The sequence below is a fragment of the Bacillus sp. 05T21 genome (genome assembly GCF_056396785.1).
The window spans coordinates 401761-458734 of record NZ_JBFTMD010000001.1 but is presented as its reverse complement, the minus strand read 5'-3'; the positions used below and the strand labels follow the sequence as shown (position 1 = coordinate 458734).

The window sequence follows — 56974 nt, the reverse complement described above, 5'->3', positions numbered from 1 at the left end:
ACGAAAGAACTTTATATATGATAATGTCAGATAAGGTGAAATTCTACTTAGTGGGAGCTTTATCTCCCGTTAATTGTTAGTTTTCATCAATCGGGCGTTTAAGGGGACTACTCGTTAGCGCAAGATGAAATGAAAATCGTGTCTCTAATAGAGGAAAAAAGGTATGTGGTTAGAGACAGATAGGGGTTCATTTCATTATTTCTGGTAATTGTATAAGGGGGATTTTTTGTGAAAAAGTCAAAAAAAATGCTAGCTGGAGCAACTCTTGCTATTGGTGTTATAGCGCCACAAGTGTTGCCAACAACAGCTCATGCAGAGGAAAAAGCTGGGGAGAGTACAGTTAACTTACGAATTTTAGAAACATCAGATATTCACGTTAACTTAATGAATTACGATTATTATCAAACGAAAACAGATAATAAAGTAGGTCTCGTGCAAACTGCAACACTTGTTAATAAAGCACGTGAAGAAGCGAAGAACTCTGTCTTATTTGATGATGGGGATGCATTACAAGGTACGCCGCTTGGAGATTATGTAGCGAATAAAATAAATGATCAGAAGAATCCTGTTGATTCTAGTTATGTACATCCACTATATCGTGTAATGAATTTAATGAAGTATGACGTCATCTCTCTTGGGAACCATGAATTTAACTACGGTTTAGATTATTTAAACAAAGTGATTAGTAAAACAGAATTCCCAGTTATTAACTCAAACGTCTATAAAGACGATAAAGATAATAATGAAGAGAATGACCAAAATTACTTTAAACCATATCATATTTTTGAAAAAGAAGTAGAGGATGAATCTGGTCAAAAGCAAAAGGTGAAAATCGGTGTAATGGGATTTGTTCCACCCCAAGTTATGAACTGGGATAAAGCAAATTTAGAAGGAAAAGTAAAAGCGAAAGATATTGTTCAAACAGCGAAGAAAATGATACCGAAAATGAAAGAAGAAGGTGCAGACGTTATCGTTGCGTTAGCTCATTCAGGTGTTGATAAGAGTGGATACAATGTTGGCATGGAAAACGCTTCATATTATTTAACAGAGGTTCCTGGTGTAGATGCAGTATTAATGGGACATTCACATACTGAAGTGAAGGATGTATTTAATGGTGTTCCTGTTGTAATGCCTGGTGTTTTTGGAAGTAACTTAGGTATTATTGATATGCAATTGAAAAAGGTAAACGGAAAATGGGAAGTACAAAAAGAGCAATCGAAGCCGCAACTTCGTCCGATTGCTGATAGTAAAGGGAACCCATTAGTACAATCTGATCAAAGATTAGTTAATGAAATTAAGGATGATCATCAAGCGACAATTGATTATGTGAATACAGCTGTAGGAAAAACGACAGCGCCAATTAATAGTTATTTCTCATTAGTACAAGATGATCCTTCTGTACAACTTGTGACAAATGCACAAAAATGGTATGTAGAAAAACTATTCGCTGAAAACGGACAATATAGTAAATATAAAGGAATTCCAGTATTATCTGCAGGGGCGCCATTTAAAGCAGGTGGCCGAAACGGTGCTACATACTATACGGATATTCCAGCAGGGACGTTAGCAATTAAAAACGTAGCGGATTTATATGTATATCCAAATACGTTATATGCTGTAAAAGTAAACGGGGCACAAGTGAAAGAATGGCTTGAAATGTCTGCTGGTCAATTTAATCAAATTGATTCAAAGAAAACAGAAGAACAACCATTAGTAAATATAGGTTATCCTACATATAACTTTGATATTTTAGATGGCCTAAAATACGAAATTGACGTAACGCAACCAGCGAAATACGATAAAGATGGCAAAGTTGTAAATGAAAATACGAATCGTATTGTAAATATGACGTATGAAGGTAAGCCTGTAGCTGACAATCAAGAGTTTATTGTGGCTACAAACAACTATCGTGGAAGTAGCCAAACGTTCCCTGGTGTAAGTAAAGGCGAAGTTGTATACCAATCACAAGATGAAACGCGTCAAATTATTGTGAAGTACATGCAGGAAACACCAGTTATTAATCCAACAGCAGATCAAAATTGGGCGTTTAAACCGATTATTGCAGATAAATTAAATACAACATTTGATTCTTCACCAAATGCACAAAAATATATAAAGAAAGATGGAAAAATATCATATGTTGGACCATCTGAAAATGAATTCGCTAAATATGCAATTGATATAACGAAGAAGAATGATGATAAGGAAACTGGTGGAGAGAATCCAACGACACCGCCAACAGGTGAAGGCAATAATGGAGAGAATCCAACGACACCACCAACAGGTGAAGGTAATAATGGAGAGAATCCAACGACACCACCAACAGGTGAAGGTAATAATGGAGAGAATCCAACGACACCGCCAACAGGTGAAGGCAATAACGGAGGAAATCCAACGACACCACCAACGGATGAAGGTAATACTGTTAATGAACCAAAACAAGATGGAAACAACGCGGGATCTGGACAAACTACAACGGATAATCAAAATACACAAGAAACTGTAAGTGAAAATAAAGAAGCAGATAAAGAGGAACGTGATTTACCGAAAACAGGTACAAGTGTTGCTTCTACAATTGGAGCAGGTCTGGCGTTTGTTGGAGCGGGATTACTTATGTTATTTAGAAGAAAGAAAGCGAATAGGTAGTCGAGAAATATAAAAAGGATTACCGATTAAGGTAATCCTTTTTAGTATATTATGAAATTGTTACTGCTTTTTCTTTCTTCCATGAAAGGCCAAATCCAGTGAAACCAACAATAATTGTTAAGACTGGGCAAGCTAAGCAGAAGATTGCGAATGGAACGTAATCAAATGTCGGAACGCCAAGGACGTTCGATAAGAATACGCCACTTACTCCCCATGGTACGAGCGGGTTAATAACTGTACCTGCATCTTCTAATACTCGTGATAAATTACGACGTTCTAAACCGACTTCATCGTATTTGTTAGCGAATGCTTGTCCTGTTAAAACGATTGATAAGTATTGTTCGCCAAGTAAGAAGTTTACACCAATTGCAGTTGAAGCAGTAGAAATAATTAAGCGTGTACTATTTTTTACGAAGCTAGAGATAATATTCATCAGCTGCGTGATAATGCCCATTCCTTGTAGTAATCCTCCCATACAAAGAGCTAGGAAAATAAGAGCAATCGACATCATCATACTTTGTAGACCACCGCGAGATAGTAAGCTATCAATGTCTTTAATACCAGTTTTAGAAACGTAGCCGTCTTGCATAATTTTCATTAAATCAGCTAAAGAAGTGCTAGGTTTAAAAATAAAGAGAATAATAATTCCTACCACAATTCCTGCAAGTAATGTTGGAACTGCTGGAACTTTTTTAAATGCGAATAGGAACAGTAATAAAATTGGAATAAGTGTAACGATAGAAATCGTTGTGTTTTGTTCTAACGTGCTAATAAAGTTTGTGAAGTCAACGTCTCCACTAGTACCGCTTCCTAAAATGAAAAATGCGATAAAAGCAATAATAAAAGCAGGAACTGTTGTCCAAAGCATGTTACGAATATGCTCAAATAAATCTACACCTGTTACAGCAGGAGCTAAGTTTGTTGTATCAGATAAAGGAGACATTTTATCTCCAAAGAATGCACCAGAAATAATTGCACCAGCGATCAGAGCTGGATCGTATCCGAGAGCACTACCCATTCCCATAAAGGCAAGCCCTACTGTTGCTGCAGTTGTAAATGCACTACCGATACTCGTTCCAACAATTGCACAAACAACAAAAACAGTAGGAACGAAAATTTTTGGAGATACAAGTTGGAATCCGTATACCATTAAAGTTGGAATTGTTCCAGCTGCGATCCAAACACTAATTAATACGCCTACAAGTAAGAAAATAAAAATAGATGGAATACCAGCTGAAACACTACTTATCATTCCTTTTTCCATAGTAGACCAAGAAATTTTTTTCATAAATCCAAATGCTAATAAAAGAACGATACCAAATAAAATTGGGATGTGTGGTGAAACTTCTAATTTGATAACACTAAAGCCAATACAGAAAAAAATAAAAATTGTTAAAAGAACAGATTCAATTTTTGAAACCATTGTTTTCCCCTCCTAAGTAATTTAAAATAGCTCTTTTTTATATAAAATTCGCCAATATTGTTTATTTCCTTCTAAAATTTAGAATTTTGTGACAAATTACCGGTAATTGTCAATATCTCAATATGATACGGAAATGATTGGATAAAAAAACGCCCCTGCATATAATTATGCAGGGACGAAGAAATCGCGGTACCACCCTAGCTTGTGAAATGAATGTATCACAAAATAAAGGGTCATATGATATGCGCTAATAAAATAAAAACGCCCCTGCAATATATGCAGGGACGAAAAATTCGCGGTACCACCCTAAATTGTGAAACAGTTTCGTTTCACCACTCTTTAGACATAACGGTCTAAACCGTCTTTCACTACTCCTCACGTTTCGTAAAAGAAGCTCCAGGGGGTAATTCATAAATCGCTCTGTACTGGTTCGCACCGACCACCAGCTCTCTGAAATCAGAAAACGAAATACTACTAAATCCTATCAACGCCGATTCATATGATGTTAGTTAAATTTTTATCATATATTCATCATACATGTCAATAAAAACATTCGATATTTTTTTAGGGAAATAAAGGAGAAATGTTTTTAATACTGTAAAAGTGTGCGTTATAATGAATTTGAAAGGGGAGGAAAGAGTGAAGAAAAAAATAATTCTTTTTACCACCTTACTAGTCGTTGGCGGAAGTGCTGGAATTTACACAGCTTTTGCAGCTGAATCAGAGCAGTCGAAACAAAAGCAAATACAGCAGTCAGAAGTGAAGAAAGTGAAAGAAATTGAAGAGAAGAAATCGATGGAAAAAGCAGCTATGAAACTAGGATTTTCTACTGAGGGGAAAACAAAAGAAGAGGTTACAAAAGAAGTAGATACCGCTAGATTTGAGCAGCGCCATGATTTGTTAATTGAGCATGCTAAGCAACTTGGAATTGATACAGAAGGAAAAAAAGATGAAGAGATTATTTTAGAAATTGGAAAGATACAACATGGAAAGTAGAACAACTTATCGTATGATAAGTTGTTCTTTTTTAAGAATTATTTGATTTAAAAATAATTGACAGTCATTTATTTTTAATGTTAACTTTATTTATAAACAAGTTAACATTAGGGGTGACAATTGTGGCTGTTAATAGTAACACGAGTGAAAAATCGTCTTATACATATGAAGAATTATCGAAGAAGAATAAAGATTACGTATGGCACCCATTTACACAAATGAAAGATTATTTAGAAGAAGATCCTGTCATTATTGAACGTGGAGAGGGAAGAAAGCTATACGATGTAAATGGAAATGAATATTGGGACGGTGTTTCATCTATTTGGTTAAATGTTCATGGGCATCAAGTACCAGAACTAGATGAGGCAATTCGCGAGCAATTAAATAAAATTGCTCATTCTACTATGCTAGGACTTGCTAACGTTCCATCTATTTTATTAGCAGAAAAAATAATTGAAGTTGTACCAGAAGGTTTGAAGAAAGTATTCTATTCAGACTCTGGTTCTAGCGCCGTTGAAATTGCAATTAAGATGGCCTTTCAATATTGGCAGCATAAAGGAAAACCGAAAAAACAAAGATTTGTTACATTAAAAGAAGCATATCACGGTGACACGATAGGTGCTGTTTCAGTGGGGGCAATAGACTTGTTTCACCAAGTGTATAGTTCACTATTATTTGAGGCAATTAAGATGCCGTATCCATATACATATCGTTCTCCTTATGGAGATAATAAGGAACAAATTGTAAAGAAACATTTAGAAGAAATGGAAGAAATGCTACAAGAAAAACATGAAGAAGTAGCAGCTATTATTGTGGAGCCATTAATGCAAGGTGCTGGTGGGATGATTACAATGCCAAAAGGATACTTAAAAGGGCTTCGCCATTTATGTACAAAATACAATGTATTATTTATTACAGACGAGGTAGCGACTGGATTTGGGCGTACCGGGAAAATGTTTGCATGTGAACACGAGGATGTGACGCCAGACATTTTAACAGCCGGAAAAGGTTTAACAGGTGGTTATTTACCGGTGGCAATTACGGTAACGACAGATGAAATTTATAATGCCTTTTTAGGAGGCTATGAAGAACAAAAAACGTTTTTCCATGGTCATAGTTATACAGGGAATCCGTTAGGTTGTGCCGTAGCAATTGCAAATTTAGAACTATATGAAAAAACTAATTTAATAGAAGATGTTGCGCATAAAGCAGAATATGTAGCGGCACAATTAGAAGCTCTTAATGAATATAAGCACGTAGGAGATATTCGTCAGTGTGGGCTAATGGTTGGTATTGAACTTGTGAAGAATAAGGAAATGAAAGAATCGTTTGAATGGACAGAAAGAGTCGGTGTTCAAGTGTGTAAACGCTCAAGAGAGCTGGGCATGATTTTGCGACCACTCGGTAATACGATTGTATTTATGCCTCCTCTTGCATCTACGGTGGCTGAGATTGATGAGATGTTACGCATTTTATATAAAGCAATCTCGGATGTTACGGAGGGAGAGTAATGAGTGGTTTCTTTATAACAGCAACGGATACAGAAGTTGGCAAAACGGTAGTGACAGGAGCATTGGCAGGTATATTTCGAGAGCGTGGACATAATGTTGGTGTATATAAACCGTTGCAAAGTGGACATGTTGCATCAAATCCTGAGGGTGATGCAGCAAGGTTAAAAGCATTATCGGGTGTACCGACAGAAGAGGATGAAATTTGTCCTTATTCCATTGAAGAACCACTTGCTCCGAGACTTGCCATGAAAAGAGCTGGAAGGACAGTAACGTTAAAAGAAATTACTGCTCACTATAATGAACTACTAAAAGAGTTTAATAGCCTATTTGTAGAAGGAGCTGGTGGGCTTGCAGTTCCATATACAGAAGATGCTTTAGTGATTGATTTTGCAAAAGAATTACAGCTCCCTCTTATTGTAGTAGCGCGTCCGACACTAGGGACAGTTAATCATACTGTCTTAACAATTTCTTATGCAAAGGCACACGGTTTAACAGTAGCAGGTGTAATTTTGTCTGGTTGTAAAGAATGTGAAAAAGAAAGAGTGCAAGAAAACAAAGAAATGATTGAGGAGTTAAGTGGAGTACCTGTTTTAGGTTTATTACCATTCCTTGAAGGTGAGTTTACAAGGGAAGAATTATTGGAATCGGCAAAAGAACATATTATGATTTCAAAATTAGAGGAGCTCATCCAAAATGAATCAAATGTGGCGCACGCATCTTCAATCTAAAGTAGAACAATTAAAGGAGCAAGGGCAGTATCGTAATTTACATGTAACAGAGAAAGCGGAAGAGACATGGCTTATTCGAAATGAGAAAAGGATGCTAAATTTAGCATCAAATAATTATTTAGGGTTAGCTGGAGATGAAAGGTTGAAAGAAGCTGCTATTGTCTGCACAAAAAAATATGGAACTGGAGCGACTGCCTCTCGTCTCGTTGTAGGAAATTATCCACTGTATGAAGAGGTTGAGAGAAGTATATGTGATTGGAAAGGTACTGAAAAAGCTTTAATTGTAAATAGCGGGTATAAAGCAAATGTAGGTGCTATATCTGCTTTAGCCTGTCGTCACGATATGGTTTTTAGTGATAAATTAAATCACGCAAGTATTGTTGATGGAATTATATTAAGCGGAGCAGAGCATAAAAGATATCGTCATAATGATTTGGATCATTTAGAAAAGATGTTGCAAATAGCGTCACCAGAAAAGAGAAAATTAATCGTAACAGATACGATTTTTAGTATGGATGGAGATATTGCATATTTGAGAGGCTTAGTTCAGCTGAAAGAGAAATACGGGGCAATCATTATAGTTGATGAAGCACATGCAAGTGGAATATATGGAATCGGTGGAGCCGGATTATCTCATGTAGAAAAAGATATTGCTCAAAAAATTGACATACATATGGGGACGTTTAGTAAGGCTTTAGGGTGTTATGGTGCGTATTTAACGGGTGATTCCATTTATATAGAGTATTTACAAAATATGATGAGAAGCTTGATTTTTACTACAGCTTTACCACCAGGAACATTAGGGGCGATCCGAAAAGCAATTGAAATTGTGAAAGAAGATAACGAAAGAAGAGAGCGACTTATAGAGAATGGTGCATATTTCAGGACGCATTTACAAGAAGTTGGTTTTGATATTGGGAATAGCTCAACTCATATTGTACCGATTGTAGTTGGATCAAATGAAAATACTTTACGGTTTAGTGAAAGGTTACAAGAGGTAGGTATCGCAGCCATTGCAATTCGTCCGCCGACTGTTCCAGTTGGTAGTTCTCGAGTCCGTTTTGCAGTTACGTCACAACATACAATAGCCGATTTAAAATGGGCTATTCAGCATATTATACGCATTGGTAAAGAAGAGGGGTTTTTAGTATGAAAGAGCTAAAGCTTATTTTTATTCCAGGATGGGGAATGGAAGAAGGTGTTTGGACTTTGGTTCTGCCGTATTTTACAGGATATTCTGTTCAATGTATAGATTGGCGTAACGTGAAAGAACAAAGTGAATTTGCAGGGCGAATAATAGATGTAGCGCAGGATGAAAATGTAATTTTAGTTGGATGGTCACTAGGAGCGTTAGCGGCAGTACAAGCTTATAAAAAGATTAAGGCCCAAGGTATGGTACTAATTGGTGGTACCGCTAAATTTACCAATACAAGTGACTATACAAGTGGATGGAATTCCTTGCATGTAGAACGTATGAAAAAGAATTTAACGAGAAAAAAAGAAGATACTTTGAAGCGTTTCTATGAAAATATGTTTACAAAAAGTGAGCTGAGGGAGAATACGAGTTTTGAAGAGATTGCGCAGAAGTTTAAAGGAGACTCGATTCAGTCTTTACAATTAGGCTTAGATTATTTAATAGAAACAGATATGAGAAATGAAGTAATAGATATGAAAGCCCCGCTGTTACTCCTTCATGGAGAGCAGGATGTAATATGTCCATTGTCTGCAGCCCATAGTATGGCGAATAATACGAATGCCAATCTAAAAGTAGTAAGCGGTGCTGGGCATGCATTATGTGTAACGAATTTTGAATATTGCGCAAATGAAATCATTCAATTTGTAGAGGGGATACGACATGATCAACAAAACGTTACTGCAAAAACGGTTTAACGGGGCGGCTGTATCCTACGATCAATATGCAAATGTACAAAAAAAGATGGCGCATTCGTTACTTTCTACATTGAAGGAACGATATAGTGAAACATCATCGATACGTATTTTAGAACTTGGATGCGGGACAGGATATGTAACAGAGCAATTATCAAATGTATTTCCGAAAGCTCATATTACAGCTGTGGATTTTGCTGATGAGATGATTGCAGTAGCGAAAACTAGAAAAAGTTTGGAAAATGTGATGTTTCGATGTGAAGATATTGAACAATTAAAATTAGAAGATTCATATGATGTCATTATTTCAAATGCGACATTTCAATGGCTTAATGATTTAAAAGAGACAGTGAAAAATTTATTTAACTATTTGTCTGAAGAGGGAATGTTATTATTTTCAACGTTTGGTAATACGACTTTTCAAGAATTGCATACGTCTTTTCAGCGTGCTAAGAAAGAAAAGGGGATACACAATTGTGCTTCAATTGGACAACGCTTCATTTCGAAAGAACAGTTAGTGAATATATGTGAAATGCCATTAGGAAATGTACATGTTTCTGAAACATGTTACATAGAAAGATTTGCAGAAGTTAGGGAGTTTCTACATTCTATTCGAAAAGTAGGAGCGACCAATAGTAATGAAGAGTCTTATTGTCAAAGCCCTTCACTCTTTCGTACGATGCTTCGTATATACGAAAGAGACTTCACGGAAAAAGAAGGGATAGTAGCAACATATCATGCTTTATTTACGTATATAACAAAAGAGGGGAAGAGATGAAATGAAACAAGTACAAACAAAAAGGGATTGGAAAAAACTTGCATACGACGTAGTAGAAGAGAAAATGATTACGAAAGAAGATGCAATTGCAATATTAGAAGCTGATGATACAGAGGTTTTAGAAATTATGAATGCAGCTTACATCATTCGCCATCATCATTTTGGTAAGAAAGTAAAGTTGAACATGATTATAAATACGAAATCTGGATTATGTCCTGAAGATTGCGGGTATTGTTCACAGTCTATTATTTCAGAAGCACCGATTGATAAGTATGCATGGTTAACACAAGAGAAAATTGTTGAAGGAGCGCACGAAGCAATTCGTCGTAAAGCAGGTACATATTGTATTGTTGCATCTGGTCGTCGTCCGACGAATAAAGAAGTAAATCACGTTATTGGAGCAGTTAAGGAAATTCGTGAAACGACAGATTTAAAAATTTGCTGTTGTTTAGGATTTTTAAATGAAGATCAAGCAGGTCAGTTAGCAGAAGCTGGTGTGCATCGTTATAATCACAATTTAAATACGCATGCCAACAATTATGATAGCATTTGTTCAACGCATACGTATGACGATCGTGTTGATACAGTCCAAAAAGCGAAGCAAGCCGGTATTTCTCCATGCTCTGGAGCAATTTTCGGAATGGGAGAAACGATTGAACAGCGCGCTGAAATTGCATTTGAATTACAACGTTTAGATGCGGATTCTATTCCATGTAATTTCCTTGTTGCTGTAAAGGGTACTCCGCTTGAAGGACAAAAAGAATTAACACCTGTAGAATGTTTAAAAGTGCTGGCGATGATGCGTTTTGTAAATCCAACAAAAGAAATTCGTATTTCAGGTGGTCGAGAACTTAATTTACGTTCTGTACAGCCACTTGGTTTATTTGCAGCAAACTCTATCTTTGTCGGGGACTATTTAACAACAGCTGGACAAGAGCCGACTGCGGACTGGGGTATGATTGAAGATTTAGGATTTGAGATTGAAGAATGTGCACTATAAGATAGATGAAAAGCAAACTCTTTAAAGGGGTTGCTTTTTTTTGTAAATAAAATGTAATAAAAGTCCATTAACGCTTGATAGTAGTCACTTTTGGACGAGAAAAATAATTTTGTGGACGAATTTTCCAAGCCCTAATTGTACATAGTAAAAATGTAATTTATATCGGGTTGGAGGATTTTACATGTACAAATACATATTAACTATTATGACCTGTCTGATTTTAATAAAAGCGATAAGTGCTGATGCAGTTAAGGCGGCTGAAAATCCTGAACAAAAAGAAATGCAACAAAGAATTGAACAGCATTTTCGAACGAAAGCTGAACATTTTGGGCTTGAAACAGAAGGAAAAGATTTAAAAGAAGTGAGGAAGGAAATTTCTATTATAGAAGAAGCGGAAAAGAGAGAAAATGTGTGGAGAACAGCACAAGCTCTTCGTATAAAAACAGAAGGAAAAACGATGGATGAATTAATAGAAGATGTACGAAAAAAGGTGAGAAAATAAAAAAAGAGGCCGTAGCCTCTTTTTTAAGCCCATTGTTTTGATAAATGAGCCATTTCGATCGCAGCAACTGCCGATTCATATCCTTTATTACCAGCTTTTGTACCTGCACGTTCAATCGCTTGTTCAATTGTTTCTGTCGTTAATACACCGAAAATAACTGGAATGTCCGTTTGTAGTGATAAAGACGCAACACCTTTTGCTACTTCATTACAAACGTAATCGTAATGTGTTGTAGCACCGCGAATTACTGTACCTAATGTAATAACAGCATCATATTTTCCGCTATTCGCCATCTTTTTAGCGATTAAAGGAATTTCAAATGCACCAGGAACCCATGCAACATCAATATCATTCTCTTCTACACCGTGACGCTTTAATCCATCTAAAGCTCCGCCAAGTAACTTACTTGTAATAAACTCATTAAAACGTCCAACAACAACCCCAACTTTTAATCCTGTACCAACTAAATGACCTTCGAATACCATAATGTATCTCTCCTTTAATTATAAAGTGAAACTATAATCAGTGGGGGGATTCATCCCCCGCTGATTATTAGTTGAACCAATCGGGCCTTTACGGGCAGTTGATCTCCCACCTAACTTCTTTGCTCCAGCCGAATTTTGAGGTGGGAGTTTTACTGCCCGTTAATGCGGGATAAGTTTAGTAAATGTCCTAATTTGCTTGCTTTCGTTTGTAAATACGTTTTATTTTCTTCTTTTGTTGGCATTTGCAACGGTACACGCTCGGTTACTTCTAAATCGTAACCTTGTAAGCCAGCAATTTTTCGTGGATTATTCGTTAATAATCGTAAACTTTGTAAGCCTAAATCTTTTAAAATTTGAGCGCCAATACCGTAATCACGAAGATCAGCTGGGAACCCAAGTTTTTCATTTGCTTCTACAGTATCTAACCCTTCTTCTTGTAACTTATAAGCGCGAAGCTTATTCAGAAGGCCAATGCCTCGTCCTTCTTGTCTCATATAGAGAAGAACACCTTTTCCTTCACGCTCAATTTGAGCAAGTGCAGCATGTAGCTGTGGTCCGCAATCACAGCGGCACGAACCAAATACATCTCCTGTTAAGCATTCTGAATGAACGCGTACAAGTACAGGTTCGCCTGTTGAAATATCACCTTTTACGAGCGCGATATGTTCTTTCATATCTAATGAGTTAGAATAGCCAATTGCATGGAAAGTACCGAAATCTGTAGGTAATGTAATTTCCACTTCTCTTGTCACAAGTGTTTCGTGATGGCGGCGATAAGCAATTAAATCTTCTATTGTAATCATTTTTATATCAAATTGTTTTGCGCACTCTAGTAAATCAGGTACACGTGCCATCGTACCGTCCTCATTTATAATTTCGCAAATGACTCCAGCTGGTTCTGCTCCGCAAAGTTTGGCTAAATCGACAGCGGCTTCTGTATGACCAGCACGGCGCAGTACACCGCCTTCTTTCGCAATTAATGGAAAGATATGTCCAGGGCGATTGAAATCAGAGCCTTTTGATGCAGGGTTTAACAATTCTTGTATCGTAGTTGCACGTTCATGAGCACTAATCCCTGTTGTTGTAGAAACATGATCAATGCTCACTGTAAACGCAGTGTGATGTGAATCTGTATTATGAGATACCATTGGTTCTAACTGTAGACGTTCTGCGTACTCCTCCGTAATGGGTACACAAACGAGACCACGACCGTGTGTAATCATAAAATTAATCGTTTCTGGTGTAATGTACTCTGCTAAAGCAATAAAATCGCCTTCATTTTCTCGGTTTTCATCATCACATACGATAACAACTTTTCCTTGTTTTAAATCTTCTAGAGCTTCTTCAATACGATGAAACATTGTGCTTCCTCCTTATAGAAATCCGTTTTCTTGTAAAAAGCTTTCGGTCATTGAACCAGTTCTTTTTGCGGGCTTTGAGATAAAGCGTTCAATATATTTTCCAATCATGTCACACTCAATGTTTACGATGTCCCCGGCTTTTTTTTCTCCGATTATAGACTCGCTTACTGTGTGGGGGATGAGTGAAATTGTAATTGAAGATTCGTCTATATCAAATATTGTTAAGCTAGTGCCATCAACAGCAACGGATCCTTTATGCAAACAATAGCGTAGTAATTCATCAGAAATTGCTATTTTGTAATAGATGGCATTGTAATGTTGTTTTTTAGTTAAAATCGTACCGATGCCATCGATATGTCCGGTGACGAAATGTCCACCGAATCGTCCGTTTGCAGCCATCGCCCGTTCTAAATTCACTTTGGCACTTGGCTTTAGCATACGAAGTGATGTTGCTTTCATTGTTTCAGGCATTGCGTCGACAGTGAATGAAGTAGTCGTAAAAGTAGTTACTGTTAAGCAAATGCCGTTAACTGCGATACTATCACCTAATTTGACATCCGATAAAATTTGCTTTGCGCTAATAGTTAGCTTCATTGCTTCACCACTTTGAGTCATGCTTGATATCGTTCCTAACTCTTCTACGATTCCTGTAAACATTCCGTCACCTCGCTTTTTAAGGTTGCAACAATTTTTATATCATTACCGATTTGTTTCATCTCTTGAATTGTTAAGGAAAGTGCATCTTGTAACTTCGAAAAACCAGCTCCACCAAATAAGGTGGGTGCATCTTTTCCACCAATTAATTTCGGGCTTATATAGGTCACGATTTCATTAAAACTATTTGTTTTTAAGAAGTTTGCATGCACCGTTTGACCACCTTCAACGAACAGAGAAAGAATTTGTTTCTCACCGAGCAGGGATAGGACATCTTGTATTTCAATTTGCTGTGTTTTCATTTGGAATACAGCTATATTGTTAGATTCATAAGACGCTATTTTCTCTTTGTTTACATCCTTACCGACAATAATCCATGTCGGAGTTAAGCCATCTGTTATGACATGAGAAGATGGCGGCGTTCGTAAGTGGGTATCTAAAATAACGCGTATAGGATGTTTACCTCCGTTTGAAATTCGTGTTGTTAAGTGTGGATTATCAGTTAGAACTGTATTCACACCGACTAGAATAGCATCATGTATATGACGATATTGGTGAACGTCAGCGCGTGCTTCTTCGCCTGTAATCCACTTACTTTCACCGGTTACAGTTGCTGTTTTTCCATCTAAGCTCATTGCTGTTTTTATTGTTACAAAGGGACGTTTCGTTTTCATATAGTGAAAAAAGTATCGATTTAATAAAGTTGCTTCCGCTTCAAGAACACCAGTAGTTACCTCGATTCCAGCTTCTTCTAATCTCCTTTTTCCATTACCAGAAACGAGTGGATTGCAATCAAGAGTGGCAATTACAATACGCTGAACTCCCTTTTTAATGAGTAATTCACAGCAAGGTGGTGTTTTTCCAAAATGGCTACACGGTTCAAGTGTTACATAAACAGTAGCACCTTTTGCTTTTTCACCAGCCATATGAAGTGCATGAACTTCGGCATGTTCTTCACCAGCACGCAAGTGAGCTCCCATTCCTATGATGTTTCCATCTTTTACAACAACAGCACCAACCATAGGATTTGGACTTGTCTGTCCGGATGTACCTTGTGCTAACTGCAAGGCAATCCTCATATATTCTTGATCTGTCATTCTCTTCACCTCTCCTGAAAAAATCAAAAAACCCCAAGGATTTTATATCCTTGGGGTTTGGGAGACGTGATTTCTAGAAATATAGTTCGAATACGAAAGTATAGGAAAGAAACCTAACGATGACTGATATTTTGGCATAAGGAAAAAACCTAGCAAAATATCAAATTCTTTCAACGCTAGTCGTATCTTTTTATTTCAGTATAGAAACATAAGTATACAAAATAAAACATATATAAAGAGTCAAAATGAATCTTTAAAAATATGCATACTGAAATAAAAGTGTATTCGCTATATAAAATTACTAGAAAACATATCCTTCTCCCATCCAGACTATACTGTCGGCCCTAGAGTTTCACTAGATCCACCGTTTTCGCGTTGAAAACGGGTCACGGACTTAGAAGCTATCGCTTCATCACCGCCGGTTGGGAATTTCACCCGACCCCGAAGGATGTTGTTTGCTCACATTATAGCACAAAAAAGAAAAAAGCAAAGTGGAAAATATTCGAATGTGAAGAATTGTGTGAAAATATATGCCGATTTGAATGGGGACGAAAGTAATAGAAATGTTGAAAGGGGAAGGGCTGTATAGGCTTTGATCAAAAGAAAAAACATGCACAAAAAAATGTGCATGTTACGTCCAAAATTACTCTGCCTCTGGTGCTCTAACAACAGACTCGAATTTTCCTTTATGCGAAGCATCGCAATAAGGCATGTTTTTTGATAAACCACAACGACATAAAGAAAATGCCGGTTTTGCTGGGAATACATTCCCTTGTGAGTCAACTAATTCCACGTCCCCTGTAACGCGAAAAGAGCCATTATCATTCACTTTAATTTGTACTTTTGCCAACGTTATCCCTCCTTTCCAAACGCTTACTCTCATCATATAATTAGGGAGAGTACTTGACAATATAAAAAGAGCACTTTGTTTGAGAGAGAAGAGAGTGTTATAATAGTTTTTATAACTGACTAGAGTAAGGTGACGAAAGATGGATAAAAAATTACACACACTACAAAATATTGCAAATGAGCGCACATGGGCATCATTTTTGAATGATAATCATCCATATAGTTTACTTCATTGGTCAATCGCAGGTGTAGGACAAGAACCGAAAGATGTTTGGTTACTTCAAGATGAGGTAACTTTTCAAACGACGGAATTCCCAACGCTAGACGAGGCAGTAAAGTGGATTTCTGAAAATATGGAACAAGTTACAGACGTTTTAGCGCAGTAAAAAAACAGGCTTATGCAAGCCTGTTTTTTGTTTCTTTTACATATGTGTTTAAAAATTGATCGATGGCATCTTCGTACTCTTCTTTATTTTCATTATAAGAGCAAGCGTGTGCACCATGTTCTGCAATATAAAGCTGTTTATTATTTTCTTTCGCTTCATAAAGTGATTTCGTCATATCAGATAAAATATAGTCATCATCTTTACTATGAATAAAGAGAACCGGATTGTTAATATTTTTTATACAATCAATTGGTGAAACTTCACGAATTGTATAGCCATCACGAACTTTTAAAAAGGCATTTGCTAAAGGTAATAAAGGCCATTTTGGCAAATGAAACTCAACTTTCAAACGATGTTGTAACTGTCCATAAAAATCAGAGAAAGGACAATCAGCAATATAAAAATCAGCACCATCTTCTACAAGTCCTGCATATTGAAGAAGAGTTGCAGCACCCATAGATTCACCATGAATTCCGAGTGTAATATTCGTTCCGAAACGATCTTTTAGCCAGTCAACTACTGACTTTAAATCATGTTTTTCATAATAGCCATAACTTGTTGTTTTACCACCGGTTTTACCATGACGGCGATGATCATAAATAAATACGTTATATCCTCTATTTAAAAATAAGTTTGCATATTTAACGGAATTCATTTTATTTACAGTCACACCGTGGCAAAAAATCATAAATTTATTGGAATGACCAGCTGGCATGTAATATCCGTGAAGTTCGTATCCGAATTGAGAAGGGATGTGAACCTCTTCTTTTTGAATAGCCTTAAAATCGTCCAAATGAAAATGCTTTTTCGTTTCGCGTTCTAAAACTTCTTCCTCTGTTTTTTTCTTCAAGTACATAACTTTATTTGTAAAGAAAATCCCAATCGCAGTTAGTGCGCCTAGTATAGTAAACAATGCTGTAAAAAAACGTTTCATACTTTACCTCATCCTCCAAATACCTCTACATGTGATACACTAACATTGTATCACAATGATGTGAAAAGGGGAGAAATCGTGTATGGTTCATATACAAAAAATCACACCAGAAATGAAAGAAGCAATTCAGGATTTTATGTGTGAAAACTGGGGAAGCTCAATGATGGTCTCGCGAGACAGAGTACATCAATTAGAAGAATTACCTGGTTTTATTGCACTTAGAAATAACAGGATAGTAGGAATTGTAACATATAAAGTGATAGAAAACATGTGTGAAATTGTATCGTTAAATAGTTTTGAGGAAGGGAAGGGGATTGGTACAAAACTGGTGGATTGTGTATTGCGAGTGGCAAAAGAGAACGAATGTAAAAAAGTGTGGCTTATTACGACGAATGATAATATGAACGCACTTCGTTTTTATCAAAAACGTAACTTCATGATGACGAACTTATATATTGATGCGGTAAAGGAAGCACGAAAAATAAAGAAAGAAATTCCATTTATTGGTTATGATAATATCGCAATTTCACATGAAATTCAGCTGGAGTATAATTTGTAAGCAAAGTGGAAGTCATGTAACAATTTTCAGAAATTTAAAACAATAACCTTGACGAATGTTATATTTTGGTTTAGTTTATAATTGTAATCTATTACCATATTAAGGGGTGACGATGTGGCAACTATACGTGATGTTGCAAAATTGGCCGGTGTTTCAGTCGCAACCGTTTCAAGAGTCATTAACGAAAAAGGATATGTCCATGAAGATACGGTGAAACAAGTAAAAAAAGCAATTGAAGAGTTACAATATAGACCGAATGCTACAGCAAAGCCTTTATTTAAACAGCCTTCAACGATGATTGCATTACTTGTAGATAATTTGCATAATCCATCATACATCACTTTGCTCCGTTTCGTTGAGGAAATAGCATATAAAGAAGGGTATCAAGTAATAGTTTGTAATATAGAAAATAAGAATAGATACATAGATATGTTGGAGCAAAATAACATTGCAGGCGTTATAATGACGAAATCTGTTTTTCGAAGTATAGGAGAAATCTCACTTCCTTTCGCTGTGCTTGAAGAACGACAATCTCTGACTAGTTATTATGAAAGTGGGCAGAAAGCTGTTTCTTTATTAAAAGAGAAAGGCTGCCAGTTTCTTGCTTATATCGGTGAGGGAGTAGAGAGTGAAGAAATGGAAGAGCATGTGGCAGGATTTTTAGATACTGCTTGGAAAGAAGGACTTTCTTATCGAGAGGAAATTGTACAAGGGTATACGAATCAACAGTTTCTTGAATGGTTACAAAAGCATCCATACATAGATGGGGTTGTAGCTTCAAGTGATAAGGTCGCTATTGAGCTAATCAGGGCGGCGAAAACTCTTAATATTCATATACCAGGTAAGTTACAAATCATTGGATTTAACGGGAGTGTAGAGGGTGAATGGATAAGTCCATCATTAACGACGATTGGAAGTTATATCGAAGAAAATGGGGAAATAGCTTTTCAACAGTTAATAGGAAAAATAAAGAAGAAACAAGTGCGACAAGAAGAAGTGGAAACAGAATTTAGGTGCATTGAGAGAGAAACAACAAAGTAAAAGGTGCGTTTTTAAAACGCACCTTTTATAGTGTAATTGCGGCAATAAAGCCGAATATAAGTAACGGTATATTATAGTGTAGAAATGTTGGGACACATGTATCCCATATATGATGGTGCTGACCATCAGCATTTAAACCGGACGTTGGTCCAAGTGTACTATCAGATGCTGGAGAACCTGCATCACCAAGTGCACCAGCTGTACCGATAATTGCGATTGTAGCCATGGGACTAAATCCGAGCTGGACGCATAATGGTACGAAAATTGTTGTTAAGATTGGGATGGTTGAAAAGGAAGAGCCAATTCCCATCGTAACGAGAAGTCCAATAATGAGCATAAGAAATGCAGCAAGCGGTTTATTATTTCCGATTATATGTGCACTCGTTTGCACAAGAGATTCAACATGTCCAGTTTTTCGAAGAACAGCGCCAAATCCAGCGGCAGAAATCATAACAAATCCGATAAAGGACATCATACGCATTCCACTCGTTAAAATAGCATCGGCTTCTTTAAGAGGGAGGCTACCGCTAACTGATAAGACGATAATACCTGCTAAAGCACCAAAAATCATTGATTCTGTTGCTAATTGCACAGTTAATGTAGCGAGTATTGATAATAAACCCAAAGTAATGCTTCTTTTCGTATAGGGAACGATTTCATTCTGTGCAGAATGAATTTGTTCTGTTTCATATGTACGTGGTTTTCGGTATGTAATGAAAACCGCTACACATAATCCGATAATCATACCGATTGCTGGAATAGTCATCGCTTTTGGAATAAGTGCGACATCAAATGTAAGACCGCTTTGCGCAGCATTTGTTTGCAATACGTCATGATAAATTTTTCCGAACCCTGCTGGAACCCACATGTAAGGGGTAATTAACCCAAATGTAATAAGACATGTTACAAGCCTACGATCCACCCTCAGCTCATTTAATACTTTTAAAAGTGCTGGAATTAAGATTGGGATGAAGGCGATATGAACAGGGATAATATTTTGTGAGAAGCAAGCCATTGTTAAAATGATAAATAATATAAGTATTTTAGAATAGACTTGTTTTTTCGTGTCTTGTTCGTTGCCGATCCATTTTAAAGCTGATTGGATCATTGCATCAGGAAGTCCTGTTTTTGAAAGGGAAATAGCAAATCCACCGAGCATTGCGTAGCTTAATGCGATAGGAGCACTGTTCCCAAGACCGGCTGTAAAAGTACTAATTGTTTCTGAAATACCGAGTCCGCCGATAAGTCCGCCTGTTAAAGCTCCAACGATAATGGCGACAATGACTTGGACACGTAACAAACTAAGCAGTAGCATGACTGCTACTGCGATGAGTACAGCGTTCATAATAAATGTAATCTCCCTAATTTTTATTCTGTTAAGGCAAGCAAGTGTTTGTAGTGACATATACTTGCGACATATCATTATAAAATGTTTTCTATGAAATGTAAAAGCGCCTTTTGTTATTAATGTTGAAAAGATAGTTCTTGTTTAATTGATTGTAAAGATTTAGCGAATAACTCAGGCTCTTCTAAATCTGGAGAATGTGCCGAGTTTGGAAACCAAATCATCTTTTTAATAGGAGCTTGAATGATATCGCAATATTGTTGAACGAGTGCATAAGGAGTTTGATAATCATAGCGACCAGAACAAAAATAAACAGGAACAGATAAACTTGAAATAGATGAAAAGAAATCGATTGTCAGCATCTCTTCCCATAAAACTCCGGATTTTAAATTTCCTGCGAGAAATTTGAACCAATCTAATAGCGTATATTCAGGAGAAAAGAAGCCTTTTCGTATGAAAGAAAAGGAAGATCCATTTTGGATTGCTCCTCCGAATGTACCAAGCCACTTTCTTTGAATAATGAGGCGTCTCGTATCTAAAAAGGGTGGTTTCCCTAATTTTAAAAGAGAAGCTAATGCCTTTTTATGGTCATGTTTTTTGGCAGAGCTAATTAAATGTTGATATAGTAATTCTTCATTTTGCTTCATATGTACGATTTGACCGATGCCGATGTATGCTTCTATATATTCGGGACATTGATTAGCGATTTGTAGTCCGATAATACTTCCCCAAGAATGACCAGCGAGAAATAGTTTTTGCTTATTAAAGCGTTTGAGAAGATATTGAATAACCTTTTTTGCATCTGAAAAAAATTGATCAATCGTAAGATTTGTTTGGATGTCCCGCCATAAAAAGGATTTACCTGCCCCTCGCTGATCCCAATTAATAACGATAAAGTGCTTTTCTAACTCTTTTTGAAAATGGCGAATAAAGCCGATTTGTGCCATACCAGGACCGCCGTGACAGCATAATAAAATAGGCTGTTCCACGTTTTGGCCGCGTATAAGGAGAGATTGTTTCCGGTCATTAATCATAACGCTTTCTATCGTAGCGATACTGTTAGGGATTAGTTGCTTCTTTTCGTTGTAAAACTGAGGGGTATGGCTACGAAAAAGCATATGTAAACCTCCTTTTCTTAAATGGTATGAATCGCACAGGCTCTTTCTTTTGCATATACTACTAGAAAATCATTGTATCATAACATACTGGTTTGATTTCAAGTTTAGGCGATTAAGAGAGGAGGGAGAATGTGACGATTGGAGAAATTATTGATTCTTTAAATAGACGCGAATCAATCGCTATTATAGCGAAACGGCTTGAAATGAGCCCATATACATTATCAAAGAAATTAAGGGTGATTGGATATGAATATGATGGAGAGCAGAAAAAACGTATCTTTATAGGTGATGGTGAAGAGCCACGTCATTTGCAAATCCAAGAAGCTACTGCCCTTCAATATGCAAAAACAGACTATCAATTACTAATTTATGAACAATTACAAAGCATTTATGAATTGCTAAGAAAAAGAGAAGAAGTAAGTGTTCAAATTATAAGTAAGAGCACAGAGAAAAAGAAACGAACCTTTTCGATTAATATAGAAGTATTAGCAAGACTAGATGTTATATCGGAATCAAAAGGGATTCAAAAGTCTAAAATTGTAGAAGAAGCACTACAGGAATTTTTGCAACGGTATGATGTTAATCATGAAACGTATCCAGAGAAATAAAAGAAAGGATACTATGTTCCATATAAGAGCGTGTATCCTTTCTTTTATTTCATTTTTTGTTTTGTTTCGAAAAGTAATATAGGAACCAAACGGCATGATTTTGTTCATCAGCTGCTGCGCGCCGAAATGTTTCTTTCACTTGTTGATTTGTCGTTTCGTCTGCAATTTCTAAGTGAAAATCAACTGTTCGTTGCTCATCTTGCCGAATTTCAAGGGTTTGATTTCGTTCATTTATGTCTGGAGCTAAAGTAGCTAATCTAGCATAAAAATGAATGGCGCTATATTCTCCGTTAATTGCTTTCTCAATACTACGAATGTGTTTGTCGTTTTGTCGATACAATGTATCGTCATTGTTTGATGAAAATACATACAAATCTTCCCATTATAGTTTTCTATATACTACGAAGAAACAAGGGGCTATGTGCGTATCCTTTACTGCACTAGAAGAATGACAATACGTATGACTCTAAAAGAAGAAGCTCCTTGCATATAAAAGGAGCTTCTTCTTTCGAGTGTCACGCACTAGTTTGAATAGTATTTAATTGTTTTTTTGAATACGTCCATCAATAATCGGCTGAATTGGTTCTTTCACTTGTTTTACATAATCGACTAATGCTTCAAAATCGTTTGGACCAGTTTCAGCATTTTTTCCATTTTTAAAGGATACGAATCCATCACCGCCAGAAGCTAGGAAAGCATTTGCAACTACGCTATACGTTTTAGAGGGAACTAATTCTTCACCATTTGTTAAACGGATATTCGTAACCTTTTCGTTATTTGGTTTATTTGCATCCCAAGTGTATTGAATACCTGAAATTTGAAGCATTCTCGTTGCTCCTTTTTGCCATTGTTGATTTAATATATCACGAATATCTTGACCTGTTAGATCTACTTTAATTAATTGGTTTCCGAAAGGCTGAATGCCGTATAATTCGCCCCATGTAATATCTCCAGCGTCTAGATCATTACGAATTCCACCAGGATTCATAAGAGCGATTTGTGTTTGCATAGTTTGGCGCTGGGCATCCGCAACTAAATTTCCAAGTGTAGATTCACCAGCATCGTTTTGTTTACGGTCGATAGGTGCTGTAGATTTTCCGACTACTTCATTTACAAGAGGTGCGATTTTTTCTTTATATTGATCTAACTTTTGTTTTACTTGTTTATCAGGCTCTACACCTTCATGGTACGTTGTAATAACTTCAGCTTTTTTCTTCACAATATCTTTTGTTTTTCTATCAATCGTTACATCTACATCAGAGAAAGCCATCCCGTAAGAGTTCGCCTGCACGATAAGTTTATTATTTACAGTACCATTTACGTACGTATGACTATGTCCGCCGAAAATAACATCAACTTCTGGATCTGTTTCATTTGCAATTCGAGTGAGGTCTCCATTTGTTACACCAGACTCATCAGTTGTTCCGCCGACATGTGCAAGGACTACGATAGATTTAACGCCGAGACGCTTTAATTGTTGTGTGGATTTATTAATAGCCTCTACTTCATCAGTGATTTCTACATTTTTAAGCATAGTAGGCATAACGACATTTGGTGTATCCGTTGTAACAACTCCAATGAACCCTACAGGAACTCCGTCAACCATTTTTACAGTGAATGGTGGTAAAAATAAGCGGCCAGTTGATTTATTATAGAAGTTTGCAGCGACATAAGGGAAGTTTGCTCCTTTGAAATTCCCTGTTTTTTCGTGATATCCACCGTAAATGAGGCGTTTCATTTCATCGATACCTTCATCAAATTCATGGTTTCCGATTGTACCAACATCAAACTTTAAGTCATTTAAAAATTCAATTGTTGGTTCGTCTTGTAATAATGCGGAAACTGGTGGGCTGGCTCCGACAATATCACCGGCATGTACGAGAAGTGTATTAGGGTTTTGTTTTTTGCGTTCTTTTAAATAAGTAGCTAAATAATCAGCGCCACCAGCTTCTTTATTGTTAACTTTTTTTACAGTATCTAGTTGACCATGTAAATCATTAATACCAAGCATTTGTACGTCTATGTATCGGTTTTGTTCGGCAGGAGTCTGAGATGGAGGAGCGGCGAATACGCTTGAAAAAGTAATAGTACTTAAAACAGCAACAGCAGGAATAATTTTTTTCCACATAATTAATTTCTCCTTTTTTTATAATCTGACATCATACGACATAATTTTAATAGATTACTAGGATTATATCTATATAAAAATTTAGTTTTTTCGAAAAATTAACATATTTACAAAAGATAAATAATAGATTAGGGAACCTTTTTTATTGTCGATTTCGCCATGTATCCTCTATAATGGAGAAAAAAGTAAAAGGTGAATAGTATGAAGAAAAAGAAGCAAAGACAAACACAAAAACACTCTCAAATGAATCAACCAGAGAAAGAATCACTTACACTAGGTGATCAATTGAACGATTCGTTAATGCAACAATTAAAGAATAAGAAAAAAGAGTTGCAAGTGAGAGAAGAGAAAAAAGAGGCAGCAGAACAAGAAAGAAAGCGTAAGGAACAAAAAGAACGTGAAAAGAATAAATCATTTGAAGAACTGTTAAGTGAAAGTAGCCTTACTTGGAAAGACTTTAAATAATAAAAAAATGATCAGTGAAATGCCGCTGATCATTTTTTTGACGAGTGTGTAAGAAAAGGGGAGTTAGAATGAGGAAAATTGTAGTCGTTCCGTATGAAAATCATTGGAGTGAGAAATTCCAAATGGAAGCCGAAAGATTAAAATCGGCGATGCCAGAAACGGTAAAAATCCATCATATTGGAAGTACGTCAGTGCCAGGACTGGCAGCTAAACCAATTATAGATATGATTATGGAAGTAGAGAGTATCGACAGAGTAGATCATTGGAATGAACGTTTTAAAGAGCTTGGTTACATCGTAAAAGGGGAAAATGGTATTTCAAGACGTCGTTATTTTATTCATGGGACTGAGGAAAAACGCTCGTATCACTTACACGTATTTGAAAAAGGAAATCCTGAGATAGTAAGGCATTTAGCATTTCGTGATTATATGATGGCTCATTGTGAAGAAGCAGAAGCGTATGCGACTTTAAAGAAAGAACTAGCTGAAAAATATACATATGATGGCACGTTGTATACAGAAGGAAAAAATGAATTTGTACGTAATGTTGATGAAAAAGCGAAGAAATGGATAGAAAGTAACGTGAACGACTGAGTTCATGTTATTTTCTAAAGGGGTATAAAATTATTATGTAAACTGTACGTATGTTTTGACATTTTGAATAAATCTTGTTGAAATAAAGTAGTGGTTTATAAAAATGTAACATTGAAAGGGAGAACGACTGTGCATATTCCAACAACTACACTTCATAATGGCGTGAAAATGCCGATGATTGGTCTAGGCGTTTATAAAGCGAAAGAAGGCGACGAAGTTAAACAAGCAGTAAAAACAGCGTTAGAAGTTGGATACCGTTCGATTGATACAGCAACTGTATATAAAAATGAAAGCGGTGTCGGAGAAGCGGTTCGTGAATCAGGAATTCCGAGAGAAGACTTGTTTATTACAACAAAAGTTTGGAACGACGATCAAGGGTACGAGGAGACGCTCGAGGCGTTTGAAAAAAGTTTAAAGAAATTACAAATGGAGTATGTAGATTTATATTTAATCCATTGGCCGATAAGAGGGAAGTATGTTGATACGTACCGTGCTTTAGAAAAGCTATATGAAGAAGGTAAAGTGCGCGCGATTGGTGTTTCTAATTTTCATAAACATCATTTAGAACTGTTATTACCAAATTGTAAAGTGAAGCCGATGGTCAACCAAGTTGAACTTCATCCAATGTTAGCGCAATTTGAATTGCGTGATTTCTGTCAAGGTGAGCAAATTCAGATGGAAGCGTGGAGTCCTTTAATGAGAGGCGGCGAAGTATTCCAGCATCCAATTATTCAGGCTATTTCTAAAAAATATGAAAAGTCACCTGCACAAGTTATATTAAGGTGGGATATTCAAAGTGGGATTGTGACTATTCCTAAATCTGTTACGCCATCTCGTATTAAAGAGAACTTTACTATTTTTGATTTCTCATTAACTGAAGAAGAGATGGATCAAATTAATACGTTAAATCGTAATTTACATGTAGGAACGAATCCTGATAAATATGATACGTTATAAAAAAAGACTGCCGCCTAGTGTTGGGGGGCAGTCTTTTGCTTTTATCGGTATCAATATTTTAGCGATGCAAAGCATATGAATCATACTTAACAATCTTTTGAAGTTGTACATATTCTTCTTTTGTTAAAGATAACTGTTGGCTAGCTTGTATATTTTCTTGCAATTGTTGAATAGAGCTTGCACCAGGTATAACAGCTGCAACAGTTTTGTTATGTAAGCAATATTGAATAGCTGTTCCTGTTAAAGAGCTTTCTCCGATTATTTCTTTTACACTCGCGAGTGTCGAATATAACTCATCGTAAGAATAAGAGAGGTAATCTTTTTCTTTTACTCTTTCTATCTTTCTTGCATTATTGTTAGTTAAAATCCCTTTTGCAAGTGGTCCGCGAGCAATAACGCTAATTTGCTGTTCATTAAGAAGCGGGAACCATTCTTCAGGGCGACGATTTAAAAGGCTGTATTCCATTAATATGCTAACGATATTTGATCGTTTGGCATACTCACGAATGACATTTGGACGTATAGAAGAGATACCATAATGACGAATAATCCCTTCTTTTTTTAATTCTTCAAAGGCTTCAACTGTTTCATCTATAGGATCTTCAATCGTCCCGCCATGCAGTTGATATAAATCAATATAATCTGTTTGAAGTCTACGTAAACTCTCTTTTACTTCGGCCTTTATATAAGCTTTAGAAGGATCCCAAGACCAACCGTTTTTTTCTTCTGTCCATCGATTTCCAACCTTTGTTGTAAGAACAATTTGGTCGCGTTTTCCTTTCAGAGCTTTTCCAACAAATTCTTCATTTAATCCATAATCGTATAAGTCCGCTGTATCAAAAAAATTAATTCCTAAATCGATTGCCTCATCGATAATACGCATAGCTTCAGCCTCAGATGCACCGAGAGACATACAGCCAAATCCAATTTCCGTAACATATAAATCTGAGTTTCCTAATTGACGTTTTTTCATAGGTCAACCTCCTTACCTTTATTGTACGAAAGGGGAAGGAGGTTGACAAACGTTTACTTTTTATTTGCTGTAATCCACTCTTGTACAGTTGTATACTCTTTTCCATATTGTTTTAGCTTATGACGAATTTGCCATGCTTTGCCGACTAAAGTGACGCGATTTGGTAAAATGTAAACTTTCATTTCTATCACGCTCCTTTCAATGTGGTAAAATGTATGAAGAATGATTAGGAAATAGAACAGGGAGATGAAGTAGTATGAGTAATCTTGCAGAAAGAACAGTAAAAACTGAACCGATTTTTGATGGTAGGGTTATAAAAGTTCGTGTTGATGATGTAGTATTACCAAATGGAGAAATGAGTAAACGTGAAATCGTAAATCACCCTGGGGCAGTTGCTATTATTGCTATTACTGATGAGGGGAAAATTGTACTCGTTGAGCAGTATCGTAAAGCTCTCGAAAAGGCAATTGTGGAAATTCCTGCTGGGAAGTTAGAACCTGGGGAAAAGCCAGAGGTAACAGCAGTTCGTGAATTAGAAGAAGAAACAGGATATGTATGTGAAAATATGGAACTTATTACATCTTTCTATACATCACCTGGTTTTGCAGATGAGATTTTATATGTATATAAAGCGACAGGATTAAAACAAAAAGAAAATAAAGCAGCTTTAGATGAAGATGAATTTGTGGAATTAATGGAAGTGTCATTAGAAGAAGCGATTGATCTTATGAAAGACCTTCGCATACATGATGCTAAGACGATGTTTGCAGTACAATATTTACAATTACAAAAATAAACACTCGCCTAAGGCGAGTGTTTTTAGTTGATTTTTGCATATACACGTGCATCGCGTAAGCTGCCATCGGGTGCTAGGAAATCATTTTCCATTGTACCTTCTAAAATAAATTCTAGACGTTCTGCTAAGTTACATGCGTTTATATTTGTTGCATCAGTACGAATTTCAATTCTTCTAGCACCTAGTTTATCAAATGCAAATTGAATCGCACCTTTAATGGCTTCTGTCATATAGCCATGCTTTGTATAAGCGCTATGTAGCCAAAAGTGAAGTGAAAACTTTGGAATATCCCAGTTTTCAGGCTTGAGCGTAATAGCTCCGATGAATGTACCAGATACTTTATCGTATAAGTGGAAATCAAGTGTTTCACGAAGTAAAAACTGTCCGTGAGCTTCGCGAACAATTTCTTCAGCACGTTCTTCTGTTTCAGCTGTAATTGGCATCCATGGTAATAAGTCTTCTAGCGAAGCTTGGATTGCTTCATATACTTCTGTTCCATCACCTGGAAACGGCTTACGTACTTGCAAGCGCTCAGTTTGAAATAATGTTGGAAAATCTAATAATAATGGTTTCAAGAGAAATCCCTCCTATTCTCTACTTTTTAGTTTAGCAAAGTAGAGCGGAATTTCAATGCTAATTCGTCATACTTTTTTTCTTTCTTTCATACATTTTTAGTAAGAGTGTGAACGGAGGGAAGGAAAATGTGGCGAAAAACGTGGCAAGACCGTGTAATGTCTCACATACAGGAAAATTCTTCACTATATATATTTAATGCGGTTTTATTACTGATGGGAGTAATATTTGGAGCGATTCTTGTGAATAGTTTACAAATAAACCAAAAGCAAGATTTATCATTTTATTTACAGCGTTTTTTTGGACAAGTTTCTAAAGGAGAATTTGCTGTCGCAGGCGAAATGTTTCGAGAAAGTTACTTTTCGCAATTAAAATATATCGGCTTTATTTGGATTTTGGGGATTTCAATTATTGGGTTGCCGCTCATTTTTATCTTACTATTTTTAAAAGGGGTAGTTGTTGGATTTACAGTAGGTTTTTTAGTAAGTCAGCACGGATGGAATGGACTATTATTAGCATTTGTATCTGTATTGCCACAAAATTTAATTATAATTCCTGTATTTCTCGTAATGACAACAATTGCTGCAAGCTTTTCCTTACGCATGATTAGGCATCAATTTATTCGGAAAATAACTGAGCCACTATTACCGTTATTAATTCGCTATACATGCTTTTTTCTCGTGATTGGAGCGGTATTAGCTATTGCTTCCAGTGTCGAAGTGTATGCATCACCAGTTTTAATGAAAGAAGTTGTGGAGGCTATTAACAAACAATAAATATTTTTTGAGAATAATTATCAATTTGTTTTTATTGTTTTTCTTTTGACAGGAGCCCTTCTTCTGATATAATGGTGTAAGAGTGGCGAGGAGGGAGTAGTACCGAATGGAAGAAAGAATTGAACGAATTAAGAAGCAATTACATGCAGCGAGCTATAAATTGACACCACAACGTGAAGCAACAGTTCGTGTGCTGCTAGAAAATGAAGAAGATCATTTAAGCGCAGAAGATGTATACCTCCTTGTAAAAGAAAAGTCGCCAGAGATCGGATTAGCAACCGTTTATCGAACTTTAGAGTTATTGTCTGAGTTGAAAGTTGTCGATAAAATTAACTTTGGAGACGGTGTTTCGCGTTATGACTTACGCCAAGAAGGTGCACAGCGTTTCCATCATCATTTAATCTGTACACAATGCGGTGCTGTACAAGAAATACAAGAAGATTTACTTGGTGAAGTGGAGAATAAAGTGGAACGAGACTGGAGCTTTAAGGTGAAAGATCATCGTTTAACATTCCATGGGATTTGTAAAAATTGTCAAGAAAATGAAACGGATGAAAAATAACCTTTTCCTATTTAACTAGGAAGAGGTTTTTTATTTGAATAAGGTATAAATTGGTGAAAGCTTGGCATATGTTGTAATAACTTATATTTTGGAGGAATTTACAATGCGCCGAGCTTTAAAATTAACTTTTGATGGGATGAAAGTATTTTTATTATTTACAAGTTGTACGATTTTGTTTTATTTCGCTATACTATGGATAAATCAAGAATATGAAAGTTACCATCGTTATGAAAAGCCAAAAGAAGAGACTGTAGAAAAAGTATCAGGGAATGAGGAGCCGGAAAAGGATGCTTTCGTAAATAGAATGATGTTTTTCTATGAAAATGGGGAGTAGTGTAGATTGGAAGATCAATTAAAAGATTTTATTCATTATATGATTGTTGAGAAAGGTTTAGCGAAAAATACAGTTGTATCTTATGAACGCGATTTAAAAAGCTATGTGAAGTATTTGCAAAATGTAGAACAAACGAAGACGTTTCATGAAGTGACACGCTTGCATATTGTTAACTTTTTGCAGCATTTAAAAGAAAACGGGAAATCTTCAAAAACATTGGCGCGTCATATTGCATCGATTCGTTCGTTTCATCAATTTTTACTTCGTGAACGAGCAGTGGAGCATGACCCATCGGTACATATTGAAACGCCACAAGGGGAACGGAAATTACCAAAAGTATTATCAATCGACGAAGTGGAAGCATTGCTTCAAACACCGAAAACGGCAAGTGCTTTTGGGATTCGTGATAAGGCAATGTTAGAGTTGTTGTATGCAACAGGACTTCGTGTTTCAGAATTAATTGCATTAAATTTAGAAGATGTGCACTTAACGATGGGATTTGTTCGCTGTATCGGGAAAGGGAACAAAGAAAGAATTATTCCACTAGGAAGCTTAGCGACAGAAGCGATTCAAAAGTATATTGAAAAAGGAAGAAGAGAATTGATGGGTAAAAAAGCAGTAGATGCGCTCTTTTTAAACCATCATGGTAATCGATTATCGAGACAGGGATTTTGGAAAATTTTAAAACGGCTAGCGAAAGAAGCGAATATTGCAAAAGAGCTTACACCGCATACGTTGCGTCACTCTTTTGCTACGCATCTATTAGAAAATGGGGCAGACTTACGTGCTGTGCAAGAAATGCTTGGACATGCAGATATTTCAACGACGCAAATTTATACGCATGTTTCAAAAGCTAGATTAAAAGATGTATATAAACAGTTTCATCCGAGAGCATAGTTACTATGCTCTTTTTTTCATAGATTCAAAAGGCTATAGTACTTCACAAAAACTTCACAAACATTTCGTACATTGTTTTCAGCAGAAGACTAGAATATTACAATGTATTTCCTCTATACTAAATAAGGTATGAAGGAGGAAATGATGATGAAAAAACTTATTATGACTTTATTTATCGCGATGCTAGCATTGGCTGGCTGTAATACAAACAAAGAAGAACCGAAAAAAGAACAGAAACTGGAAGCTATAAAAGTAGCGGTTCAAACGAATCCGAAAGAAATTAAACCTGGTGAAAAAACAGAAGTACAAGCACTTGTTACACAAGGAAAAGAAAGAGTAACGGATGCTGATGATGTAAAGTTTGAGATTTGGAAAGATGGCGACGAGAAACACGAGATGTTAGATGGTAAGCATAAAGGAAAAGGTGTTTATGCAGTAGAGAAAACATTTGAAACTGATGGAGTATATCATATTATTCCTCATACAAATGCACGTGAAATGCATGTTATGCCAGAAACAAAAGTCGCTGTAGGAAATGCAAAAGTAGAAGATGCGAAAAAAGAAGAAGGTCATGGGGATCATAAAAGTGATACGATGATACATCTTATGGCTGGTGATATTAAAGCAAATGCTGAATCAACAATGAAAGTTCATTTGAAGCAAAAAGAAGAAGCGTTAACTGGTGCTGAAGTACAACTTGAGATTTGGAAAGATGGTGTTGAAAAGCACGAATTTATTCCAGCGAAAGAAGGAAATAAAGGAGAGTATGAAACGAAACATACTTTCAAAGAAAACGGTGCTTACAAAGTGAAAGTTCATGTTAAAAAAGGTGAACTACATGAACATAAAGAAGAAACAGTAGAAGTAAAATAAAAAGTAGCTCTTTAGAGCTGCTTTTTATTTTTATATTAGGAAATATGTTATAAAATGATTAGCACTTCTTTGCAGAATGGATTACAATAGAAGGGTAAAGAAAATGAGGAATTCTACGAAAATGTATTAAAAAGAAAGCGTAAACATGTTATGATATCAATATCAGATGTCTGACATCTGACTTGGAAAAACCTAGAAATGTTTTTTATTCGTTTGAAAGTAAAACGAAAAAGTTAGAGAATGATTTAAAGCAGTACTGTTTAATAATGAGGACGAAAGATAATTCCCATTGATAACAGTTTCACTTTATAGCGTTTTGAACATACTACAAGAAGTAGAACTGAACATATAGGAGGTTGCAGTTATGAATAAATATAAACGTATTTTCCTAGTCGTAATGGACTCTGTGGGAATCGGTGAAGCACCAGATGCTGAGCAGTTTGGTGATTTAGGTTCTGATACAATTGGTCATATCGCTGAACATATGAATGGATTACACATGCCAAACATGGTGAAATTAGGCCTTGGTAATATTCGTGAAATGAAAGGAATCTCTAAAGTAGAGAAACCGCTTGGATATTATACAAAAATGCAAGAGAAATCTACAGGTAAAGATACAATGACAGGTCACTGGGAAATCATGGGCCTTTACATTGATACACCATTCCAAGTGTTTCCTGAAGGATTCCCGAAAGAACTACTTGATGAATTAGAAGAAAAGACAGGTCGTAAAATTATCGGTAATAAACCAGCTTCTGGAACAGAGGTACTTGTTGAGCTTGGTCAAGAACAAATGGAAACAGGTTCTTTAATTGTTTACACTTCTGCTGATAGTGTATTACAGATCGCAGCTCATGAAGAAGTAGTACCACTTGAAGAGCTATATAAAATTTGTAAAATCGCACGTGAATTAACATTAGATGAGAAGTATATGGTAGGGCGTGTTATTGCTCGTCCGTTCGTTGGAGAGCCAGGAAACTTCACACGTACACCAAATCGTCATGACTATGCGTTAAAACCATTTGGTCGCACAGTAATGAATGAACTTAAAGATAGCGATTATGATGTAATTGCTATTGGTAAAATTGCTGACATTTATGATGGAGAAGGTGTAACTGAATCACTTCGTACGAAATCAAATATGGATGGAATGGACAAGCTTGTAGATACATTAAATATGGACTTTACAGGTATTAGCTTCTTAAACTTAGTTGACTTTGATGCCTTATTTGGTCATCGTCGTGACCCACAAGGGTACGGAGAAGCTCTACAAGAATATGACGCACGTCTTCCAGAAGTATTCGAAAAACTAAAAGAAGATGATCTATTATTAATTACAGCAGACCATGGTAATGATCCAGTACATCCTGGTACTGATCATACACGTGAATATGTACCGTTATTAGCATATAGCCCAAGCATGAAAGAAGGCGGACAAGAGTTATCACTTCGTCAAACATTTGCTGATATTGGTGCAACTGTAGCAGAAAACTTTAATGTTAAAATGCCAGAACATGGAACAAGCTTCTTAAACGAGCTAAAGAAATAGGGGGATAAACAGATGAATCGTGAACTAATTACAAAATCAGCTTCATACTTAAAAGAGAAATTTCAAGAGACACCACAAGTAGGACTAATCCTTGGATCTGGACTAGGTGTATTAGCAGATGAAATCGAGAACGCAGTAACAGTACCATACAGTGAAATCCCTGAATTCCCGGTTTCAACTGTAGAAGGACATGCAGGTCAACTTGTATTCGGTACACTTCAAGGTGTAACAGTAGTAGCAATGCAAGGACGTTTCCATTTCTACGAAGGATACGATATGCAAAAAGTAACATTCCCAGTTCGTGTTATGAAAGAACTAGGTGTAGAAACAGTTGTTGTAACGAACGCAGCTGGTGGTGTAAATACATCATTTGAACCAGGCGATCTTATGTTAATTTCAGACCATATTAACTTCATGGGTACGAACCCATTAATCGGACCAAATGATTCTGAAATGGGTGTACGTTTCCCTGATATGTCTACATCATATACGCCAGAACTTCGCGAAATGGCGAAACAAGTTGCAGTAGATTTAAATATTAAAGTACAAGAAGGTGTATATGTTGGAATGACAGGTCCTGTATATGAAACACCTGCTGAAATTCGTATGCTTCGTACACTTGGCGGAGATGCAGTTGGTATGTCAACAGTACCAGAAGTAATTGTAGCTCGTCATGCAGGTATGAAAGTACTAGGTATTTCTTGTATTTCAAATATGGCAGCTGGTATTTTAGATCAACCACTTCACCACGATGAAGTAATTGAAACGACAGAACGTGTTAAAGCTAATTTCTTAGCATTAGTAAAAGCAATTGTAAAACAAATGAAGGGGTGACTTCACAATGAGAATGGTGGACCTAATTGCAAAAAAACGTGATGGACATGCATTAACGACAGAAGAAATTAACTTTATCGTTGAAGGATACACAAATGGTAGTATTCCAGATTATCAAATGAGTTCACTTGCAATGGCAATTTTCTTCCAAGATATGAATGATCAAGAACGTGCAGATTTAACGATGGCAATGGTAAATAGCGGTGATACAATTGACTTATCAGCCATTGAAGGGGTAAAAGTAGATAAGCATTCAACGGGTGGAGTTGGTGATACAACGACACTTGTATTAGGTCCATTAGTAGCTGCTTTAGGTGTACCAGTTGCGAAAATGTCTGGACGAGGTCTAGGACATACTGGTGGTACAATTGATAAATTAGAAGCAGTACCAGGATTCCATGTGGAAATTGAAAATGATGAATTCATGCGTCTTGTAAATGAAAATAAAATCGCTGTTATTGGTCAAAGTGGAAACTTAACACCTGCTGATAAAAAGTTATATGCGCTTCGTGATGTAACTGCAACAGTAAATTCAATTCCTCTTATCGCTAGCTCAATTATGAGTAAGAAAATTGCTGCTGGTGCAGATGCAATTGTTCTTGATGTAAAAACTGGAGCAGGCGCGTTTATGAAAACGGATGAAGATGCAAAGCGTTTAGCAGAAGCAATGGTACGCATCGGTAATAACGTTGGTCGTAATACGATGGCGGTTATTTCTGATATGAGTCAGCCGCTTGGTGAAGCAATTGGTAATGCATTAGAAGTACAAGAAGCAATTGATACATTACAAGGTAAGGGACCGAAAGATTTAGAAGAGTTATGTTTAACACTTGGAAGTCAGATGGTGTACCTTGCTGGACAAGCTTCATCTTTAGAAGATGCACGTGAAAAGTTAATTGAAGTAATGAACAATGGTAAAGCGCTAGAATCATTTAAAACGTTCTTATCCGCGCAAGGCGGCGATGCATCTGTTGTTGATGATCCTTCTAAATTGCCACAAGCACAATTTAAAATTGAAGTGGAAGCGAAAGAAGACGGTTACGTATCGGAAATCGTTGCAGATGAAATCGGAACAGCAGCAATGCTTTTAGGAGCAGGGCGTGCAACGAAAGAGTCTGAAATTGATTTAGCAGTTGGTCTAATGCTTCGCAAAAAAGTAGGCGATAGCGTGAAAAAAGGTGACTCTCTTGTTACAATTTACGCAAACCGCGAAAATGTTGAAGACGTAAAAGCGAAAATTTATGAGAACATGAAAATCGCTAAAGATCACGTAGATGCACCAACTTTAGTACACGGTATTGTAACGAAGTAATAAAGTGAAACTTTAATCAGTGGGGGGCTTTATCCCCACTGATTATTAGCCTTCACCAATCGGGCATTTACGGGCAGCCCGACCCAGACCTAACTTCTTTGCTTTCGCTGAATTTTGAGGTAGGGGTCTTACTGCCCGCAAATAGCGGGATAAAAAAAGCTGAGGAGATTTCTCCTTGGCTTTTTTTACTATTTTTTGTTTATAATAGTAATGGGTGAAATTATGATTAGAATTTGTGCAATAACGAAAAAAAATGAAGTTTTATATGATGTTTCGCTAGAAGAAACGAAAAAAGAGAACATCATATGGTATTGGCTTGATTTATATAAGCCAACGAAAGAGGAATATACATATATTTTACAAGATCACTTCAAGTTCCATCCCCTTGCAATTGAAGATTGTGTAGAGTATGTACAGAGACCAAAGGTAGATTTTTATGATGGATATAACTTTTTAGTTCTTCATGCATTCGGAGAAGACGGATTAGAACCGCATGAAATCGATTTATTTATTAGTGATCGATATATAGTCTCTTTCCATTTCTCTCATAACAATGCGATTGAAAGAGTATGGAAAACGCTCGGTGAAAAGAAACGTATTAAAAAGAGCCCTTTGCATGTAGCACATACAATTATTGACCAAATTGTAGATGATTATTTCGCACCTGTTTATTACATTGAAGACCATTTAAATGCAATTGATGATAATTTAACGGGTGAGACAGCAGGAAGTGTGCTAGAAGAAGTATTTGATATTCGTGCAGATTTATCTAAGCTAAGGCGTACGATTATTCCGATGCGTGATTTATTGTATCGTATATTAAATTCAACACGTTTTTACGGTATAAGCGATCATGAAATTTATTTTAAAGATATACATGATCATTTGCTTAAACTGACAGAGATGATTGAAGCGAGCCGTGAATTAACAGCAGATATTCGAGATAGTTACTTTTCGTTGAATTCCCACCATATGAACAATATTATGAAAACATTAACTGTTTTCTCAACTATTTTCATGCCGTTAACATTTATTGCAGGGGTATACGGCATGAACTTTGCACATATGCCAGAGCTTGGCGGGAAGTATAGTTATTTTATTTGCTTAATTTTAATGGCATTAATTGGCGGCGGAATGATGGCTTGGTTTTATAAAAAAGGTTGGTTTAAGTAAAAAAACACCGAGGATTTCCTCGGTGTTTTTTTCTTAGCCAATAGCGTGTAATACGAACATGGCTAAGAATAAGCATGTAATAATATACATGGACGGTGCGACTTCTTTACGCTTTCCAAGTGCAACTTTCAAGATAGGATAAGCAATAAATCCGAACGCAATGCCATCAGCGATACTATATGTGAGCGGGATCATAACGATAATTAAAAACGCTGGAAATCCTTCTGAAAAGTCGTTCAGAGGAATTTGTTGAATGCTTGTAATCATCAGACCGCCAATAATAATTAAGATTGGTGCAATGGCGCTGTCAGGAATTATTTTGACAAACGGAAGCGCAAACAGTGATGCGAAGAATAACAACCCTGTAACGATAGACGTCAGACCTGTCTTTCCGCCTGCAGTAATACCTGCGGCACTCTCTACTGTTGAAACGGTAGGGCTTGTGCCAAATAGACCACATGTCATTGCTGAAATTGCATTTGCTTGGTAAGCACGTGGGAATTTACGATCATCTTCTAATAAACCATGTAAAAGTCCCATATTCTCAAAAATAAGCACCATGCTTAAGGAGAATGTTGCAATCCAAAATGGCAAGGAAGAAAGTTTCCCAAATGACATAGCTCCAAACACATCGCCATAATTAGCGAATGAAAACGAACTATTTCCCATTTGACTCGTATCAACAAGACCAAACAGCCATGCAATACCAGTTCCAATTGCAATCGTCCATAAAAAGCTTCCACGTACGTTACGCGCAAATAGTACAAGTGCGACAATAAGAGTAAGTAGTGTGGCAAGAACGACAGGACTACTTAATTTTCCCATTGCAACAGCAGTATTAGGATGCGAAACGACTAAACCACCTTTTTGCAAGCCGATGAAAGCTAAAAACAACCCGATACCGACAGTGATCGCTTCCTTTAATGACTTTGGAATCGATACCGAAAGCACGCGAGCAATCGGTGTAAAAGCAGCAATTGCAAAAATAATACCGGCGATAAAAACAGCTGCCAATGCTTCTTGCCAAGTTAAACCGAGCGTATGCACAGCAGTGTACGTGAAGAATGCATTTACACCCATACCAGGGACAAGAATAGCAGGTGCATTTGCCCAAAATGCCATGAGTAGACATCCGACAAATGAACTAAAAACAGTTGCCAAAATTCCTGCCTCAAGAGGAATGCCGGCATCTGATAAGATTGACGCATTTACAATCATAATATAAACAATTGTGAAAAATGACGTGACTCCAGCTAAAACTTCTTGTTTTGGTGATGTTTGGTGTAAGTCTAATTTAAATGTTCTTTCAAGTATTCCTTTCATGTTAAACCTTCTTTTTCATATCCCTCTCCCACCCGTGATATCTCTTATGTAAGAGCTCACCGTCCTTTATTATATCAGAACATCATGTTTTTACAACAACGAAAATGATAACGGTTACTTATAAATGAGTTTATTTATAGATACGTAAAAATTGCCCGGATAGATGAAATGATTTCTAGTTCTCCTGATTGAATGGGCGGAGCTGCTTGCGCATGCAAAGTAGCATATGATGCGATCTCCCGTGGTAATTGGGCAGATTCTTCAACGAGTGAGAGGGGAACAGGATTAATATTTAAATTGTAGGTACTCGCAATTGTACGAGCTTTGTCTACTGCTTGTTGCAGAGCTTGAATGAGAGCTTGCTCATAATATTTATTTGGATGAGATATTCGAAAACGTAATCCTTTTGCTACGTTTGCCCCATTTGTAACGGCTATATCATATACTTCCCCTGCTTTTTGCACATTTAAAACGGTAATTTCATACAAATGCTCCACACGGTAGCCTTGTAGTAATGCTTTATCATTTACATATTCGTATTGAGGAGTAATTGTATAAGAAATGGTTTCTATATCTTTATCGGCAATACCTAGCTGTTTGAGTGCATCAAGCAATTGTTTCGATTGCACTGCATTTTCTTCTTGCGCCTGTTTTACATTTTTACTATCTGTTCGAATGCCCAGTGTTAATATGACAACATTTGGTTTTGCCTTTATAATGCCTTCTCCTTGTACAGTAATAGTAGCTTCTTTACCAGTATTTGTCGTACGGATATTATGTAAATACGGATTCATTCCACTTTGCATTTATGCTCACCATCCTTTTTTATATGTATATGTGTGAACAAAAAAGAAAATCTTATGAAAAAAGTTACATAAATGAGAATGTTGAGGGAAGAAAGCATATACAATATAGGTATTTATAGATTATAATATGTGTAAATATGATAAAAAAGGGACGAGGCTAGTGAACGAAAATAGAGAAACACTGATTTTAGATTTATCTGCATCATTTCGAAAGATGATACGTTTATTACAAAATGATATTAATACACGTTTTTCAGAGCATATGCCATATAACGAATTCTCTGTATTACGTGCGTTATTTTTAAAAAGTCCACAGATGGCTTCGCAAATTGCGAGTGAAGTAAACGTAACCTCCAGTCATATTACAGCTGTAACAGATCGTCTCGTGCGAAAAGGGTTTGTTGAAAGAAAACGTTCAAATTCGGACCGTCGTATCGTATACTTAGAAATTACTGAAAACGGACGAGAAGTAACTGAAAAGCTTGAAGCTGTGCGTAAAGAATATTATAAAGAGAAATTTAAAGGTTGGAGCGACCAAGAGATAGAAATGGTTTTAGAACTATTTGGCCGCGTATTATAATAAATGAGGATAGGAAGCGAGAGCTTTCCTATCCTTTTTCTTTTGAATAAAAATATTTTGAAACTCCGATACTTTAATTAAACAGATCGGAGGAAAGATTATGAAATATATTGCTGCACTTACCATTTTACTTGGAAGTTTTTTCTGCTTTCATACATTCATGTACGCTGATACCCCTATCCAAGTGGTGCAAAAAGAAGTGAAGTACATTGAAAACGATAATACTGTCCTGTATTCGAAATTATGGGTTCGTTCTATGCAAAACGCAGTATTATTTCATCATAGTGATAATGTTCGTAATCAGGACACTTTGCGTAATGTAACAAGTTCATCGCTCGTTAAAGCGAAGCAATTACCATTTAAGAAAGCATCAATGTACATTCCAAGATTATCGCAATACGTATCAAAAGCAGGGAAAGAAAATATTCAAGTGCACTACATTGCGGTGCACTATAATGTGAAAAAAGAAAATGCGTATCAATTAAATGGTATGAACTATTTTCTGCAAGTATTTGTGAAAGAGCGCGGCGAATGGAAAATTGCTGRAAGTGTAGTCGCGCCGACAGAGCAAATTGTGAAAAACGGTGATGGATTTGGGATGAAAGAAGAGAGGGTGTATGGGGATAGGAGAGAGAATGTGAAATAACCTCCTTTTGAAGGAGGTTATTTTATTTAAAATTCCAAGAGACTTTCCATTTTAATATTTTAGGTAGGAAGAAATACATAATGAAACTAGTCACTAAAAATCCGATGTAAAAGCTGGACAATGACTGCGCACGACTCAGCATTAAACCTCCAACGATTCCACCAAAGAAAATCGCACAACCCATAACTACTTTTTGTAGTTTCGGATATAATAAGTAGTTACCATTTCGCTCATTGACTGAACGGGCATATAAATATATACCGAGTGGTAATAAAATAATGATATGTGCGATAGGTCCAATCAATGTTTTTGCCGGTGGAATCTTTGTAAAGTTTGGTTCGTTATGACGTACTCCATTTTGATCGGTATAAGCGCTTTGTGGATCATAATTAAAGTTAATAGTAAAATCTTCTGCTGGACTAGAAATACGTATGCTTTTCATCACATCATGTATAAGGCCAGTGTCCTCATGAAATTCAGTGTTTGAGTGAACAGCGATGACTCCTGAGATAAGTGATGGAAGTAAAGCAGGGAAGATTAATATAACTGCAGTGAGAAATCCTTGCGATATAATATTCCCTGCAATTGTACCTACACATAAGGTAAGTGTATAAATAGTGATTAATACAATTAACATGTATATAAAATAACTATGAAAAGGGGAAAATACTTGATATTTATTATGAAAAGTTACCTTTTTCATAATAGCAAATAGCCCCCAGTTTAAAATGACAACAGCGGCAATATTACAGACTCCAAACAACCACTTTGTTATATAGAGGTGTGAACGTTTAAATGGCATAGACCATAACAAGTCGCTAGCGTTATTTTGTCTTTCCCATCCAATTAACGTACAAGCTAGGACGATCAGTACGCTACCTAACAGCATGACAGGATCTAGAAGTGTTAAATCAAAGTGGTAATGATATACATAGTTCCACTTTTTAATGTCATTTAGAAATTGTTGCTCTTGAATAGAAGTCATGTAGTATTTATATGAAAAAGTATAGAAGCTGACGAGCCAAAATAACCATACAACATATTTACTTTGTTGATACGTTCTTAGCCACAGTGCTTTTTGAAACATAGGATCTCTCCTTTAAAAAACTTTATAATTTGTTAGGCGTGATAATATAACATAAGTAATGATTCCAGTTAGAAACAAACCGATATAGTAGCTAGGTAAGAAATTAAAATTGTTTATTTTATAGCCGCCTAGTAATGCAAAGTAAATGGTTGTCCCCCATATCCATATTTTTAAATGCTTTTGGAAAATAAATATCTTTTGACCGTTTTCATTTGGCGATCGTGTATATAAATATGTCCCAAGTAGTAAATAAAATATCGTATAGAAAATAGGGACTAACATTGACTTGGCTGAATAATATATATGAGATGCTGGATCTCTTAAAGCAGTTGGATTGTTCTCGATCTTACGGGATTCCGGATCATAGTAATAATTGATAGAAAAGTGATTAATTGGTGCAACTATATTTGTTTTTTGATTGATTTCATAAAGTTGTCGATATAAGTTTTCATTTTTAATATCTGCAGCGTACAAATGGTTTGTTGTAAAAGTGTATAGTAATGTAATAAATGTAACCCCTGCTAGTAACCACGGAATACAAAAAACAATCTGTGAAACAACACTGCCAGTAAAAGTACCGATGCATAGTGCAGCTGTATAGACTGCGATATAAGAAACAATTGCATAAAGAAAGTATCGGTGAAATGGACTAAATGATTGATAATCAAAATGAATAGTTGTTCTATAAATAACATACATAAGAATCCAATTTACAAGTAACGAGATCACAATACAAAAGGAACCGAAAGTCCATTTAGATAAGAAAACATCTTTTCTTTTAAATGGCATTGTCATAAGTAGTGTATTAGATTGGTTGCTACGTTCCCATCCTATTAATAAGCAGGCTAAAGCAATGATAAGAATAGTTAACCAAAAACTATTACTTTCTCCTGAAGAAAAGGTATAAAAATAATAATAATGTTTCCCTTTTTCTTGTAATTCGTAATACACATCAAGTTGTCTCTGAGCACTTCTATAGTAGCCAAAAGGTAACAAGTAAAGCGAACTAAAGAAGAATAGTAACACAGCATATTTCCCGCGTTTCCAATTCCACATCCACAACGCCTTATGAAACATACCCATCCTCCTCCAGTGTCGTAACGAAGACATCTTCAAGTGACATTGTTAATTCTTCAATGAGTATAGGTTGTTCTTTATAAAACTTCTCCAGTGTTGTAGCTACATTTCCCTCAATTAAGATTGTAAATACTTTTCCTGTTTGATTTAATATTTTAATATTGCTTAAGTTTTCTAGTTTTTGAGGTAATGACCGTTCGTAAGCTACTTGTATTTTTGCAAATCGTGATTTTGCATCATCAAGTGATGTAATAGATGCCACGGTATGACCTTTTAATATAATAATTGTATCTGCAATTTGTTCCACTTCATCTAAATGGTGAGTTGAGATGAAAATGGTAATCTCCTTATCTGCAACTTCTCCAACGAGAAATTGGAGGACCTGCCGTTTAACGATAGGATCGAGTCCGTTTGTCGGTTCATCTAAAATGATATATTCTGCTTTTGTAGAAACGGCTAAAATGATGGCAAGCAGTGCTTTCATTCCTTTTGAATAGCTACGAATTCGTTTGTTTGGTAAGTTAAAACGTTCTAACAGTTCATAGAAATATGCTTCATCAAATGCGGTATAAACTTCTTTATAAAACTTTACAATTTCTTTTACCGTATATCCGCTCAGTATGTTAGTAGAATCAGGGACATATACGATTTTTTGCTTTATTTCAGGACACTGATGAATGTTTGTATCTTCATATGTAACAGTCCCTGCATCAGGGTCTAAAATGCCGACCATCGTTCGTAATAAAGTTGTTTTCCCCGCACCGTTTCTTCCGAGTAATCCGATGATACTTCCTCTTTGTAATGTGAAAGAAACATCATCTAAAATCGTTTGATTATCAATTGTTTTCTTCAAGCTTGTCACTTTCAGCATCTGCATTTCCTCCAATCTCTTTGTAGTATGAATCTATCCAATCATGAATTTTATCTTTCGTAACACCAAGATAAGAGGCTTCTAATAGTAATTGATGAAATTGCTTTTCAACCATAGCGATTTTCCTTTCGTCTAATGTTGGGGTAATCGATTGGGATACAAATGTTCCTTTTCCTCGTAATGTTTCAATAATCCCTTGTCGCTCTAACTCTTGGTACGCTTTACTCACTGTGTTTGGATTTATAACGAGTAAAGAAGCGAGTTCGCGTACAGAAGGTAGTTTGTCACTTGGAGCTAACATGTTCTTCAATACGAGTTCTTTTATATTTTGAACAATTTGTTCCCATATCGGAGTGTTGCTTCTTGGATCAAGTTGAATATGCAAGAGCAATGTCTCCTTTCTGGCGTGTATTAAGTGTACTACTGTGTGTAATACACTTAATACAATATAGGTGATGAATGTATTTGTCAACTGAAAATAATAGAAAAATATGGTATTAAAAATGTATAAATTGGAAAAAATAAGTTTGATATAGAATGGAGGGTTAGTCATGAAGCGAGTTTTTGGAATACTTGTTTGTTTCATGTTATTGCTTTCTGGTACTTCAGTTAGTTTCGCACAATCTGAGAAAACGAAGCAGGAAAAAACAGAAGAAACCACGCCGAAGTTAGCGGAACAAGCGTCGTCAGCGATCGTAATTGAACAAGATACAGGTAAAGTTTTATTTGATAAAAATCCGAATGAAAAGTTGCCACCAGCTAGTATGACAAAGATTATGACAATGCTATTAATTATGGAACAAGTTGAAAAAGGAAAACTAAAACTGACCGATAAAGTTAGAGCAAGTGAACACGCAGCTTCAATGGGTGGATCACAAATCTTTTTAGAACCTGGGGAAGAGATGACCGTAAATGAAATGCTAAAGGGCATTGCCATTGCATCTGGAAATGATGCATCTGTTGCAGTAGCCGAGCATATCGCTGGTTCGGAAGAAGGATTCGTAAATATGATGAACAAAAAAGCGAAAGATCTAGGACTGAAAAATACCCATTTTCAAAATCCAACAGGTCTCCCGGCCAAAGATCATTATTCCACAGCGAATGATATGGCTATTATGGCGAAAGAGTTGATGAAGTATCCACTTATTCGAAAATACACAGGTAAATATGAAGACTATTTACGTGAAAATACGGATAAGAAGTTTTGGCTTGTTAATACGAATAAGCTAGTACGTTTTTATCCTGGAGTAGATGGAGTGAAAACAGGCTTTACGACAGAAGCAAAATATTGTTTAACGGCATCGGCTGAGAAAAATGGTATGCGTGTTATTTCAGTTGTAATGGGAGCACCTACATCAAAAGAGCGCAACAATCAAGTAACGAAGCTTCTTGATTATGCATTTGGACAATACATGACAAAGAAATTATATACACGTGGTGAGAAAATTAAGACTGTACAAGTAGGGAAAGGTAAGGAAGAAAAAGTAGATTTAGTTGCGTCAGACAATGTGTCTCTTCTTATGAAGAAGGGCGAAAATATGGACAAAGTTAAACAAGAAGTGATTGCTGAAAAGAAAGTGAAGGCACCGATTAAAAAAGGTGATGCACTTGGCACACTTGTTATTAAAAGAGATAAAGATGTTTTATTAAAACAAACAATTGTAGCGAAAGAAGATGTTGAGGAAGCGAGCTGGTGGGAGTTATTTAAAAGAAGTTTTGGGATGTTTTCAACATCAAAATAGCGGCGGAAATTTTGATGTTTTTCTGTTCGTATTTACTGAAATAATTGCTGAAAGGTTTCACTTTATGACGAAATAGTTCTTCTTTTGTCAGTAGGAAGGATTCTGATTTTATATCACGAAAATCTTATGTTAATGAGTAAAGTTTGAGCATAAGGAGGAAATCGTGTGAGTCTTTCCATGCATTTAGAAGTAAAACGTGACGTCTTATGTGTGAGGCTAGAGGGCGAGTTAGATCATCATACTGCTGAAGAGTTGCGAACGAAAGTCACAGATATGATTGAGACACATGGTGTTCATCATATTGTTTTGAGCCTAGAGAACTTAACATTTATGGATAGTTCTGGTTTAGGCGTTATATTAGGCCGATATAAACATGTAAAGGGATTAGGTGGAGAGATGGTTGTCTGTGCAATTTCACCGCCCGTTAAACGTTTATTTGAAATGTCAGGTCTATTCAAAATTGTTCGTTTAGAAGAAAGTGAAGCGCATGCGCTCGCGACGTTGGGGGTGGCGTAGATGAGAAATGAAATGAACCTTCAATTTTCAGCGTTAAGTCAGAATGAATCATTCGCTCGTGTTACGGTAGCTGCTTTTATTGCGCAATTAGACCCGACGATGGAAGAACTAACAGAGATTAAAACAGTTGTGTCAGAAGCGGTTACAAATGCAATTATTCATGGGTATGAAGGAAATGCAGAAGGTGTTGTTTATATTTCAGTGATTTTGGAAGAAGCGATGGTGAAACTCACGATTCGAGATGAAGGGATTGGTATCTTTAACTTAGATGAAGCAAGACAACCCCTTTTTACAACTAAACCTGAATTAGAGCGTTCCGGAATGGGATTTACTATCATGGAAAATTTTATGGATGAAGTAGAAGTTATTTCAAACGAATCTTTCGGGACAACAATCCATTTGACAAAATACTTATCAAATAGTAACGCTCTATGCAATTAAGGAGAATAGCCAATGGACATAGAGGTCAGAAATGAGAAGAAGAAACCTCAGTTAAAGGACCACGAGCTAAAAGCGTTAATTCAAAAAAGTCAAGATGGAGATCAACAAGCGAGAGATACAATCGTTCAAAGTAATATGCGTCTCGTATGGTCGGTTGTACAGCGATTTCTTAATCGAGGATACGAACCAGACGATTTATTTCAAATTGGATGTATTGGGCTCTTAAAATCGGTAGATAAATTTGATTTATCTTTCGACGTGAAATTTTCAACATATGCAGTTCCAATGATTATCGGTGAAATACAACGATTCTTACGTGATGATGGATCAGTGAAAGTAAGTAGATCTTTAAAAGAAACAGGAAACAAAGTCCGAAAGATGAGAGACGAGCTTTCGAAAGAATTTGGAAGGGCTCCAACGATTAATGAGGTAGCAGAGGCTCTTGAACTAACGCCGGAAGAAGTTGTCCTGGCGCAAGAAGCGAGTCGTGCTCCTTCGTCGATACATGAAACTGTGTATGAAAACGATGGAGATCCAATTACTATTTTAGATCAAATTGCAGATCAATCGGAAACGAAATGGTTTGATAAAATTGCTTTAAAAGAAGCAATTAGAGAATTGGATGAACGAGAAAGGCTAATTGTGTATTTGCGCTATTATAAAGACCAAACCCAATCAGAAGTAGCGGAGCGCATAGGCATTTCGCAAGTACAAGTTTCAAGACTTGAAAAGAAAATATTAAAACAGATGAAAGATCGAATAGATGAATAGCTATCTATTCGATTTTTTTTATTGTCACGAAAAGGAGAAGATTACAACTATCGCTAAAAAATTTACAGAATTTATTGATAATTTAGTTAATTTAAACTATAATCCAAATATGAACTTGTCACAAAGGGGGAAGGAAACATGGAAACGAGGCAACAATGGGGAACGAGGGCTGGATTTATTTTTGCAGCAATCGGTTCCGCTGTTGGACTAGGGAATATATGGCGTTTTCCTTATACAGCGTATGAAAACGGGGGAGGCGCATTCTTTTTACCGTACTTATTTGCATTATTAACGACTGGTATTTCATTGTTAGCTTTCGAGTTTGCTCTTGGGCATCGTCATCGTGGTTCGGCGCCACTTACATTCTTCCGTATTCATCGACGTGCTGAATTTATTGGATGGTGGCAAATGTGTGTGACATTTATTGTTTCAACATATTACGCTGTAATCATTGCTTGGTCTATTTCGTATACGTACTTTGCAATTACTGGAGCATGGGGGAAAGACACGCAATCATTTTTATTTAAAGAATATTTACATGTTGCAGATAAGCCAGGACAATTCGGGGGGCTCGTACCAGAAGTATTAATTCCGTTAGCTCTCGTTTGGATTATTGTGCTTGGTGTTGCGTTTAAAGGAGTTAAAAAAGGAATCGAAGTTGTTAACCGCATTTTTATTCCTTTACTAGTTGTTATGTTCCTTATTATCGTTGTTCGTGCAGTGACGATGGAAGGTGCGATGCAGGGGCTAGATGCATTCTTTAAACCAGATTGGAGTCGTATTTTTGATGGGAAAGTATGGCTTGCTGCTTACGGTCAAATTTTCTTTAGTTTATCTTTAGCATTCGGAATTATGATTACGTATTCTAGTTATTTACCGAAAAACTCAGATACAACAAATAATGCTTTTATTACAGGATTTGCAAATTCAGGATTTGAATTATTGGCAGGTATTGGTGTCTTTGCAGCTCTTGGATTTATGGCGAATAACATGGGGGTACCGGTTGATAAAGTAGCTAGTGCTGGTGTAGGACTTGCATTTGTAGTATTCCCGCAAATTATTAATGAGTTACCGATGTCGCCGTTATTTGGTGTATTATTCTTCTTATCTCTAACTGTTGCTGGAATTACATCACTCATTTCACTTGCAGAAGTATGCTTTGCCGCTGTATCTGAAAAATTCAGCTTGAGTCGTCAAAAGACGATTGGAATTATGGGAACGCTATTAGTATTAGTTTCTCTTGTTTTTGCAACACGTGGTGGACTTATGTTCCTAGATGTTGTTGATTACTTCGCTAACAATTTTGGATTGATTACAATTGCACTCGTTGAAGTAGTTACAATAGGACTAATCTTGCGCCGTTTACCAGTTTATCAAAATCATGCAAACTTTGTATCTGATATAAAGTTAGGAACGTTTTGGAGAGTGAGTTTACTCGTTATTACTCCACTTATGTTAGGGTATATGTTAATTGATGGTACAATCCAAAACATTAAAAAGAACTACGGAGGTTATCCAACAGAGTTTGTTGTAACGTATGGCTGGTCGATAGCGGCAGCGTTTCTTATAGTTGCACTAGTCATTAGTCTGAAGAAATGGAATGCACAAATACATTCAGACTCTGTCCAGCTTGAAAAAGAATGGAAGGACCGAGGTGTTTCATGATGAGTGGATCAGCGATTATGATGATGGTTATAGGTATGGTAGTCATTTGGGGAGGACTTGCATTAAGTATTGCAAATTTATTTAAGAAAAAGGCATAAGCTAAAAACATCTGTACCGAAATGGTACAGATGTTTTTTTTTATGAAAAAATTGTATTAGAAAAAATTCCAATAACCATACTACAACTACGAGGAAGAGTGAAGGGGTGAATGAAAATTGGAACAAACGATTTATATTAAAATGCGCAATCGCTTAAAAGTGTCTCCTACGTATGAAGTAAAGTTGAGCGATGTTGCTCAACTTGCCGGAGATTCTTTTGTAGTTGAGTTGTTACAAAATGAAATAGTCTACAAAATAACAGCGCATGATAAAACACATGTTGTAATTGATGTTATGAAAGTGATTGAGATTATTCAACAAAAAGCGGCTCACATACAAATTAATTTACTTGGTTCTGGACAAACTCTTGTTGAAATTATATATGAAAAAAAGAAAGTGCATCCGGTTTTCTTCGGACTTGTATGGTTGTTACTTTTCATTGGAGCGGCCCTTGCGATCATTTATTTCCATGAAGATGTAAGTATGCAACAAGTACACCAACGGTTATATTACATGATTACTGGAGAATTTAAGGCGCAACCACTTTTATTTCAAATTCCTTATTCATTAGGTCTTGGATTAGGTATGGTCTTATTTTTTAATCATGTATTTCAAAAGAGAATTAATGAAGAGCCGAGCCCGTTAGAAGTTGAGATGTTTCAATATCAGCAGTCGCTTGATCAATATGTAATTGTTCATGAAAACAAGGATAATATGAAACAGATTGCTGATGATTGAGTGTGCATTTGTTGTATTAATTGGCTTAGCTGGAGGGATTGCAGTAGGTAGCGGATATGTCGCGTTTTTAGCTGTACTTGGTATAATCCCTCGTTTAGCTCAATTAACGAGAAGTGGAAAGCATATTCAATACTTTGAGTGGGCGGTCATTGCAGGTACTTTAACAGGGGCTTGGTGTAGTTTGAAAAATATTACATTTCAAACGTCACAATATTGGCTTGTTATATTAGGGATATTTTGTGGCACATTCATTGGAATGCTCGCTGCGGCGTTAACGGAAGTGTTAAACGTTTTACCTATTTTAGCGAAACGAGTAAGGGTAGAGGAGAAAATTATTGTTTTACTCGTTGCTCTTGTACTTGGGAAAGTAATAGGCTCGTTGTTTCACTGGATTTATTTCGTAAAGTAGGAGGCAATATATATGGCAGGGCGAAAATTGAAGGACGATTACATAAATAAAGTGAAGGAGTACCATCCAAAACCGAACTATTTCATAAATTGTGTGAAGGCATTTCTTGTTGGTGGACTCATTTGTACAGTCGGAGAAATATTGATGAAATTTTATATACATTATTTTCACTTTAGTGAACAAGAGGCAGGAAATCCGACAGTCGCAACGCTTGTTTTATTGTCGGCGATTTTAACAGGGTGTGGTGTATATGATAAAATCGGGCAGTTTTCTGGAGCGGGATCAGCAGTACCAGTTACTGGATTTGCGAATTCTATGGCGAGTGCCGCACTAGAGCATAGGAGTGAAGGGATTGTTCTAGGAATCGCTACTAACATGTTTAAGCTTGCAGGAAGTGTCATTGTATTTGGAGTCGTCGGTGCATACATTATCGGGTTAATAAGATATACATTTCAAATTTTAATGTCTTAAAGGAGGGGTGGGTATGAGATTGACAGGAAAACAAACGTGGGTATTTCAAAATGATATCTTCGTGAATGCAACTGGTACTGCTGTCGGTCCGAAAGAAGCTGAAGGCCCTCTTGGAAAGGATTTTGATATTTCATATTCTGACTTACATTGCGGAGAGGAAAACTGGGAACTTGCTGAACGAAGGTTAATGTCAGACTCAATTCAACAAGCGATGCAAAAAGGGAATATAAAAAAATCGCAAATTGATTTCTTTTTAGCGGGAGATTTATTAAACCAAACAGTGACAGCAAATTATGTTGCTCGTGAGTATGGTATTCCTTTTTTAGGGATGTTCAGCGCTTGTGCGACGTCAATGGAAACGTTGGCGATTGGATCAGCTTTTATAGATGGTGGATTTGCGAATCGTATTTTAGCTACAGTAAGTAGTCATAATGCGACGGCTGAAAGACAATTTCGTTCCCCAACAGAATACGGAGGACAAAAGCCAGGGACAGCAAACTCAACTGTTACCGGAGCAGGGTCAATATTAATTAGCAATGAGGAGAGTGCAATTAAAATAACAGCAGCAACAATTGGTAAAGTGCAAGATTTAGGAATTGCTAATCCTTTAGATATGGGATCAGCGATGGCACCAGCTGCTGCTCATACAATTCAACAACATTTTGAAGATTTGAGAAGAAGTGCAGCTGATTATGATCTTATTGTTACTGGTGATTTATCGGCTGTTGGGACACCAATTGCGAAACAACTTTTACTTGAGGAAGGGTATGATTTGGGGAATGTATACAATGATTGTGGATTAATGATTTACAATTCAAATCAAGAAGAAGTGTTTGCAGGGGGCAGTGGTTGTGCTTGTTCAGCTGTTGTAACATACGGCCATTTATTGCGTGAAATGCAAAAAGGGAATTTACAAAGAATTTTTGTCGTTGCAACTGGAGCTCTATTAAGCCCCATGATGATGCAACAGAAGGAAACGATTCCAACGATTGCGCATGGTGTTGTGTTTGAAAGCGTTAAAGGAGAGTGAATTGTGGATTTTATATATGCATTTCTTGTAGGAGGAGCTATTTGTGTAATTGGACAAGTGTTGCTAGATTTCGCAAAGTTAACACCGGCACATTTAATGGCAACTTTTGTCGTCGCCGGAGCTATTTTAGACGGATTCGGATTGTACGATAAGCTTATAAAATTTGCAGGTGCTGGGGCAACAGTCCCTATTACAAGTTTTGGACACTCACTATTGCACGGGGCAATGCATGCGGCAGAAAAACATGGATATTTAGGAATTGGAATCGGTATGTTTAGCTTAACGTCTGCGGGGATTTCAGCAGCGATATTATTTTCATTTTTTGTTGCACTTATATGTAAACCGAAAGGATAAATCAAATGAGACGAAGGGTTGTTTTGGTCACAGATGGAGATGAATATGCAAAGCGGACAATTGAGCTGTTAACAAAGGAATTTGGGGGGAGGTGTATTTCAGCATCGCAAAGTAATCCGACCAAATTGACAGGGAAGAAAGTTGTTGAGCTTATTATGCAAACGCCATATGACCCTGTATTTGTCATGTTTGATGACAGCGGATTTATAGGAGAAGGATCTGGTGAAAAGGCGTTAAAGTATGTCGCAACACATAAACAAGTTGATGTACTCGGTATTTTAGCAGTAGCATCTAATACACATCATTGGGAATGGGCGCGTGTAGATGTAAATGTAGATCGGAATGGGAATTTGACAGAATATGGCGTTGATAAATTTGGACTCCCAGATGGTGAAATCGGCAGGATTAGTGGGGATACGATTTATTGTTTAGATGGTCTGAATGTTCCTGTCATAGTGGGGGTCGGTGATATTGGCAAGATGTGCGGAAATGATGAATGGGAGAGAGGATCACCTATTACTAGAAAAGCGATTCAATTAATTTTGGAAAGGAGTGGCTTTTATGACGAAGCCTAAAAAAGTGAATATCCCAATTTCATCTTTTTTAAGTGATAATGAAAATTATTTAAAGCAAACAGTTGGACTTGGTGTTACATACGATGTTGGTATTCGTAAATTTAAAATTTTAAATAAAGAAATTGGTGTGTTATTTGTAAATGGACTTTGTGATACGAATTATATTATCCCTATTTTAGAAGAAGCAGTGGATACAAATGAAATAAGGGATGTAGAAGAAGATACAGTAAAGCTTTTAGAGAATCGTTTAATTCATCAACAAGTAAGTAAAGTAAAAACGATGGATGATGTAATGCTCCAAGTATTATCAGGACTCATTGTTATATTTGTGGAAGGTGAAACGGAAGCGTTCGTAATAGATGTTCGTAGTTATCCGGGCCGGACACCGACAGAACCAGATACAGAAAAGGTAGTGCGTGGTGCAAGGGATGGATTTGTTGAAAATATCGTTGTAAATACAGCGTTAATTCGTAGAAGAATACGCGATCCACGTCTTCGAAATGAAATGATTCGAGTAGGGGATAGATCGCAAACGGATATTTGTATTACATATGTACAAGATGTTGCAAATCCGGATTTAGTGAAGATTATAAAACAAGAATTAAATAATATTGAAGTAGATGGGATTACGATGGCGGATAAAACGGTAGAAGAATTTGTAGTGAAACAAGGTTATAATCCATTCCCGCTTATCCGATACACAGAGAGACCAGATGTAGCAGCAAATCATCTGTTAGAAGGACATGTGTTAGTACTCGTTGATACATCACCAAGTGCTATGATCACTCCAACAACATATTTTCACCATTTACAGCATGCAGAAGAGTTTAGACAAAATCCAGCTGTAGGTACATTTTTACGTTGGGTACGTTTTTTAGGTGTTATATTTTCGCTATTCTTACTGCCATTTTGGCTAGTTTTTGTTTTTAATCCGACTCTTTTACCGGAAAGTCTTGCTTTCATTGGACCAAATAAGATGACGCATTTACCGATTTTATTACAAATTTTGATGGCGGAAGTCGGACTCGAATTTTTAAGAATGGCCGCCATTCATACACCGACATCATTGTCGTCGGCAGCAGGATTAATTTCTGCCATATTAATTGGTCAAATTGCAATTGATGTAGGTTTGTTTGTACCAGAAGTTATTTTATACGTAGCGGTTTCTATGATTGGGTCATTTGCAACGCCGAGTTATGAACTTGGACTTGGAAATAAGGTCGGAAAATTGTTTGTCATTATTTTAACAGGCATATTTCATGAAATGGGATTTGTCATTGGAATGACGATGTTGATTCTGTTTTTAACATCTATAAGAAGTTTGCAAACACCGTATTTATGGCCGTTTTTACCGTTTGATTGGGGCGCGTTAACGAAAATTTTACTTCGTCCAACTATGTCTAGTTTAAAGGTTCGTCCAAGTATTGTAAGACCTCAAAATGTGCGAAGACAAAAATAAGCGGGATTATGCTCCGCTTATTTTTTATTGAAAATTTATTGTTTTTTTAACAAAAATCAAACATTTTTTTTGTACAATTAGAGTAGATATTGTGTATGGAAGGGGAAGAGGACATGATTAAACTATTTGTAAGTGATTTAGATGATACACTCGTTTACAATATGAATGATATGCAAAAAGAAGATGAACGAGCGCTTTGTTGGCTAGCTGAAAACGGGACAAATATTTGTTTTGCCTCTGGCCGTTTTACTCACCGAATTGATGAGGCGGTAAAAAGGTTTTCGTTCCCGTATTACACAACTAGTTTAAATGGAGCGACAATGATACTACCGGATGGAAAAGTATTTCATGAATCGAGTTTTGAAGATGGGGTTGCCCAGGAAATATATCGATATATACATAAAAAGGGACTAGCAGATATTGTTTGTGCAAATGAGCAGCGATATACAAAAAGGAAGAATGAACATCACCATACTTTTGAAGAGTATATGGGAGTGCGTATTGCTGAAATCGAAGAGTTAGAAGAGGAATTTGGGAAGACTGTACATCCTGCGAAATTATTTGTTTTTGGCGAAGAAGAAAAAATTGTAGCATTAGATCAAGAGTTGAGAGATACATTTCATAGCGAAGCGGAAGTCTTTATATCGGGTAAGCGATATGTTGACATTATGCCAAGAGGTGTAAGTAAAGGAAGCGCTCTGAAGCGATTAATGGAACATTTACAAATTGAAGCAAATGAAGTTGCGTGTATTGGAGATTCTTTCAATGATATTTCTATGTTTGAAGTAACCCCGCACTCCTTCACCCTCCATCATGCTCATCCGTATGTGAAGGAGAAAGCAAATCATGTTGTCCGTTCGGTTGAAGAAGCTATTATGAAATTACCGTTACTTGTATAAAAAAGAAGCTCGTCACTGGCGAGCTTCTTTTTTTACTTGAATAAAGATTTAACGAAATCAATGATACTAGAGAAGAAATCTTTTACTTTATCTAGGAAACTTTGCCCTTCTTCAGATCCTAAGAAGGCAGACACATGGTCTTTTGCTTTCTCTAATTGGCTACCAACTTGGTTCCAATCGATATTAAGATTTTTCATTTTATCAAATAACGATACTAAGTTATCCAACTGTTCATCTGTTAATGTAATGCCAAGTTGATCAGCAATTTTTTTAATTAATGTACGTAAATCTTCAGTTGTTTTTGGCTGTTCTTTTGCAATTTCTTCTTTAATTTTTGCAACAAGTTGAACTGCTTTTTCTTCGCCGATTTTATCACCAAGTTTTGCTGTTTGTACCATTTCTTCATTGGCTACTTTTTTTACTTCTTCAGGAATGGCTTTGTTTGATGTTGTTTCATAGGCCTTCATTAAACCTGTTAAAGCAGCAGTTCCTGAAACTTTAAATGGTGCAGTAATTTGAATCTCTGCATCTTTCACACCTGCTGTAATAAGTGCATTTGTGTACATTGCATCTGTTATCGAATTAATGTTTTTTGAGCGTACAATGAGACCTGACCCTGGTTTTGTGTATGTAATCATAGAAGAGGAAATAGCTCTCGTACCAATTTGCGCTTTTGGAACGATGCCCTCTAGAAATTTATGTTCTTCCGCATTAGATACAGTAATAATTTGTGCATCTTTTGGTGCTTTCATTTCTTTCAAAAGATCTTGTTTCTGTTGTTCAGATAAGTTTTCTCCTAGTGTAACAATTGATTCTCCCTCAATGATGTCTGCAAATGAAGCTGTTGGCATAATAAATACGGCTACAGCTAATAGCAGAGCTAGTAATTTCGTTTTCACGAAAAATCGCTCCCTTTCTCTTTCTTAAATTTTCGGGCAACACAGTTATTATAGTATATTTTTCTTATTTGTCACCTAGCTTCTTCCACATTTCAAAAAAGAAGTATGCAGATTGTCGGATTCTTTTTGTTTCTCGTCATGAATATGGTAATATAGTGCTGAGATAGTTGAAAGGAGACATATACATATGAAAACTTTAGGATACATATTAATGGAAAATGGCGAAAAAATCGATTTAGAATTTTTCCCAGAAGAGGCACCAAAAACAGTAGAAAACTTTAAAAAATTAGCAGAGCAAGGATTTTATGATGGTGTGACATTCCACCGCGTTATTCCTGGCTTCGTAAGCCAAGGTGGAGACCCAACAGGCACAGGAGCAGGTGGCCCAGGTTACTCTATCCCATGTGAAACTGATGGAAATCCTCATAGACATCTTGTTGGCTCACTTTCTATGGCACATGCTGGCCGTAACACAGGTGGTAGCCAATTCTTTGTTGTTCATGAGCCACAACCGCATTTAGATGGCGTACATACTGTATTCGGTAAAGCAACAAGCGGTATTGAAACAGTATTAAACATGCGTCAAGGCGATGTAATGAAAGAAGTTAAAGTTTGGGAAGAATAAGTTACGAGAAAAGGAGAGCGATTTTGCTCTCTTTTTTTATTTCCTATAAACAGGGATTGGTATATATTTTAAAGTATATGACACAAATAGGACGGCTACTAACGTTAAATTATATTGTTCATGAGAACACACTTTTAACAAAATACATAGAATGGAGTACGAATTATATGCTTCAATAAATGTATTTCTCTTAACATATTGCTTTTAGTAGAACTACTTTGTTCAAAAGTGGTTAATAAGTGAAATGTGATGAGAAAGGGATTTTCCTTATAGTTCCTATATAGTATTGTCTCTTTTTTGAGCGGTGTAATAGAAAGAAATAGCGTGGAAACATATATTTGACTTTCTTCTTAACGCTTTGTATGATTATCAAGTTGTTTCAGCCTCTTCTCACTCTGGTAAAAATATTGTAGAATGAATGTGATATGAAAAGAGTGATTGAGGGGATAAATAGTTTGTAACTTTTGTAAGAAGGGATAAGGGTTATGTTAATTCGTTTTAAAAAAAGTTATGAAAAAATTGCAATGGGGCTTCTTTCATTTATGCCAACTGAAAAAGATGTAAAAACATTACAATTGACAATGAAAGAATATGAAGCGAAAGAGGATTGGCAATTGTATTTGTGGAAACAAAATGAAGATTTTGTTGGGATAATGGGGATTATAAAAAAAGAAGATCAGGTATTGGAAATTCAGCATTTGAGCGTGAATCCGTCTCACCGTCATATGGGGATTGGGACGAAGATGGTTCAAGAGCTTAAGAGTAAATTTCTTGAGTTTACAATTTGCGGAAATGAGCAAACAGCAAGTTTTTGTAAAAAGTGTAAAGAGCTTGAACAAAATATACATTCATGAAAGCAGGGATAAGTGTTTATTATCTCTGCTTTCTTTTTTGTAGTTGCTCGTGTCGTTCAGAAATGACTTCTGTTCGATCACGCAATGTGTGCTTATTTATGATGTATTCATCAGGAATGACGTTCACATCTTTCCAAGAGAGGTTTTGTTTCTTACATAACTGTATGCATTGTTTTTCTAACGATACGTCTAATAAGGGTAAAAATAACGGCGTGAAAATTTCCTTTTTGTGGATAGAGTGTAATCTTTCATTTAATAAGAAGATAAGTTGTTTATGATCTATTCCTAATTGATGTAAAGATGTACTGTTCTTTTCTAAAAGTGCTATTGCGCTT

General features: G+C 36.4%; 66 protein-coding genes, 1 riboswitch and 1 other annotated feature (1 of these 68 cut by a window edge). Of the genes, 44 read left to right on the top strand and 22 right to left on the bottom strand.

The annotated features are described in order from the left end of the window. The first annotated feature begins 228 nt into the window (after positions 1-228). Positions 229-2646, top strand: coding sequence for a bifunctional 2',3'-cyclic-nucleotide 2'-phosphodiesterase/3'-nucleotidase (gene cpdB, locus AC1DKZ_RS02370; protein ID WP_476995602.1), 2418 nt, complete (start codon positions 229-231; stop codon positions 2644-2646). 49 nt (positions 2647-2695) lie between these two features. Here the strand turns inward: cpdB and nhaC are convergent, their stop codons facing one another. Continuing rightward, positions 2696-4069 (bottom strand): Na+/H+ antiporter NhaC, encoded by a 1374-nt coding sequence (gene nhaC / locus AC1DKZ_RS02365; RefSeq protein WP_476995601.1) that lies wholly within the window; start codon positions 4067-4069, stop codon positions 2696-2698. Between the two features lie 277 nt (positions 4070-4346). Continuing rightward, positions 4347-4566, bottom strand: a binding site (T-box leader). A gap of 142 nt (positions 4567-4708) precedes the next feature. Between nhaC and AC1DKZ_RS02360 the strand changes: the two genes are divergently transcribed. The 8 genes from AC1DKZ_RS02360 to AC1DKZ_RS02325 all read left to right on the top strand — a co-directional run bounded on the left by AC1DKZ_RS02360 (position 4709) and on the right by AC1DKZ_RS02325 (position 11471). Then, a complete protein-coding gene (locus tag AC1DKZ_RS02360; RefSeq protein ID WP_476995600.1) occupies positions 4709-5065 on the top strand; it encodes a hypothetical protein in 357 nt (118 codons plus the stop codon). A 77-nt stretch (positions 5066-5142) separates the two neighbouring features. Next, entirely contained in the window at positions 5143-6576 is a 1434-nt protein-coding gene (gene bioA / locus AC1DKZ_RS02355; protein ID WP_476995599.1) for an adenosylmethionine--8-amino-7-oxononanoate transaminase, read from the top strand. Next, the gene (gene bioD / locus AC1DKZ_RS02350) at positions 6576-7304 is read left to right on the top strand and encodes a dethiobiotin synthase (protein WP_113937117.1); all 729 of its coding nucleotides are present in this window, start codon (positions 6576-6578) and stop codon (positions 7302-7304) included. The genes bioA and bioD overlap by 1 nt, the downstream gene beginning before the upstream one ends. Then, a complete protein-coding gene (gene bioF, locus AC1DKZ_RS02345; RefSeq protein WP_476995598.1) occupies positions 7270-8457 on the top strand; it encodes an 8-amino-7-oxononanoate synthase in 1188 nt (395 codons plus the stop codon). The genes bioD and bioF overlap by 35 nt, the downstream gene beginning before the upstream one ends. After that, positions 8454-9194, top strand: coding sequence for an alpha/beta fold hydrolase (locus AC1DKZ_RS02340; protein WP_242307733.1), 741 nt, complete (start codon positions 8454-8456; stop codon positions 9192-9194). The genes bioF and AC1DKZ_RS02340 overlap by 4 nt, the downstream gene beginning before the upstream one ends. After that, a complete protein-coding gene (gene bioC / locus AC1DKZ_RS02335; RefSeq protein WP_476995597.1) occupies positions 9160-9969 on the top strand; it encodes a malonyl-ACP O-methyltransferase BioC in 810 nt (269 codons plus the stop codon). The genes AC1DKZ_RS02340 and bioC overlap by 35 nt, the downstream gene beginning before the upstream one ends. A gap of 1 nt (position 9970) precedes the next feature. Continuing rightward, the gene (bioB, locus tag AC1DKZ_RS02330; RefSeq protein WP_002014986.1) at positions 9971-10969 is read left to right on the top strand and encodes a biotin synthase; all 999 of its coding nucleotides are present in this window, start codon (positions 9971-9973) and stop codon (positions 10967-10969) included. A 181-nt stretch (positions 10970-11150) separates the two neighbouring features. Further along, a complete protein-coding gene (locus AC1DKZ_RS02325; protein WP_476995596.1) occupies positions 11151-11471 on the top strand; it encodes a hypothetical protein in 321 nt (106 codons plus the stop codon). A gap of 23 nt (positions 11472-11494) precedes the next feature. Here AC1DKZ_RS02325 and ribH read toward each other — a convergent pair whose 3' ends face one another. The 5 genes from ribH to AC1DKZ_RS02300 form a co-directional block, all read right to left on the bottom strand. Further along, a complete protein-coding gene (gene ribH, locus AC1DKZ_RS02320) occupies positions 11495-11956 on the bottom strand; it encodes a 6,7-dimethyl-8-ribityllumazine synthase (protein ID WP_000230892.1) in 462 nt (153 codons plus the stop codon). 149 nt (positions 11957-12105) lie between these two features. Beyond that, complete coding sequence (gene ribBA / locus AC1DKZ_RS02315) at positions 12106-13317, bottom strand: bifunctional 3,4-dihydroxy-2-butanone 4-phosphate synthase/GTP cyclohydrolase II (RefSeq protein WP_002192586.1); 1212 nt, start codon at positions 13315-13317, stop codon at positions 12106-12108. Between the two features lie 12 nt (positions 13318-13329). Beyond that, on the bottom strand, positions 13330-13974 hold the full coding sequence (gene ribE, locus AC1DKZ_RS02310) for a riboflavin synthase (RefSeq protein WP_002088492.1): 645 nt from the start codon (positions 13972-13974) through the stop codon (positions 13330-13332). After that, entirely contained in the window at positions 13956-15068 is a 1113-nt protein-coding gene (gene ribD / locus AC1DKZ_RS02305; RefSeq protein ID WP_476995595.1) for a bifunctional diaminohydroxyphosphoribosylaminopyrimidine deaminase/5-amino-6-(5-phosphoribosylamino)uracil reductase RibD, read from the bottom strand. The genes ribE and ribD overlap by 19 nt, the downstream gene beginning before the upstream one ends. A 309-nt stretch (positions 15069-15377) precedes the next feature. After that, positions 15378-15521: riboswitch (FMN riboswitch) on the bottom strand. A 190-nt stretch (positions 15522-15711) separates the two neighbouring features. Continuing rightward, a complete protein-coding gene (locus tag AC1DKZ_RS02300; protein ID WP_001151582.1) occupies positions 15712-15918 on the bottom strand; it encodes a CDGSH iron-sulfur domain-containing protein in 207 nt (68 codons plus the stop codon). 139 nt (positions 15919-16057) lie between these two features. Here AC1DKZ_RS02300 and AC1DKZ_RS02295 point away from each other — a divergent pair, with 139 nt between their 5' ends. Further along, entirely contained in the window at positions 16058-16303 is a 246-nt protein-coding gene (locus AC1DKZ_RS02295; protein ID WP_002014992.1) for a DUF2552 family protein, read from the top strand. Between the two features lie 10 nt (positions 16304-16313). Here the strand turns inward: AC1DKZ_RS02295 and AC1DKZ_RS02290 are convergent, their stop codons facing one another. Beyond that, on the bottom strand, positions 16314-17237 hold the full coding sequence (locus AC1DKZ_RS02290; RefSeq protein WP_002014993.1) for an alpha/beta hydrolase: 924 nt from the start codon (positions 17235-17237) through the stop codon (positions 16314-16316). Between the two features lie 82 nt (positions 17238-17319). Here AC1DKZ_RS02290 and AC1DKZ_RS02285 point away from each other — a divergent pair, with 82 nt between their 5' ends. Then, positions 17320-17796: a GNAT family N-acetyltransferase gene (locus AC1DKZ_RS02285; protein ID WP_476995594.1), complete on the top strand. Its 477-nt coding sequence runs from the start codon at positions 17320-17322 to the stop codon at positions 17794-17796. Positions 17797-17910: 114 nt separating this feature from the next. Beyond that, positions 17911-18837: a LacI family DNA-binding transcriptional regulator gene (locus AC1DKZ_RS02280; RefSeq protein WP_476995593.1), complete on the top strand. Its 927-nt coding sequence runs from the start codon at positions 17911-17913 to the stop codon at positions 18835-18837. 25 nt (positions 18838-18862) lie between these two features. On the opposite strand, the gene AC1DKZ_RS02275 is transcribed toward AC1DKZ_RS02280, so the two are convergent. After that, the gene (locus AC1DKZ_RS02275) at positions 18863-20182 is read right to left on the bottom strand and encodes a Na+/H+ antiporter family protein (protein WP_002014950.1); all 1320 of its coding nucleotides are present in this window, start codon (positions 20180-20182) and stop codon (positions 18863-18865) included. A 119-nt stretch (positions 20183-20301) separates the two neighbouring features. Beyond that, positions 20302-21300, bottom strand: a complete 999-nt coding sequence (locus tag AC1DKZ_RS02270) for an alpha/beta fold hydrolase (RefSeq protein ID WP_404491054.1) — start codon at positions 21298-21300, stop codon at positions 20302-20304. Positions 21301-21431: 131 nt separating this feature from the next. On the opposite strand from AC1DKZ_RS02270, the gene AC1DKZ_RS02265 reads away from it, so the two are divergent. Next, positions 21432-21908, top strand: coding sequence for a ribbon-helix-helix domain-containing protein (locus AC1DKZ_RS02265; protein WP_002014948.1), 477 nt, complete (start codon positions 21432-21434; stop codon positions 21906-21908). Positions 21909-21957: 49 nt separating this feature from the next. On the opposite strand, the gene AC1DKZ_RS02260 is transcribed toward AC1DKZ_RS02265, so the two are convergent. Both AC1DKZ_RS02260 and AC1DKZ_RS02255 read right to left on the bottom strand, forming a co-directional pair. Then, the gene (locus AC1DKZ_RS02260) at positions 21958-22281 is read right to left on the bottom strand and encodes a ferritin-like domain-containing protein (protein ID WP_476995592.1); all 324 of its coding nucleotides are present in this window, start codon (positions 22279-22281) and stop codon (positions 21958-21960) included. A 165-nt stretch (positions 22282-22446) separates the two neighbouring features. Beyond that, positions 22447-24036 carry a bifunctional metallophosphatase/5'-nucleotidase gene (locus tag AC1DKZ_RS02255; RefSeq protein ID WP_113937127.1) on the bottom strand — a complete coding sequence of 530 codons (1590 nt, stop codon included), beginning with the start codon at positions 24034-24036 and terminating at the stop codon, positions 22447-22449. Positions 24037-24237: 201 nt separating this feature from the next. On the opposite strand from AC1DKZ_RS02255, the gene AC1DKZ_RS02250 reads away from it, so the two are divergent. The 3 genes from AC1DKZ_RS02250 to AC1DKZ_RS02240 all read left to right on the top strand — a co-directional run bounded on the left by AC1DKZ_RS02250 (position 24238) and on the right by AC1DKZ_RS02240 (position 26051). After that, positions 24238-24501, top strand: a complete 264-nt coding sequence (locus tag AC1DKZ_RS02250) for a YqkE family protein (RefSeq protein ID WP_242247019.1) — start codon at positions 24238-24240, stop codon at positions 24499-24501. Between the two features lie 68 nt (positions 24502-24569). Then, on the top strand, positions 24570-25094 hold the full coding sequence (locus AC1DKZ_RS02245; RefSeq protein ID WP_404492394.1) for a GrpB family protein: 525 nt from the start codon (positions 24570-24572) through the stop codon (positions 25092-25094). A gap of 129 nt (positions 25095-25223) precedes the next feature. Continuing rightward, a complete protein-coding gene (locus tag AC1DKZ_RS02240; RefSeq protein WP_476995591.1) occupies positions 25224-26051 on the top strand; it encodes an aldo/keto reductase in 828 nt (275 codons plus the stop codon). A 58-nt stretch (positions 26052-26109) separates the two neighbouring features. Here AC1DKZ_RS02240 and AC1DKZ_RS02235 read toward each other — a convergent pair whose 3' ends face one another. Both AC1DKZ_RS02235 and mciZ read right to left on the bottom strand, forming a co-directional pair. Beyond that, entirely contained in the window at positions 26110-27024 is a 915-nt protein-coding gene (locus AC1DKZ_RS02235) for an aldo/keto reductase (protein ID WP_476995590.1), read from the bottom strand. 53 nt (positions 27025-27077) lie between these two features. After that, on the bottom strand, positions 27078-27206 hold the full coding sequence (gene mciZ, locus AC1DKZ_RS02230; RefSeq protein ID WP_000870295.1) for a Z-ring formation inhibitor MciZ: 129 nt from the start codon (positions 27204-27206) through the stop codon (positions 27078-27080). Between the two features lie 74 nt (positions 27207-27280). Between mciZ and AC1DKZ_RS02225 the strand changes: the two genes are divergently transcribed. After that, on the top strand, positions 27281-27820 hold the full coding sequence (locus AC1DKZ_RS02225) for an NUDIX domain-containing protein (protein WP_002014941.1): 540 nt from the start codon (positions 27281-27283) through the stop codon (positions 27818-27820). 23 nt (positions 27821-27843) lie between these two features. Here AC1DKZ_RS02225 and AC1DKZ_RS02220 read toward each other — a convergent pair whose 3' ends face one another. After that, positions 27844-28395, bottom strand: a complete 552-nt coding sequence (locus tag AC1DKZ_RS02220; RefSeq protein ID WP_002033881.1) for a GNAT family N-acetyltransferase — start codon at positions 28393-28395, stop codon at positions 27844-27846. 126 nt (positions 28396-28521) lie between these two features. Between AC1DKZ_RS02220 and spoIIM the strand changes: the two genes are divergently transcribed. The 9 genes from spoIIM (at position 28522) to corA (ending at position 36703) form a co-directional block, all read left to right on the top strand. Further along, positions 28522-29169: a stage II sporulation protein M gene (spoIIM, locus tag AC1DKZ_RS02215; RefSeq protein ID WP_002014939.1), complete on the top strand. Its 648-nt coding sequence runs from the start codon at positions 28522-28524 to the stop codon at positions 29167-29169. A gap of 106 nt (positions 29170-29275) precedes the next feature. Next, the gene (gene fur, locus AC1DKZ_RS02210; protein ID WP_000392654.1) at positions 29276-29731 is read left to right on the top strand and encodes a ferric iron uptake transcriptional regulator; all 456 of its coding nucleotides are present in this window, start codon (positions 29276-29278) and stop codon (positions 29729-29731) included. A gap of 103 nt (positions 29732-29834) precedes the next feature. Further along, positions 29835-30065, top strand: coding sequence for a YqzK family protein (locus AC1DKZ_RS02205; protein ID WP_002165108.1), 231 nt, complete (start codon positions 29835-29837; stop codon positions 30063-30065). 6 nt (positions 30066-30071) lie between these two features. Next, positions 30072-30962 carry a site-specific tyrosine recombinase XerD gene (xerD, locus tag AC1DKZ_RS02200; RefSeq protein ID WP_002014937.1) on the top strand — a complete coding sequence of 297 codons (891 nt, stop codon included), beginning with the start codon at positions 30072-30074 and terminating at the stop codon, positions 30960-30962. Positions 30963-31106: 144 nt separating this feature from the next. Beyond that, positions 31107-31835, top strand: coding sequence for a FixH family protein (locus tag AC1DKZ_RS02195; RefSeq protein ID WP_002088470.1), 729 nt, complete (start codon positions 31107-31109; stop codon positions 31833-31835). A 364-nt stretch (positions 31836-32199) separates the two neighbouring features. Further along, positions 32200-33384 (top strand): phosphopentomutase, encoded by a 1185-nt coding sequence (gene deoB / locus AC1DKZ_RS02190; RefSeq protein ID WP_002014935.1) that lies wholly within the window; start codon positions 32200-32202, stop codon positions 33382-33384. 12 nt (positions 33385-33396) lie between these two features. After that, complete coding sequence (locus AC1DKZ_RS02185; RefSeq protein ID WP_078175428.1) at positions 33397-34218, top strand: purine-nucleoside phosphorylase; 822 nt, start codon at positions 33397-33399, stop codon at positions 34216-34218. Positions 34219-34225: 7 nt separating this feature from the next. Then, positions 34226-35530 (top strand): pyrimidine-nucleoside phosphorylase, encoded by a 1305-nt coding sequence (locus AC1DKZ_RS02180; protein ID WP_002067030.1) that lies wholly within the window; start codon positions 34226-34228, stop codon positions 35528-35530. A gap of 210 nt (positions 35531-35740) precedes the next feature. After that, complete coding sequence (gene corA / locus AC1DKZ_RS02175) at positions 35741-36703, top strand: magnesium/cobalt transporter CorA (protein ID WP_002067031.1); 963 nt, start codon at positions 35741-35743, stop codon at positions 36701-36703. A gap of 33 nt (positions 36704-36736) precedes the next feature. On the opposite strand, the gene AC1DKZ_RS02170 is transcribed toward corA, so the two are convergent. Next, a complete protein-coding gene (locus tag AC1DKZ_RS02170) occupies positions 36737-38026 on the bottom strand; it encodes an NCS2 family permease (RefSeq protein ID WP_002033892.1) in 1290 nt (429 codons plus the stop codon). 134 nt (positions 38027-38160) lie between these two features. After that, a complete protein-coding gene (locus AC1DKZ_RS02165; protein WP_002138209.1) occupies positions 38161-38832 on the bottom strand; it encodes an SIMPL domain-containing protein in 672 nt (223 codons plus the stop codon). Positions 38833-38992: 160 nt separating this feature from the next. On the opposite strand from AC1DKZ_RS02165, the gene AC1DKZ_RS02160 reads away from it, so the two are divergent. Further along, entirely contained in the window at positions 38993-39412 is a 420-nt protein-coding gene (locus AC1DKZ_RS02160) for a MarR family winged helix-turn-helix transcriptional regulator (protein WP_002088468.1), read from the top strand. Positions 39413-39512: 100 nt separating this feature from the next. Next, on the top strand, positions 39513-40058 hold the full coding sequence (locus AC1DKZ_RS02155; protein WP_476995589.1) for a hypothetical protein: 546 nt from the start codon (positions 39513-39515) through the stop codon (positions 40056-40058). 22 nt (positions 40059-40080) lie between these two features. Here the strand turns inward: AC1DKZ_RS02155 and AC1DKZ_RS02150 are convergent, their stop codons facing one another. Genes AC1DKZ_RS02150 through AC1DKZ_RS02135 form a run of 4 tightly spaced genes read right to left on the bottom strand, consistent with a single transcriptional unit; the run spans position 40081 to position 43478 of the window. Next, positions 40081-41145 (bottom strand): ABC-2 transporter permease, encoded by a 1065-nt coding sequence (locus tag AC1DKZ_RS02150; protein WP_098635976.1) that lies wholly within the window; start codon positions 41143-41145, stop codon positions 40081-40083. Positions 41146-41157: 12 nt separating this feature from the next. Then, the gene (locus AC1DKZ_RS02145; protein WP_098635977.1) at positions 41158-42222 is read right to left on the bottom strand and encodes an ABC transporter permease subunit; all 1065 of its coding nucleotides are present in this window, start codon (positions 42220-42222) and stop codon (positions 41158-41160) included. After that, positions 42212-43093 carry an ABC transporter ATP-binding protein gene (locus tag AC1DKZ_RS02140; RefSeq protein ID WP_476995588.1) on the bottom strand — a complete coding sequence of 294 codons (882 nt, stop codon included), beginning with the start codon at positions 43091-43093 and terminating at the stop codon, positions 42212-42214. Before AC1DKZ_RS02140 ends, AC1DKZ_RS02145 begins: the two co-directional genes overlap by 11 nt. Continuing rightward, a complete protein-coding gene (locus AC1DKZ_RS02135; protein WP_000548033.1) occupies positions 43059-43478 on the bottom strand; it encodes a GntR family transcriptional regulator in 420 nt (139 codons plus the stop codon). Before AC1DKZ_RS02135 ends, AC1DKZ_RS02140 begins: the two co-directional genes overlap by 35 nt. 166 nt (positions 43479-43644) lie before the next feature. Between AC1DKZ_RS02135 and dacF the strand changes: the two genes are divergently transcribed. The 14 genes from dacF (at position 43645) to AC1DKZ_RS02065 (ending at position 54261) form a co-directional block, all read left to right on the top strand. Next, positions 43645-44835: a serine-type D-Ala-D-Ala carboxypeptidase DacF gene (gene dacF, locus AC1DKZ_RS02130; protein WP_476995587.1), complete on the top strand. Its 1191-nt coding sequence runs from the start codon at positions 43645-43647 to the stop codon at positions 44833-44835. 165 nt (positions 44836-45000) lie between these two features. Then, on the top strand, positions 45001-45351 hold the full coding sequence (gene spoIIAA / locus AC1DKZ_RS02125) for an anti-sigma F factor antagonist (RefSeq protein ID WP_002088460.1): 351 nt from the start codon (positions 45001-45003) through the stop codon (positions 45349-45351). After that, a complete protein-coding gene (gene spoIIAB, locus AC1DKZ_RS02120; protein WP_001243400.1) occupies positions 45352-45792 on the top strand; it encodes an anti-sigma F factor in 441 nt (146 codons plus the stop codon). It begins immediately after the preceding gene. A gap of 12 nt (positions 45793-45804) precedes the next feature. Continuing rightward, entirely contained in the window at positions 45805-46563 is a 759-nt protein-coding gene (gene sigF, locus AC1DKZ_RS02115; protein WP_002111619.1) for an RNA polymerase sporulation sigma factor SigF, read from the top strand. 138 nt (positions 46564-46701) lie between these two features. Further along, the gene (locus AC1DKZ_RS02110) at positions 46702-48228 is read left to right on the top strand and encodes a sodium-dependent transporter (RefSeq protein WP_002014921.1); all 1527 of its coding nucleotides are present in this window, start codon (positions 46702-46704) and stop codon (positions 48226-48228) included. Further along, entirely contained in the window at positions 48228-48326 is a 99-nt protein-coding gene (locus tag AC1DKZ_RS02105) for a methionine/alanine import family NSS transporter small subunit (protein ID WP_000016829.1), read from the top strand. Before AC1DKZ_RS02110 ends, AC1DKZ_RS02105 begins: the two co-directional genes overlap by 1 nt. 117 nt (positions 48327-48443) lie before the next feature. After that, entirely contained in the window at positions 48444-49064 is a 621-nt protein-coding gene (locus tag AC1DKZ_RS02100; RefSeq protein ID WP_002067040.1) for a stage V sporulation protein AA, read from the top strand. After that, complete coding sequence (gene spoVAB / locus AC1DKZ_RS02095) at positions 49057-49473, top strand: stage V sporulation protein SpoVAB (protein WP_016092269.1); 417 nt, start codon at positions 49057-49059, stop codon at positions 49471-49473. The genes AC1DKZ_RS02100 and spoVAB overlap by 8 nt, the downstream gene beginning before the upstream one ends. A 12-nt stretch (positions 49474-49485) precedes the next feature. Beyond that, positions 49486-49944 carry a stage V sporulation protein AC gene (spoVAC, locus tag AC1DKZ_RS02090; protein WP_002088449.1) on the top strand — a complete coding sequence of 153 codons (459 nt, stop codon included), beginning with the start codon at positions 49486-49488 and terminating at the stop codon, positions 49942-49944. A gap of 13 nt (positions 49945-49957) precedes the next feature. Further along, the gene (spoVAD, locus tag AC1DKZ_RS02085; RefSeq protein ID WP_002088448.1) at positions 49958-50974 is read left to right on the top strand and encodes a stage V sporulation protein AD; all 1017 of its coding nucleotides are present in this window, start codon (positions 49958-49960) and stop codon (positions 50972-50974) included. Positions 50975-50977: 3 nt separating this feature from the next. Then, the gene (gene spoVAE, locus AC1DKZ_RS02080; RefSeq protein ID WP_002014916.1) at positions 50978-51328 is read left to right on the top strand and encodes a stage V sporulation protein AE; all 351 of its coding nucleotides are present in this window, start codon (positions 50978-50980) and stop codon (positions 51326-51328) included. Positions 51329-51333: 5 nt separating this feature from the next. Next, the gene (spoVAEA, locus tag AC1DKZ_RS02075; RefSeq protein ID WP_201031727.1) at positions 51334-51903 is read left to right on the top strand and encodes a stage V sporulation protein SpoVABEA; all 570 of its coding nucleotides are present in this window, start codon (positions 51334-51336) and stop codon (positions 51901-51903) included. Further along, on the top strand, positions 51890-53362 hold the full coding sequence (gene spoVAF, locus AC1DKZ_RS02070; protein WP_431181651.1) for a spore germination protein SpoVAF: 1473 nt from the start codon (positions 51890-51892) through the stop codon (positions 53360-53362). Before spoVAEA ends, spoVAF begins: the two co-directional genes overlap by 14 nt. A gap of 95 nt (positions 53363-53457) precedes the next feature. Continuing rightward, on the top strand, positions 53458-54261 hold the full coding sequence (locus AC1DKZ_RS02065) for a Cof-type HAD-IIB family hydrolase (RefSeq protein WP_476995586.1): 804 nt from the start codon (positions 53458-53460) through the stop codon (positions 54259-54261). Positions 54262-54293: 32 nt separating this feature from the next. On the opposite strand, the gene AC1DKZ_RS02060 is transcribed toward AC1DKZ_RS02065, so the two are convergent. Further along, positions 54294-55160, bottom strand: a complete 867-nt coding sequence (locus AC1DKZ_RS02060) for a DUF1002 domain-containing protein (RefSeq protein ID WP_431181650.1) — start codon at positions 55158-55160, stop codon at positions 54294-54296. A gap of 187 nt (positions 55161-55347) precedes the next feature. On the opposite strand from AC1DKZ_RS02060, the gene AC1DKZ_RS02055 reads away from it, so the two are divergent. Both AC1DKZ_RS02055 and ribT read left to right on the top strand, forming a co-directional pair. Next, positions 55348-55785: a peptidylprolyl isomerase gene (locus tag AC1DKZ_RS02055; protein ID WP_000853785.1), complete on the top strand. Its 438-nt coding sequence runs from the start codon at positions 55348-55350 to the stop codon at positions 55783-55785. A gap of 485 nt (positions 55786-56270) precedes the next feature. Further along, positions 56271-56639 carry a GNAT family N-acetyltransferase RibT gene (gene ribT, locus AC1DKZ_RS02050; RefSeq protein ID WP_000908403.1) on the top strand — a complete coding sequence of 123 codons (369 nt, stop codon included), beginning with the start codon at positions 56271-56273 and terminating at the stop codon, positions 56637-56639. A 19-nt stretch (positions 56640-56658) separates the two neighbouring features. On the opposite strand, the gene AC1DKZ_RS02045 is transcribed toward ribT, so the two are convergent. Further along, positions 56659-56974, bottom strand: the 3' portion of a protein-coding gene (locus AC1DKZ_RS02045) for a DUF309 domain-containing protein (protein ID WP_404510609.1). It continues 203 nt past the right edge of the window; 316 of the gene's 519 nt are visible here — the last part of the coding sequence; its start codon lies beyond the right edge, outside the window; its stop codon occupies positions 56659-56661.

Coding starts and splice junctions, on each gene's coding strand:
- corA (WP_002067031.1), top strand. CDS start 35,741: ATGGGTGAAATTATGATTAGAATTTGTGCAATAACGAAAAAAAATGAA.
- bioF (WP_476995598.1), top strand. CDS start 7,270: ATGAATCAAATGTGGCGCACGCATCTTCAATCTAAAGTAGAACAATTA.
- AC1DKZ_RS02170 (WP_002033892.1), bottom strand. CDS start 38,026: ATGAAAGGAATACTTGAAAGAACATTTAAATTAGACTTACACCAAACA.
- dacF (WP_476995587.1), top strand. CDS start 43,645: ATGAAGCGAGTTTTTGGAATACTTGTTTGTTTCATGTTATTGCTTTCT.
- ribD (WP_476995595.1), bottom strand. CDS start 15,068: ATGACAGATCAAGAATATATGAGGATTGCCTTGCAGTTAGCACAAGGT.
- AC1DKZ_RS02245 (WP_404492394.1), top strand. CDS start 24,570: ATGAGGAAAATTGTAGTCGTTCCGTATGAAAATCATTGGAGTGAGAAA.
- spoVAF (WP_431181651.1), top strand. CDS start 51,890: ATGACGAAGCCTAAAAAAGTGAATATCCCAATTTCATCTTTTTTAAGT.
- AC1DKZ_RS02285 (WP_476995594.1), top strand. CDS start 17,320: ATGGTTCATATACAAAAAATCACACCAGAAATGAAAGAAGCAATTCAG.
- mciZ (WP_000870295.1), bottom strand. CDS start 27,206: ATGAAAGTTTACATTTTACCAAATCGCGTCACTTTAGTCGGCAAAGCA.
- AC1DKZ_RS02295 (WP_002014992.1), top strand. CDS start 16,058: ATGGATAAAAAATTACACACACTACAAAATATTGCAAATGAGCGCACA.
- ribE (WP_002088492.1), bottom strand. CDS start 13,974: ATGTTTACAGGAATCGTAGAAGAGTTAGGAACGATATCAAGCATGACT.
- AC1DKZ_RS02140 (WP_476995588.1), bottom strand. CDS start 43,093: ATGCTGAAAGTGACAAGCTTGAAGAAAACAATTGATAATCAAACGATT.
- AC1DKZ_RS02340 (WP_242307733.1), top strand. CDS start 8,454: ATGAAAGAGCTAAAGCTTATTTTTATTCCAGGATGGGGAATGGAAGAA.
- spoVAC (WP_002088449.1), top strand. CDS start 49,486: ATGGCAGGGCGAAAATTGAAGGACGATTACATAAATAAAGTGAAGGAG.
- AC1DKZ_RS02225 (WP_002014941.1), top strand. CDS start 27,281: ATGAGTAATCTTGCAGAAAGAACAGTAAAAACTGAACCGATTTTTGAT.
- nhaC (WP_476995601.1), bottom strand. CDS start 4,069: ATGGTTTCAAAAATTGAATCTGTTCTTTTAACAATTTTTATTTTTTTC.
- bioB (WP_002014986.1), top strand. CDS start 9,971: ATGAAACAAGTACAAACAAAAAGGGATTGGAAAAAACTTGCATACGAC.
- ribBA (WP_002192586.1), bottom strand. CDS start 13,317: ATGTTTCATCGTATTGAAGAAGCTCTAGAAGATTTAAAACAAGGAAAA.
- AC1DKZ_RS02270 (WP_404491054.1), bottom strand. CDS start 21,300: ATGCTTTTTCGTAGCCATACCCCTCAGTTTTACAACGAAAAGAAGCAA.
- AC1DKZ_RS02195 (WP_002088470.1), top strand. CDS start 31,107: ATGATGAAAAAACTTATTATGACTTTATTTATCGCGATGCTAGCATTG.
- AC1DKZ_RS02255 (WP_113937127.1), bottom strand. CDS start 24,036: ATGTGGAAAAAAATTATTCCTGCTGTTGCTGTTTTAAGTACTATTACT.
- spoIIM (WP_002014939.1), top strand. CDS start 28,522: ATGTGGCGAAAAACGTGGCAAGACCGTGTAATGTCTCACATACAGGAA.
- fur (WP_000392654.1), top strand. CDS start 29,276: ATGGAAGAAAGAATTGAACGAATTAAGAAGCAATTACATGCAGCGAGC.
- AC1DKZ_RS02290 (WP_002014993.1), bottom strand. CDS start 17,237: ATGAAACGTTTTTTTACAGCATTGTTTACTATACTAGGCGCACTAACT.
- spoIIAB (WP_001243400.1), top strand. CDS start 45,352: ATGAGAAATGAAATGAACCTTCAATTTTCAGCGTTAAGTCAGAATGAA.
- sigF (WP_002111619.1), top strand. CDS start 45,805: ATGGACATAGAGGTCAGAAATGAGAAGAAGAAACCTCAGTTAAAGGAC.
- ribT (WP_000908403.1), top strand. CDS start 56,271: ATGTTAATTCGTTTTAAAAAAAGTTATGAAAAAATTGCAATGGGGCTT.
- spoVAB (WP_016092269.1), top strand. CDS start 49,057: ATGATTGAGTGTGCATTTGTTGTATTAATTGGCTTAGCTGGAGGGATT.
- AC1DKZ_RS02205 (WP_002165108.1), top strand. CDS start 29,835: ATGCGCCGAGCTTTAAAATTAACTTTTGATGGGATGAAAGTATTTTTA.
- AC1DKZ_RS02180 (WP_002067030.1), top strand. CDS start 34,226: ATGAGAATGGTGGACCTAATTGCAAAAAAACGTGATGGACATGCATTA.
- AC1DKZ_RS02105 (WP_000016829.1), top strand. CDS start 48,228: ATGAGTGGATCAGCGATTATGATGATGGTTATAGGTATGGTAGTCATT.
- AC1DKZ_RS02065 (WP_476995586.1), top strand. CDS start 53,458: ATGGAAGGGGAAGAGGACATGATTAAACTATTTGTAAGTGATTTAGAT.
- AC1DKZ_RS02055 (WP_000853785.1), top strand. CDS start 55,348: ATGAAAACTTTAGGATACATATTAATGGAAAATGGCGAAAAAATCGAT.
- spoVAEA (WP_201031727.1), top strand. CDS start 51,334: ATGAGACGAAGGGTTGTTTTGGTCACAGATGGAGATGAATATGCAAAG.
- AC1DKZ_RS02150 (WP_098635976.1), bottom strand. CDS start 41,145: ATGTTTCAAAAAGCACTGTGGCTAAGAACGTATCAACAAAGTAAATAT.
- AC1DKZ_RS02235 (WP_476995590.1), bottom strand. CDS start 27,024: ATGAAAAAACGTCAATTAGGAAACTCAGATTTATATGTTACGGAAATT.
- spoVAD (WP_002088448.1), top strand. CDS start 49,958: ATGAGATTGACAGGAAAACAAACGTGGGTATTTCAAAATGATATCTTC.
- AC1DKZ_RS02165 (WP_002138209.1), bottom strand. CDS start 38,832: ATGCAAAGTGGAATGAATCCGTATTTACATAATATCCGTACGACAAAT.
- bioD (WP_113937117.1), top strand. CDS start 6,576: ATGAGTGGTTTCTTTATAACAGCAACGGATACAGAAGTTGGCAAAACG.
- deoB (WP_002014935.1), top strand. CDS start 32,200: ATGAATAAATATAAACGTATTTTCCTAGTCGTAATGGACTCTGTGGGA.
- ribH (WP_000230892.1), bottom strand. CDS start 11,956: ATGGTATTCGAAGGTCATTTAGTTGGTACAGGATTAAAAGTTGGGGTT.
- AC1DKZ_RS02110 (WP_002014921.1), top strand. CDS start 46,702: ATGGAAACGAGGCAACAATGGGGAACGAGGGCTGGATTTATTTTTGCA.
- AC1DKZ_RS02250 (WP_242247019.1), top strand. CDS start 24,238: ATGAAGAAAAAGAAGCAAAGACAAACACAAAAACACTCTCAAATGAAT.
- bioC (WP_476995597.1), top strand. CDS start 9,160: ATGATCAACAAAACGTTACTGCAAAAACGGTTTAACGGGGCGGCTGTA.
- AC1DKZ_RS02275 (WP_002014950.1), bottom strand. CDS start 20,182: ATGAACGCTGTACTCATCGCAGTAGCAGTCATGCTACTGCTTAGTTTG.
- AC1DKZ_RS02145 (WP_098635977.1), bottom strand. CDS start 42,222: ATGTTTCATAAGGCGTTGTGGATGTGGAATTGGAAACGCGGGAAATAT.
- AC1DKZ_RS02325 (WP_476995596.1), top strand. CDS start 11,151: ATGTACAAATACATATTAACTATTATGACCTGTCTGATTTTAATAAAA.
- bioA (WP_476995599.1), top strand. CDS start 5,143: ATGTTAACTTTATTTATAAACAAGTTAACATTAGGGGTGACAATTGTG.
- AC1DKZ_RS02185 (WP_078175428.1), top strand. CDS start 33,397: ATGAATCGTGAACTAATTACAAAATCAGCTTCATACTTAAAAGAGAAA.